At 52.6% G+C, this 57,671-nt stretch carries 53 protein-coding genes (2 of these 53 cut by a window edge); 38 read left to right on the top strand and 15 right to left on the bottom strand.

Annotation, left to right across the window (positions count from 1 at the left end):
* Positions 1–188: the 5' portion of an MFS transporter gene (locus tag FBY13_RS09545; protein WP_145394038.1), read on the bottom strand. It extends 1,414 nt beyond the left edge of the window; only the first 188 of its 1,602 coding nucleotides appear in the window; its start codon is at positions 186–188; the stop codon falls past the left edge of the window.
* Positions 189–341: 153 nt separating this feature from the next.
* On the opposite strand from FBY13_RS09545, the gene FBY13_RS09540 reads away from it, so the two are divergent.
* From FBY13_RS09540 to FBY13_RS09520, 5 genes are all read left to right on the top strand, one after another.
* Positions 342–1,127 carry an IclR family transcriptional regulator gene (locus FBY13_RS09540; RefSeq protein ID WP_096012887.1) on the top strand — a complete coding sequence of 262 codons (786 nt, stop codon included), beginning with the start codon at positions 342–344 and terminating at the stop codon, positions 1,125–1,127.
* Positions 1,128–1,134: 7 nt separating this feature from the next.
* Positions 1,135–1,587, top strand: coding sequence for a universal stress protein (locus tag FBY13_RS09535; RefSeq protein ID WP_063880438.1), 453 nt, complete (start codon positions 1,135–1,137; stop codon positions 1,585–1,587).
* A 9-nt stretch (positions 1,588–1,596) separates the two neighbouring features.
* A complete protein-coding gene (locus FBY13_RS09530; RefSeq protein WP_096012888.1) occupies positions 1,597–2,406 on the top strand; it encodes a hypothetical protein in 810 nt (269 codons plus the stop codon).
* A 243-nt stretch (positions 2,407–2,649) separates the two neighbouring features.
* Positions 2,650–2,931 carry a lipoprotein gene (locus FBY13_RS09525; RefSeq protein ID WP_145394037.1) on the top strand — a complete coding sequence of 94 codons (282 nt, stop codon included), beginning with the start codon at positions 2,650–2,652 and terminating at the stop codon, positions 2,929–2,931.
* 468 nt (positions 2,932–3,399) lie between these two features.
* Entirely contained in the window at positions 3,400–4,275 is an 876-nt protein-coding gene (locus FBY13_RS09520; RefSeq protein ID WP_145394036.1) for an SMP-30/gluconolactonase/LRE family protein, read from the top strand.
* 33 nt (positions 4,276–4,308) lie between these two features.
* Here FBY13_RS09520 and FBY13_RS09515 read toward each other — a convergent pair whose 3' ends face one another.
* Complete coding sequence (locus FBY13_RS09515) at positions 4,309–5,529, bottom strand: OFA family MFS transporter (RefSeq protein WP_096012889.1); 1,221 nt, start codon at positions 5,527–5,529, stop codon at positions 4,309–4,311.
* 265 nt (positions 5,530–5,794) lie between these two features.
* Between FBY13_RS09515 and FBY13_RS09510 the strand changes: the two genes are divergently transcribed.
* The 5 genes from FBY13_RS09510 to FBY13_RS09490 all read left to right on the top strand — a co-directional run bounded on the left by FBY13_RS09510 (position 5,795) and on the right by FBY13_RS09490 (position 8,164).
* On the top strand, positions 5,795–6,034 hold the full coding sequence (locus FBY13_RS09510) for a hypothetical protein (protein WP_063880433.1): 240 nt from the start codon (positions 5,795–5,797) through the stop codon (positions 6,032–6,034).
* Between the two features lie 454 nt (positions 6,035–6,488).
* The gene (locus FBY13_RS09505; RefSeq protein WP_063880432.1) at positions 6,489–6,818 is read left to right on the top strand and encodes a hypothetical protein; all 330 of its coding nucleotides are present in this window, start codon (positions 6,489–6,491) and stop codon (positions 6,816–6,818) included.
* Between the two features lie 26 nt (positions 6,819–6,844).
* The gene (locus FBY13_RS09500) at positions 6,845–7,138 is read left to right on the top strand and encodes a hypothetical protein (protein WP_145394035.1); all 294 of its coding nucleotides are present in this window, start codon (positions 6,845–6,847) and stop codon (positions 7,136–7,138) included.
* Between the two features lie 46 nt (positions 7,139–7,184).
* The gene (locus FBY13_RS09495; RefSeq protein WP_109717602.1) at positions 7,185–7,718 is read left to right on the top strand and encodes an RES family NAD+ phosphorylase; all 534 of its coding nucleotides are present in this window, start codon (positions 7,185–7,187) and stop codon (positions 7,716–7,718) included.
* Positions 7,719–7,792: 74 nt separating this feature from the next.
* Positions 7,793–8,164 (top strand): hypothetical protein, encoded by a 372-nt coding sequence (locus FBY13_RS09490; protein WP_145394034.1) that lies wholly within the window; start codon positions 7,793–7,795, stop codon positions 8,162–8,164.
* 428 nt (positions 8,165–8,592) lie between these two features.
* Here the strand turns inward: FBY13_RS09490 and FBY13_RS09485 are convergent, their stop codons facing one another.
* Positions 8,593–9,747, bottom strand: coding sequence for an ROK family transcriptional regulator (locus tag FBY13_RS09485; protein WP_145394033.1), 1,155 nt, complete (start codon positions 9,745–9,747; stop codon positions 8,593–8,595).
* 93 nt (positions 9,748–9,840) lie between these two features.
* Here FBY13_RS09485 and FBY13_RS09480 point away from each other — a divergent pair, with 93 nt between their 5' ends.
* From FBY13_RS09480 to FBY13_RS09330, 27 genes are all read left to right on the top strand, one after another.
* Entirely contained in the window at positions 9,841–11,217 is a 1,377-nt protein-coding gene (locus FBY13_RS09480) for an ABC transporter substrate-binding protein (protein WP_145394032.1), read from the top strand.
* A gap of 59 nt (positions 11,218–11,276) precedes the next feature.
* Positions 11,277–12,188: a carbohydrate ABC transporter permease gene (locus FBY13_RS09475; RefSeq protein WP_096012896.1), complete on the top strand. Its 912-nt coding sequence runs from the start codon at positions 11,277–11,279 to the stop codon at positions 12,186–12,188.
* Entirely contained in the window at positions 12,188–13,252 is a 1,065-nt protein-coding gene (locus tag FBY13_RS09470; protein ID WP_145394031.1) for a carbohydrate ABC transporter permease, read from the top strand. The genes FBY13_RS09475 and FBY13_RS09470 overlap by 1 nt, the downstream gene beginning before the upstream one ends.
* Positions 13,253–13,257: 5 nt before the next feature.
* The gene (locus tag FBY13_RS09465) at positions 13,258–14,364 is read left to right on the top strand and encodes an ABC transporter ATP-binding protein (RefSeq protein WP_145394030.1); all 1,107 of its coding nucleotides are present in this window, start codon (positions 13,258–13,260) and stop codon (positions 14,362–14,364) included.
* 19 nt (positions 14,365–14,383) lie between these two features.
* Entirely contained in the window at positions 14,384–15,085 is a 702-nt protein-coding gene (ugpQ, locus tag FBY13_RS09460; RefSeq protein ID WP_145394029.1) for a glycerophosphodiester phosphodiesterase, read from the top strand.
* A gap of 883 nt (positions 15,086–15,968) precedes the next feature.
* Positions 15,969–16,469: a type VI secretion system contractile sheath small subunit gene (gene tssB / locus FBY13_RS09455; protein WP_063880421.1), complete on the top strand. Its 501-nt coding sequence runs from the start codon at positions 15,969–15,971 to the stop codon at positions 16,467–16,469.
* Positions 16,470–16,513: 44 nt separating this feature from the next.
* A complete protein-coding gene (tssC, locus tag FBY13_RS09450; RefSeq protein ID WP_063880420.1) occupies positions 16,514–18,061 on the top strand; it encodes a type VI secretion system contractile sheath large subunit in 1,548 nt (515 codons plus the stop codon).
* Positions 18,062–18,078: 17 nt separating this feature from the next.
* Complete coding sequence (gene tssK / locus FBY13_RS09445; protein ID WP_063880419.1) at positions 18,079–19,419, top strand: type VI secretion system baseplate subunit TssK; 1,341 nt, start codon at positions 18,079–18,081, stop codon at positions 19,417–19,419.
* Positions 19,416–20,105: a type VI secretion system protein TssL, short form gene (gene tssL, locus FBY13_RS09440; protein ID WP_063880418.1), complete on the top strand. Its 690-nt coding sequence runs from the start codon at positions 19,416–19,418 to the stop codon at positions 20,103–20,105. Before tssK ends, tssL begins: the two co-directional genes overlap by 4 nt.
* Positions 20,102–21,829, top strand: a complete 1,728-nt coding sequence (locus FBY13_RS09435) for an OmpA family protein (RefSeq protein WP_145394028.1) — start codon at positions 20,102–20,104, stop codon at positions 21,827–21,829. The genes tssL and FBY13_RS09435 overlap by 4 nt, the downstream gene beginning before the upstream one ends.
* 4 nt (positions 21,830–21,833) lie before the next feature.
* A complete protein-coding gene (hcp, locus tag FBY13_RS09430) occupies positions 21,834–22,325 on the top strand; it encodes a type VI secretion system effector Hcp (RefSeq protein ID WP_145394027.1) in 492 nt (163 codons plus the stop codon).
* A 174-nt stretch (positions 22,326–22,499) separates the two neighbouring features.
* Complete coding sequence (gene tssH / locus FBY13_RS09425; RefSeq protein ID WP_145394026.1) at positions 22,500–25,154, top strand: type VI secretion system ATPase TssH; 2,655 nt, start codon at positions 22,500–22,502, stop codon at positions 25,152–25,154.
* Positions 25,151–27,670, top strand: a complete 2,520-nt coding sequence (locus FBY13_RS09420; protein ID WP_145394025.1) for a type VI secretion system Vgr family protein — start codon at positions 25,151–25,153, stop codon at positions 27,668–27,670. The genes tssH and FBY13_RS09420 overlap by 4 nt, the downstream gene beginning before the upstream one ends.
* On the top strand, positions 27,663–28,877 hold the full coding sequence (locus tag FBY13_RS09415) for a hypothetical protein (RefSeq protein ID WP_145394024.1): 1,215 nt from the start codon (positions 27,663–27,665) through the stop codon (positions 28,875–28,877). Before FBY13_RS09420 ends, FBY13_RS09415 begins: the two co-directional genes overlap by 8 nt.
* A 3-nt stretch (positions 28,878–28,880) precedes the next feature.
* Entirely contained in the window at positions 28,881–29,276 is a 396-nt protein-coding gene (locus tag FBY13_RS09410; RefSeq protein WP_145394023.1) for a DNA cytosine methyltransferase, read from the top strand.
* A gap of 120 nt (positions 29,277–29,396) precedes the next feature.
* Positions 29,397–29,657 carry a hypothetical protein gene (locus FBY13_RS09405; protein WP_063880413.1) on the top strand — a complete coding sequence of 87 codons (261 nt, stop codon included), beginning with the start codon at positions 29,397–29,399 and terminating at the stop codon, positions 29,655–29,657.
* Entirely contained in the window at positions 29,644–30,411 is a 768-nt protein-coding gene (locus FBY13_RS09400) for a hypothetical protein (RefSeq protein WP_145394022.1), read from the top strand. The genes FBY13_RS09405 and FBY13_RS09400 overlap by 14 nt, the downstream gene beginning before the upstream one ends.
* Positions 30,412–31,397: 986 nt before the next feature.
* On the top strand, positions 31,398–32,606 hold the full coding sequence (locus FBY13_RS09390; protein WP_063880411.1) for a hypothetical protein: 1,209 nt from the start codon (positions 31,398–31,400) through the stop codon (positions 32,604–32,606).
* Positions 32,603–36,070: an ImcF-related family protein gene (locus tag FBY13_RS09385; RefSeq protein ID WP_145394021.1), complete on the top strand. Its 3,468-nt coding sequence runs from the start codon at positions 32,603–32,605 to the stop codon at positions 36,068–36,070. Before FBY13_RS09390 ends, FBY13_RS09385 begins: the two co-directional genes overlap by 4 nt.
* A complete protein-coding gene (gene tssA / locus FBY13_RS09380) occupies positions 36,070–37,662 on the top strand; it encodes a type VI secretion system protein TssA (protein ID WP_063880410.1) in 1,593 nt (530 codons plus the stop codon). The genes FBY13_RS09385 and tssA overlap by 1 nt, the downstream gene beginning before the upstream one ends.
* 31 nt (positions 37,663–37,693) lie before the next feature.
* Positions 37,694–38,971 (top strand): PAAR domain-containing protein, encoded by a 1,278-nt coding sequence (locus FBY13_RS09375; protein ID WP_063880409.1) that lies wholly within the window; start codon positions 37,694–37,696, stop codon positions 38,969–38,971.
* A complete protein-coding gene (locus FBY13_RS09370; protein WP_255474479.1) occupies positions 38,972–39,397 on the top strand; it encodes a hypothetical protein in 426 nt (141 codons plus the stop codon).
* Between the two features lie 1,054 nt (positions 39,398–40,451).
* Complete coding sequence (tssF, locus tag FBY13_RS09355; protein ID WP_145394020.1) at positions 40,452–42,206, top strand: type VI secretion system baseplate subunit TssF; 1,755 nt, start codon at positions 40,452–40,454, stop codon at positions 42,204–42,206.
* Positions 42,170–43,255 carry a type VI secretion system baseplate subunit TssG gene (gene tssG, locus FBY13_RS09350; RefSeq protein ID WP_145394019.1) on the top strand — a complete coding sequence of 362 codons (1,086 nt, stop codon included), beginning with the start codon at positions 42,170–42,172 and terminating at the stop codon, positions 43,253–43,255. Before tssF ends, tssG begins: the two co-directional genes overlap by 37 nt.
* Entirely contained in the window at positions 43,233–43,775 is a 543-nt protein-coding gene (gene tssJ, locus FBY13_RS09345; RefSeq protein ID WP_063880404.1) for a type VI secretion system lipoprotein TssJ, read from the top strand. The genes tssG and tssJ overlap by 23 nt, the downstream gene beginning before the upstream one ends.
* A complete protein-coding gene (gene tssE, locus FBY13_RS09340) occupies positions 43,775–44,230 on the top strand; it encodes a type VI secretion system baseplate subunit TssE (protein WP_145394018.1) in 456 nt (151 codons plus the stop codon). The genes tssJ and tssE overlap by 1 nt, the downstream gene beginning before the upstream one ends.
* Before the next feature lie 603 nt (positions 44,231–44,833).
* On the top strand, positions 44,834–46,213 hold the full coding sequence (locus FBY13_RS09330) for a VasL domain-containing protein (protein WP_145394017.1): 1,380 nt from the start codon (positions 44,834–44,836) through the stop codon (positions 46,211–46,213).
* Positions 46,214–47,131: 918 nt separating this feature from the next.
* Here the strand turns inward: FBY13_RS09330 and FBY13_RS09325 are convergent.
* From FBY13_RS09325 to FBY13_RS09285, 9 genes are all read right to left on the bottom strand, one after another.
* Positions 47,132–47,737 carry a hypothetical protein gene (locus FBY13_RS09325; RefSeq protein ID WP_145394016.1) on the bottom strand — a complete coding sequence of 202 codons (606 nt, stop codon included), beginning with the start codon at positions 47,735–47,737 and terminating at the stop codon, positions 47,132–47,134.
* Positions 47,727–49,058 carry an AAA family ATPase gene (locus tag FBY13_RS09320; RefSeq protein WP_145394015.1) on the bottom strand — a complete coding sequence of 444 codons (1,332 nt, stop codon included), beginning with the start codon at positions 49,056–49,058 and terminating at the stop codon, positions 47,727–47,729. The genes FBY13_RS09325 and FBY13_RS09320 overlap by 11 nt, the downstream gene beginning before the upstream one ends.
* 332 nt (positions 49,059–49,390) lie before the next feature.
* Positions 49,391–50,215, bottom strand: coding sequence for a hypothetical protein (locus FBY13_RS09315; RefSeq protein ID WP_145394014.1), 825 nt, complete (start codon positions 50,213–50,215; stop codon positions 49,391–49,393).
* A 16-nt stretch (positions 50,216–50,231) separates the two neighbouring features.
* Positions 50,232–50,507, bottom strand: coding sequence for an ogr/Delta-like zinc finger family protein (locus FBY13_RS09310; protein WP_006121232.1), 276 nt, complete (start codon positions 50,505–50,507; stop codon positions 50,232–50,234).
* Positions 50,507–51,232, bottom strand: coding sequence for a septation initiation protein (locus FBY13_RS09305; protein ID WP_145394013.1), 726 nt, complete (start codon positions 51,230–51,232; stop codon positions 50,507–50,509). Before FBY13_RS09305 ends, FBY13_RS09310 begins: the two co-directional genes overlap by 1 nt.
* Positions 51,233–51,598: 366 nt before the next feature.
* A complete protein-coding gene (locus tag FBY13_RS09300) occupies positions 51,599–54,271 on the bottom strand; it encodes a TOPRIM and DUF927 domain-containing protein (RefSeq protein WP_145394012.1) in 2,673 nt (890 codons plus the stop codon).
* 9 nt (positions 54,272–54,280) lie between these two features.
* Positions 54,281–54,658 (bottom strand): DUF5375 family protein, encoded by a 378-nt coding sequence (locus FBY13_RS09295; protein ID WP_013027753.1) that lies wholly within the window; start codon positions 54,656–54,658, stop codon positions 54,281–54,283.
* Positions 54,655–54,939, bottom strand: coding sequence for a hypothetical protein (locus FBY13_RS09290; protein ID WP_058701262.1), 285 nt, complete (start codon positions 54,937–54,939; stop codon positions 54,655–54,657). Before FBY13_RS09290 ends, FBY13_RS09295 begins: the two co-directional genes overlap by 4 nt.
* Positions 54,940–54,967: 28 nt before the next feature.
* Positions 54,968–55,324 carry a hypothetical protein gene (locus FBY13_RS09285; protein WP_145394011.1) on the bottom strand — a complete coding sequence of 119 codons (357 nt, stop codon included), beginning with the start codon at positions 55,322–55,324 and terminating at the stop codon, positions 54,968–54,970.
* A gap of 273 nt (positions 55,325–55,597) precedes the next feature.
* On the opposite strand from FBY13_RS09285, the gene FBY13_RS23430 reads away from it, so the two are divergent.
* Positions 55,598–55,771, top strand: coding sequence for a hypothetical protein (locus tag FBY13_RS23430; protein WP_186440806.1), 174 nt, complete (start codon positions 55,598–55,600; stop codon positions 55,769–55,771).
* A 33-nt stretch (positions 55,772–55,804) separates the two neighbouring features.
* Here FBY13_RS23430 and FBY13_RS09280 read toward each other — a convergent pair whose 3' ends face one another.
* The 3 genes from FBY13_RS09280 to FBY13_RS09270 all read right to left on the bottom strand — a co-directional run.
* Entirely contained in the window at positions 55,805–56,023 is a 219-nt protein-coding gene (locus FBY13_RS09280; RefSeq protein WP_145394010.1) for an AlpA family transcriptional regulator, read from the bottom strand.
* A gap of 101 nt (positions 56,024–56,124) precedes the next feature.
* Positions 56,125–56,994, bottom strand: a complete 870-nt coding sequence (locus tag FBY13_RS09275; protein ID WP_145394009.1) for a hypothetical protein — start codon at positions 56,992–56,994, stop codon at positions 56,125–56,127.
* A 31-nt stretch (positions 56,995–57,025) separates the two neighbouring features.
* Positions 57,026–57,671, bottom strand: partial view of an integrase arm-type DNA-binding domain-containing protein gene (locus FBY13_RS09270; RefSeq protein ID WP_145394008.1) — the 3' portion only. It continues 608 nt past the right edge of the window; the window shows 646 of its 1,254 coding nt (coding positions 609–1,254); its start codon lies off the right edge, out of view; the stop codon is at positions 57,026–57,028.

Here is a 57,671-nt window from a genome sequence, read left to right as displayed (position 1 = left end):
ACAGAGACAATCCAGCTTCCCTGGTCGTAGCCGATGCCAAGGGCGGCACGAATATCGGCCAGGGCGATATCACTGACCCGATCGTTAAGTCCTGAGGTGAGCGCAGCGATCCACACGCCAAGCAAGCCTAATGCCAGGCGCAGGGTAAAGGGATGCAGCGTCGGCGCATTGCCGGGCCGGGTCGTCATAGCAGGTGGTCTCGTTATTATTATGATTCGATGTATTGCAATGCGATACAGCGCGGCGATATTACATGGCAATATGCTGTATTGCAATGCGGTACATGCTGTAAAAGGTGCGCTTTTCGGGTTACAGTAAGCCAGCTCAAAAAGGACGACGCTATGACTCATCAATCATCCAGCCGCGAGGATGAAAAAACGGGCGGCATTCAGGTTATTGCACGTGCGGCAAAAATTCTTAATGCCTTAGGCGAACATCCCAGTGGCATGAGCCTGGGCGAGATCGCACAGGTGGTTGATCTGCCGCGCTCCACCGTTCAGCGTATTGTTGCGGCCCTGGATAGCGCAGAGCTGGTTCGTAGCAGCGGTGCGGGTGGACTGCGCCTTGGCCCGGCTTTGCTTAAGCTCCTCTCCAGCGTCAACACGGATGTGGTGGATTTAGTCAAACCGCTGATGGAAAAACTCTCTGCGGATACCAATGAAACCGTATCACTGGCCCGCGCCAGCGGTTCACAGCTTGCCGTTGTGCATTACGTGGTGGCATCACGAGAGTTGCGGGTTGTTCCGCGTATCGGGCTGGATCTGCCGCTTTACAGCACCTCAGGGGGCAGAGCGCTGCTGGCGCTGGAAAGTGACGCTGACGTGCAGGCACGGGTGGGCGACGCCTGGCGCGAACTGACTGATAAAACGGTTAAGACGCTGGCCGAGCTCTTACAGATGATTCATGAGGTGCGTAAAACCAGTATTTCCTACGATCGCGGTGAAACGCTTGAAGGTATCTCGACGATGGCCTTTGCGCTGGACACGCTCTTTGGCCGTTTTGCCGTGTCATTACTGGTGCCTACGGCACGTTTTAAGAAACATGAGGCTCGTTATCGTGAGGAAATGTTGCAATGCAAACAGGCGTTGATTCGCGAAATTGGCAAAATTGCCGCTGTTGAAGGATGACTGCTCAATGAAAACAGTGTTGATGGCTATTGATAATTCTCCGGTGGCGAAGAAAGTGGTTTCTTTAACGATTGAACAAGCACAGGCACACCGTGCGGAAGTCGTCGTTTTATGCTGTATCGATCCCGCTTATTCATCCTGCAGCCAACCTATTGATATTGATGCAGGCGAAGATCCGGCGGATTTTGTGGCGGCTCAGGATGAACAAAATACCGCTGAGATGGTGGTACGGCATGCACTGGCCCCGTTGCTGCAGGCTGGCATTAAGGCGCGTGGCATTATACTGGCCGGTGAAGCCGCTGATACCATCGTCGCCCAGTCGCAACAGCTAAACGCCAATATGATTATTATGGGGCGGCGCCATTTGTCACCCTTTAACCGTTTATTAAAAGGATCTGTGAGTGCCGCTGTTGTTGAACGCGCGCATTGCCCGGTACTGATTGATGTGCGTAAGGATTAACAACGTAGTATGACTTCCCTGCTTTTTATTACGCTGGTGGCCTTTGTGCTACTGGCGCTTATCATTGTGATGTTGGTCAGAACCACCCGGTTGCGGGTGTGGCAGGGCGTAGTGCTTTTTATCCTGCCGCTTATCCTGTCGAATATGTTGTGGTTCAACTGGATTTTGCCTCAGCAGCAACAGGAAAAACGCTATGAGCGGGCGGCGGACTATATGGCGCAGGCGACGGTTTATCGCGTGCTGCGCACCCAGGAACCCGCCCTGTGGCAGTTACTGACGCGCGAACTGTCTCACAAACTGCGTGAAGGCGAGCCGATGATTCAGGCCGTCGGTGAACTAAGAGGCTGGCTCACGGATGTGATTAATCAGCGGCTGATGCGCGGCTCAAGTCGCGCCGTCGTTAATTATATTGGCGTTTCCGTCGACGAAATGCAGGCGCTGAATAAGATTGATCCCGGACTCTGTTTTCAATTCCTTTATCCGCAGGTGAAGGGCGGGGTGAATCTGGCCAAAACGCTGCCAGCCGCACTGAATCAAAAGGATGCAGAAGCCACCGAGTATTTACTGCTTAACAGTTTGACCGAAGAACAGCCGATGGATCGCGACCAGGCTCAGCACGACCTGAAAAATATCGTGGATCGCCTTTACCAAAAATGGGGTGATAAGCTGCAACAGCTCAATATGCCTGCAGACACGGCGGTTGACCGCTCATCTATGTGTGCCATGTCCATCGATCTCTACACGGCGATTCTCGCACTCCCTGACAAGCAAGCCGCCAATCTGCTTCGTAGAATGATTGCGCTTTCGGGCGAGGGATAAGCGAAAAAAAGCCCGCTAAACGCGGGCTGAATTGAGAGAGGCTTTTTTTTAGAGTAATGCCTGGTGTTGTGCTTTGAATGTTTTCCGTTGAATGCAGTTTCGCAGTTTAATGGCACATTATGCCAACTGTTTAACCGTATTGAATCAATTGGTAAAACTTCGTAAATACGCAACAGCTCGCGTACTATTCCTATAGATACCCATTTTGCCGCGCCGTACACTGCGACAAAATGTGAGGTAAAAATGAAAAAAATAGTTATTGGTGCACTGGCACTTATTCTGCTGAGCGGCTGTACTGCCAGCAAACCCGGGGCGTTTGAGCGAGTAGATGAAGATGCTCATTCAAACACCGTACAGTACCGTTTCGACCCGTCAAAAGTTAATCGCGACGCGATGGAAATTGATGTGGCGAATTACTGCATGAATAAAGGTTTTGATAAGGTAGAAAATTTACCTGTTCAGGACAGCACAATACCAGGCTTAAAGAAAACCTGGTATCAGTGTAATTATGCGGTGAAGAGTTAACCAATAAAACGAGGTGGGATTTAATCCCACCTTCTTTTTTTTATATTATGCTGTGTGAAATCTTTGCCCTTCAGTGGTTCTCATCTCTGGCAGACCATTTTCCCTGTCGCTGCCTGTCATGCTTATGTCCTGATAGCATTTTTGGCCCGTTTATAAAATAACCCGCTGCGACCATGGGAAGGACTGTTGTACTTATTTCTTTCATACGCCATCTCCTCTTTTTCGATGTTTTAGATATTACGCCGAAATAGTGGAGCAAACATGTAGCGATTGTAGAGTTACCTGCAGAAGTATTTCTTTATATTTCTTTTTCGGCAATGTCGACAAAGCAATTTTAATCTTCCCATCAGAATGGGATGAATAAGCGCAAGCAGAAGTCAGAACCGTCTTAAAAATACGGTGAAAATAGTTCTCCTGGGGCTGGAAATTGGCGCTACATTATTAGCAGGACAATAAATGGAGGCAAACATGGCTCACAAGGTAAAAAATATTCTGCAACTTCAGGCGGAGTTAGGGGAATGCCCGCTCTGGTCGGTCAAGGAACAGGTATTGTGGTGCGTTGATATTTTGGCTCCAGCTATTCATCGTTTTGATCCCATCAGTGGCGAACTGATGACGTTTCCCCAACAGGAAGAGGTGGGGTGCATTGGATTGCGTGAGCAGGGCGGTATCATCGCCGCCCTGCGCGGTGGCGTGTGGCTGTTGGATGAGCAGGGTAAACCGCAGAAGAAAGTGGCTGATAATCCAGGCATCGCGGAGAAAAGCCGTTTCAATGACGGACGTGTCGATCCCTGGGGTAATTTCTGGTGCGGCAGCTTGTGGGAGCCACAGGATAAAAACGGAGGGTTGCTATGCCGTGTGACGCCCGATCTGAAGCTTGATGTCAAAGCGCGTGACATCAAGATTTCAAACGGCGTAGCCTTCTCACCCGATCGTCAGTGGATGTATCACACGGACACGCCGAACGAAGTGCTTTACCGCTATCCGTTGGATGCCCAGGGCGAACCGGGCGAACGTGAGGTTTTCCGACGTTTCGATGCTCGTGGGGGCTTGCCCGATGGTGCAGCCGTAGACAGCGAAGGCTTTTACTGGTCGGCATTATTTGATGGCGGTCGGGTGGTGCGTATCGATCCACAGGATGGCGAAATCGTGGATGAGATCAGTCTGCCGGTTAAGTGGCCAACGATGGTCGCCTTTGGCGGTCGCGATTTGAAAACGCTGTATATCACCAGTTCAAGAGAGAATCTCAGTAAAGAAGATCGGGAGCGCTATCCAGAGTCGGGTGATATTTTTGCGGTTGAACTTGATGTGGCCGGTATGGCGGAACCGCGCTTTCGCGGCTAAAAAAAGGGGCCAGTCTGACCTGGCCCCTCGCGATTACTGACGCTGCAGCAGCGGCTCGCGAACAGACGGGCTCTGCGGCATACGAATTGTCAGTGACAGCAGTAATGACATCACCAATAGCGTCATGATAAGGCTGAACGTTACGGTAAAACCGCCAAACAGTGAGGCGACCAGCGAACCTAAAACGCTGCCAATACCGAATCCCAGATAAATCAGACCATAATTTTTGGTCAAATTATTGAGGCCGAAAAAGTCGCTGACCAGCGAAGGGAAAACGGTAATGGTGCCGCCAAAGCTGAAAGCGATGCAGGCCAGAGACAGGAAAAAGGTGGTTTGATTCATCTGGGTAAACAGTAATACGCTCATGCCAGCTAACGAAATCAGCTGGGCCAGCGAGATAACCCGGATACGAACCATTTTGTCAGACAGTACGCCCAGCACTAACCGACCACTCAGATTAGCCACGGCAATGACAGTCACCGCGTTAGCCGCCGTCTGGGTGCTGAGATGCACTAAGCCTTCCCCGATATCTTTAGCGACGCCAATCACGTACAGGCCACTCATGCAGGCCGTCAGGAACATCAGCGCCAGCATCCAGTACTGCGGCAGGCGCACTGATTCCGCCAGCGTATAGTTGCGGTTTGCCTGGTTTTGCACGGTCGACGGGCTTTGCAATGGCGCATCGCGCATCATCAGCGCCCCGATGATCATCATCGTCATGGCCAATAATCCCCAGATAATGAAGGTCTGTTCGAGCCCAAACTTAGCCAGTAGCGCGCCACAGATAAATTTGAACCCCAGGCTTCCTAGTCCGTAGGCACCAATCGCGCAGGCGGATATCACCCCTTTACGTTCAGGAAACCATTTAACGCAGTTTGACAATGTCATCAGGTAGCCTGCGCCATCAGCCAGGCCCAGCAGAATGCCTGCGCTGAGATACAGCATCATCAGGTTATCGGCATGGGAGGTCAGCCATAAGCCCAGCGCCATCATCACGCCCGCGCCGATAGTCACCTTACGGACGCCAAAACGTTCCTGAAGTTTGCCAGCCAGCGAAGACGCCACCGCCAGCCCCAGGCTCAGCAACCCAAATGAAAAGGCCACCTCGCTGACCGATGCCGACAGTTTTTGCGACAGCTGACCGTTAAACAAACTCCACGTATACACCGACCCCAGCGCAAACTGGGTTATCACCGTACCGATAAGAGTTAACCAGCGTGTACGCTGGCAGACAGCCTGTTGTGGCTTATTCATGATGTTTACTCCCGATGGGAAACTGGAAACTGCGGCCAGAATAAACCTTAGCCTTGCGCGTGCGGGGAGAAAGGGCATGAATGGAATGCAAAATGGAATGAAATGCCGCGAGAGTGGCATGAATGGCAGGAGCGATAAACGTTACCGGTATAGCTATGTGATGACCCCAGGTAAATAGCAGTAAGGGAATGTTACAAACAGTGCTTTTTTCCGGCAGAGTCAGCGTTTTTTTGCCATGCTAAAAGTTCATTCAACAGGAGGAAATATGAAAGACCGGACATATGAATCCGTCACCAGTGAGGATGAGGTTTGCTGCATTATCGGTCAGGCAGTGATTGAATTGAGCGCAGAGCAGCAGCCTGTCACTAAATCTACGCTGGCGCTGAAATTATTGTCAATGGCGGATCGTGACAGTGACGACGAGCGAGTTCTGCTCTACTGGATTGCGCGTAAGGCAATAAATCAACCACAACATCTTGTCAATCAGCAGCAACAATGGGCATGACGCCCGGACAGGAAAGGGTTCCACGCCCGGTACGGTTCAGCCTGTAGCAAGAGCGTGACAGTGGCTCATGCCTAATGTATGAAAACTGACCGTATCATCATGGTAATGCCAGGGATGGCGTCGATATCCTCAACTTTACCTGTCCTCAGTTTTACTTCACCTCTCATCTTTAGCTTCTTAACCGGCATTGCTTTTTCGCCCGCGCTTAATCATAACTGCATCACCTCCCTCGCCCCGGTGGCATTAGCATCGATAAATCCTGCTAACTTTTACGATTACCCCAGATAGCATGCTGGCGATGCGTAACAGTGGGTGACGGTTGAGCGATTGGTTAACCGGCGATTAAGTGCCTGCACGTACCTGAGCGCGTCATACTCAGACATATTCCGCATGCAGACAGTCCCCCCTGTCTTGTGAGAATAATAAATCCCTGTTTATTCTGCCGGAGAGGTTTATGTATTCAGTCAGTCTGAAAAGCCTTGGCGTGCTGATGCTCGCCGCCGCTTGCACGTCATGCAGCCCTTCATCCTCTGGTCACATTTCTCCGGGTAAATGTGATATCGAGGGCACTTACCATGTTAACCTCCCGCGCTTTGATGAAACGGCCCAGCAGTTAGCCCATGCTTCAGGCTGTTTTATTGAGACAGATCTGTCGCGAACCGGCGCTGTCCACGTCAATCCGGTGCAGGGAACCATGACCCTCCGGGAAGCGGTTAGTGACGCGATAAAAGGCACCTCGCTTAAGATCGTGGCGCAAAAACCGGACTCAATTACTGTCGAATAATAATGGCGAATGAAGGCGGTACGTTCATGCATAAGTTAGCTGCTGTAACCGGGATAATGTTGCTTTTATCGGTATCCGCCTGCTACGCCGGGTCGGGTGGTAATGGGGGCGCAGGTGGCAACGGCGGCAGCCAAAATGGACAGCCTGGCGGTGAGGGCCTTGCGGGAAAGAACGGGCAGCGCGGAATGGACGGTTGTCCCGGTGGTACGGCGCGCTCTGCTGATGGTCACTATTATCTGCCGGGCACACATGAGCGGTGTCATCCGCCATCGACCAGAAAACAGCACTGGCACAAACAGATGGGCGTTGAGAGCGTTTAGGTGAGCCAGCCTGAATGTCGCCCGGGCGCTTAATAAGGTGAGGGAAATGGACGCTGACGCTTTTTTGCCCCTTTCGGGCCAGTTTTACCGCTCGGTGTTGTCAACGAATGCGCACGCCGCACTCGCCGCGCCTGGGCCGCAAAGCGCAGGACGTTATCATCGACAGGGGCAGCCCGCACTTTATATGAGCCCCATTCCTGAATGGTCCATCATGGCGGTTTCGGGTTATATGCGGGAAGATGGATTAGCGCGTGTGCTTATTCCGCTTCGCGTGAGCGGTGCCAGGGTCATCGATCAGCGGGATAAGGCAGGTTGCCTGCAAATGGGGATAATCCCCGAGGCATCTAACAGCCCCTGGCGAGCAGCGCTGAAGCAAGGGCTGATGCCGTTGTCCTGGGAAAATGCCGATAAGGCAAGGGCGTCAGGCGCACATGGGATCATTGATTGTTCTCGTATCATCCCCGGCGGTTGGCATCTCTGCCTGTTTCGCTGGAATACGCATGACGCGCCCTGTGTTGAAGTGTGCGGAGAACCTGTAACCATTACGCTTTCATCCGATGGCCCTGAGTGGGGATTGTAGTGGATTTTCGCCTCAGGGCTGCCCGACGCGCCAGCCGAACAGGTTAATTAACGACGATGACCAGGATAGCCGCCATGAGAATGCTATGTTACGCCATGCTTTATCTGATCGCTTTTAGCACCTTCGCCGCGTCGGCTGCGCCAGACTATCCGGGATGCGATCTCAACACGCAACATGATGTGCAGGGCAATGTGGGCGGTGCCATTACCGATCCCCGTCAGGCGCATATCGCCGTACGTGCCAATATTCTTCAGGCCGATATTGCTACTGCCCGCAAAGCCCGTCTTCTGATACAACCACAGGCGGAAAAAATGTGGCGGCAGGTTGAGCAGGTGCGAAAAGACACCAATCAATTTGTTAAGAAGCAGGGATTTTTAAGTGCTGGGGAACGGGCCAGTTATGACAGAGCGCTGGATCGCGTGGCGTCCCAACTCTGCCGGTTCTGATCACGCGGAATAAAACGCCTGCCTCTGATCTGATGGCGGCGGCTCTTCTTTATTCTGGCATTGTTGCGTGAATATTCGTCTTGCCGGCCTTTATTCTCAATGCTGCACGCGCACTCGATGATCGCTTCCTGCCAGAACGGGATATTCATCCCGGTAAACCTGTTTTCCCCCTGTGAAAAGACAGAAACAGAAGCGAGTGGTTTTATTTGTCGGTGCGGACTGCTTTTTCAGGTGGAGGCCGGGATAAACGCGCATCAACCCAGACCGCTCCCGGCGGAGGGGGATATCGTGAGGTGTTACAACGCTGGAAACAGAATGGCCACGATAAACACCCTGTTGGACGGCTTCTGCTTTACGTTCAGCGGGACAGCGCTTACCGCCCATGGCGACGTGTTTTTAAGCCATGTTAAATCATGCTGAAGTGGCGGTTAAATGCGCTCCGATTCCCCCGCATCCGGCTGAGCCACATTGTGCAGAACCATGGCGGCGGCACCGAATGCGACGGTATCCGTAGCGGAGATATCCGGCAGGCAGATTTCAGGTTGCACGACATGAGTGCCATTTAAGGTATCCAACGCGGAAAAATCGAGCCAGACAGCAAGCCGTTGACGCACGACCTGCGGCAGTGTGCCTCCAAGATAGATAGCCGCTGGCGCAAGGACAGCGTTTAGCATAAAGCCCAGGCGTGCGATTTCCGGGCCTGTGCGTTCAATCCACCCGTCGAGAACCGATACGTTTTCGCTCAGGAAACGGTGCCAGACGGCTTGTGAACGACCATCCGGTATCTGGCCGAGGTGATTTTTGCACCAGGCAGCAAGGTCAGTAAAAGAGGGCCGTGGTCTTTCGAGTGGAAGTAACAGGCCAATTTCGCCCGCATTGCCAAGATGACCGCGATAGCGTTGTTTGCCCAAAATAATGCCGCTGCCGATGCCTTCTGACAGATAGAGATAGACAAAGTCTTGATGATTAGCCGCATTACCGAGCGCCATCTCGCCCATTGCTGCAGCATTGGCATCATTTTCGATCAACACCGGACAGCCCAAAGCCTGCCGGATGGACTCATACAGCCCGGGTTCATCCCAGGAGGTCACTTCGGGGGCCAGATGGAGAGGCGCAACACCGCGTTGAAACCGTGTCGGCATGGCAATGCCTGCACCAATCAGTAAACGATGCGGTATGTGATTTCTCTCCAGCAGCGTTTTGTGACCCTCCTGCATCGCTGACCGAGCCTCGGCAAAGGTTTCATAGAGGCCGATCAGTTCAATTTCATCGACCAATTTGCCTTTGAAATCAAGCAGCATCAGCGTGATAGAAAAGCGGCTGGCATGAATCCCTATGGCATAACCGATTGCGGAATTAAGCGTAAGATCGATGTGCGGTGCGCCCCGGCCAGACGGACGACGAGCCCCTTCGACGACGATACCTCGCTTGATGAGATCGCGGGTCATCATGCTCACCGCCGCCGCTGTCACGCCACAACAATCGGCGATTTCAGCACGCGATGCAGAGTCGTTGCGACGAAGATAACGTAACACGGCAGACTGCGTTGTACCGATTCCTTCCCAATGCTTCGATGAAGTCAATTCATCTTCTCCCGGTCATTTTCACATGGTCATGAACTTGTCATTTAAATAAATTAACTTACTTAAATAATAGGCACAACGGGAATAAAAACCATGTCGAAAAAATTGACTGTCCTCGCCACCTTGGTGATTTCCGCGCTGTGTGGCGGCCTTGCCCACGCCGAAGAGATAACCATCAAACTCTCCACGCTCGCCGAGCGGAGTGCTCCCAACCGCATCACCAATATCGAAGATGCCGCCGACATCATGAACAAGCAATTTAAGGCTGCGGGTGTCGACAAGCATATTGTGGTTCAGGCCAACAGCAGTGCTGTCAAAGGCTGGGACGACTTTGCTATGGACATGCTGAAGGCAATGTCCGTCGGCCAGGGACCGGATATCTATGTGCTGCCCCATGAGTGGATCGGTCAGTTTGCTAAGGACGGTTATGCCATGCAAATGAACGATAAGATCGCCGCTGCACCGTGGGTTTATAGCGATATCCTGCCTGTGCTGTGGGAATCGGCGAAAGCAAAGGATGGAAAGATCTACGGCATACCGCAGGATGCTGAAATACGGATGTTTTTTTACAACAAAGATATGTTGAGAAAAATCGGCAAGGATGAAGCCTTTATTAACGCTATTCCGGCCAGGGTTGAGTCCGGTGATTTTACACTCGACGATCTGACCGCACTTGCCAAAGAAGTCGTGGACGGCAAAGCAGCCCAATATGGCATGCTGCACCGCCCGAACGTCGGTATTGATTATCTTATGGTCTTTCAGTCTTACGGCGTGAAATTCATGGATGAGAAGACCGGTAAACTCATGTTTCCCAAAGCTGAAATGGCCGACGCCCTTGGCTGGTATGCGCGTAATGCGAAGCAGGGTGTTACCCCTGTCGATAATACGGCGATGAGTTGGGATGCCATTCAGGGGGCATTCAAACAGGAGAAGGCATTTATCTTTCACCAGGGTGTCTGGGCGGTGGCCTGGCAGGTGGGGGACAAAAATGGGGCGGTCTGGCCGTCAGACAAAGAGGGTTATTTTCATAAGATAGGCTGGATTCCGGCCCCGGCGGCCAAAAAGGGCGGCCAGCCTTCAAACCTGTCGCATCCGCTTCTCTATACGGTGAATGCCAAAAGTAAAAATGCCGATATTGCTGCCGAACTCGTCGCACTGGCAACCTTACCCTATTTCAACAACGAGCATGCTGTAACCTCCTATCACACGGCCATCAGCAACGCGCAAACGGCGATGCCGAAATACCGGGATAACTGGGTGCTGTCAGCCGCCTCGCCAATGATGGCGCATGCGAAGTTCGTGCCCAATCACATTCAGTTTGGCAGCTATAACAAGGTGCTGTTCAGCGGTCTTCAGGCCGTTGAGACAGGGAAAATGACCGCAAAACAGGCGGTTGATTTTATCGCTGAAGAGCTTGAACTGCAGTTCGGCGACGATATTGAGATTCGCGCCTCTGTCGCCAACAAATAGTGTTTAGCCCGTCGGGTGTCGCGCTTAGTGTGATCGTTAATACTTAAGGAGATGAGGTCATGTCTCAGTTCCAGCCTCGGGCGCACCGGCCAGCCCGACCCGTTTTCTATCTCGCGCCCGCTATCGCGTTGTTGGTTGTCTTTTTCCTGGCGCCCATCATCGTCAATACTGTCATCGCCTTTACCGATATGGGCGCGGATCTTCGGGTCGGCCAATTTACACTGCAGAATTTCGAGCGGATCGTGTCACGCGATGCGCGCATTCCTGGCGTGCTCCTGACGACGCTGATCTACGTCACGGCGACATTGTTTATTTTCAATGTCGGGCTGGGTGCCCTGTTGGCCATAACGTCGACGGCCATCCCCGACAGACTCGGTAATCTGTTTCGCGGTCTCTGGCTGTTGCCACGCATGTCACCGGCCGTACTCTACAGTATTCTGTGGATATGGGTTGCCGATCCCACGCCGTCCGGTTTGCTTAATCAGGTAACCGGGTCTTTAGGCCTGCCGCCTGTGAATTTGCGCAATGATTTCCCCTTGTTTCTGATCGTCGTGGCGAATGGGTTGGTGGGAGCATCCTTTGCCATGGTCATTCTGACGTCATCAATTCGCTCCATCCCTTCACATCTCGCCAATGCGGCGCGGATAGACGGGGCGAGCGAATGGGGCGTGCTGCGTTATGTGGTGGCCCCCGCGCTGTCTCAGCCCATTCGATTTATCACGATCTATCAGGGCCTCTCCCTGATGACCACCTACGAATACATTTTGCTCATCACCGGAGGCGGCCCTGTCTACGATTCCACGCCGTATGCGCTCTATATCTACCGTCGTGCCTTTGAAAATGGGGCTTACGCCTATGGCGCGGCGCTGGCGCTTGGTTTGATGGTGATTGGCGTGGCCGCGACCTTAGTGCAATGGCGTGTTAGCAATATGCGCGCGACCTTTGCCGCGCCGAAAATCGAGGTATTGTGATGTCACGCGTACAAACCACAGCGGTTGCCCAATCGAAATGGGCGCGTCTTGAACGTCGAGGCACCGTCAATCGTGTCGGCTTCCTGTCTGCGGTCATTCTCTTCCTGACGATTATTTCGGTCCCGATTCTGCTGCCTTACCTCTGGCTCCTGGCAAAATCCCTGACCACCTCTGATGAGTCCGTCAGCCGGCTTGTGCTTTGGCGTACCAGCGCCATTGCGGGCGTGGCTTATTTCGGGGCGATCGTGCTTGCCTTTCTGGCAGATCGCCTGCGCAGACCGATATTGTCCTGGACTGCGCTCGGTATGATTGTGCTGCTCCTCGTGATGATTTTCCTGATGCCCCATATGACAGTGCACAACTACCGTTTTCTGTGGAACCGGGATATTGCGAATACCGGCACAACGCGCGTGGAGCTGATGCCGTCGGCCTGGACGGCACTGGGTAGCTCCCTGATCTTTGCCGTCTCCCAAACACTGATTGTGACGATCGTCGCGACGCCAGCAGCCTACGCGTTATCGCGCTTTGCCTTTGCCGGTCGGGAAAATTTCCTTCGCGGTTTGCTTCTGTTACATGCTTTTCCCGCGCTGGCCCTGACCATCGCTATCTTCATCCAGCTTCACTATATGGGCCTGCTCAACCATCTCTCCGGCGTGGTGATGGTGATGAGTGCGCTGGAGCTGCCCTACGCGATTTTCGTCCTTAAGGGTTTTTTTGACGGCGTGCCCTGGGATATTGAGATGAGTGCGGTGACAGATGGCGCGACCCGCTTCCAGGCCTTTCGCCTGGTGGTTCTGCCACAGGTGCGTAGCGGGCTGATTGCGATTGCTACCTTTACCTTTTTGCGCGGTTGGGAGGAGTACGTTTTTGTCCAGACGCTACTTATCGACAAAAGCCAGATGACCATGAGCCTCTACCTTTTCTTTGTTGCACAGGATAATACGGGCGCAGATTACGGCATGATCGCCGCCGTCGGCATCATCTACTTACTTCCCGTGCTTGTTCTCTACACCTTCACGCAGAAATACATCACCCAAATGAGTTTTGGCGGTATTAAGGGATAATTGTCATGGCCTCGATCACGCTCAACAATGTCACCAAAAACTGGGGTGAGACCCAGGTCCTGAAACCGATGAATCTTGCCATTGAGAACGGCGAATTCGTTGCCATTCTTGGCCCATCCGGATGCGGTAAGTCGACGACGCTGTTTCTTCTGGCGGGGCTTTATGCGCCGAGCAGCGGTGAGATCGCGTTTGACGGGCACAATGTCAATCGCATCGATGCCCGCGATCGTAATGTCGGTATCGTCTTCCAGTCTTATGCGCTTTACCCAAACCTGACGGTACGCGACAACATCGCCTTTCCGTTACGTTTTAAAAAAATCGATAAGGACCAAATGGCCCGGCGCGTGGAAGAGGCGGCTACTCTTGTGCAAATAAGCGCGCTGCTCGATCGACGCCCATCGCAGCTTTCAGGTGGGCAGCAACAACGCGTGGCGCTGGCCCGGGCGCTGGTGAAGGAACCGAATATCCTGTTACTTGACGAGCCGCTTTCTAACCTTGACGCAACACTCCGTATCACCATGCGCACGGAGCTCAAGAATCTTCAGAAACGCCTCGGCTTCACCACCTTGATCGTCACCCATGACCAGTTGGAAGCCATCACGATGGCCGATCGGATCATTTGTATGAATCACGGCGAGATAGTCCAGATCGGCACGCCAGACGACCTTTACAGGCGTCCGGACGATCTCTTTGTTGCAGGATTCATCGGCTCACCGCCCATGAACCTTGTGAAGGGACAGGCACTTGGCCGTTTTCTGCAATTAGGACAATCATCCTTTGAACTGAATCACGGATACGATGGCCCCGTTTGTTTCGGTCTGCGTCCAGAGGATATCAACCTGGTTGCCGCCGATCATGCGCTTCTCTGTGGTGACGTTATCACCGTTGAGCCGATGGGACGTGAAGTTTTCTACACGATTGACACGCCAGCCGGCATTCTCCGCGCGCTGGAATATGGTGAAGCGGTGCGTCATGCGACCGGTTCCCGGATCGGTATCGCATGTCAACCCGAACTGACCCTTATCTTCAATGCTTCTGGTAAACGCATCGTCGATCTTCATGCCAACCTCTCCGTATTCTGCCACCCCAGCAAACATGTTTATGCTGGCTAGCTAACAGGAAAATACGTTAATGACCCGAGTCGTATCACACCGTGGTGCCAACCATTTTGCACCAGAGAATACCTTCTTTTCCACAGACCTGGCGCTTGAACAGGGGGCCGATTACATTGAGCTGGACGTGCGAGAGAGCGCAGACGGTGTGCTCTACGTTATCCATGACGAGACCCTGGATCGCACGACGAACGGCACGGGCCTCGTTGGCCATGCCTTGTCGCGCGATATTGATACACTGGATGCAGGAAGCTGGTTCGACGACCGCTTTAAAGGTGCCATTGTGCCGCGGCTTGATGACTACCTTGAACATCTGCGCGGTCGCGCGGGTGTCTATATTGAGCTGAAATACTGCGATCCGCTCAAAGTGGCTGCGTTAGTACGGGATCTCGGTATGGTGCGCGACACGTTCTTCTTTTCGTTTTCCGACGCGATGCGCACTGGCCTTCAGGCTGTGGCACCGGAGTTTCGCAAAATGATGACCCTCGATATCGCCATGTCTCCCTCTCTTGTTGCACCCCTGCATCATGGATCTATCATCGAGGTGAACGTTGAGCAGATGCGTAATCCCGGAATTCTTGAATCAAGCCGTAAGGCTGGCCTTGAGATCATGGTTTATTACGGTGGTGACGACATAAAGGTTCATCAGGAAATAGCGTCTGCGGGGGTAGATTATATCAACCTCAACCGCCCGGATATTTTCAGCACCACACGGCGTTAGTTTGCTGGGGCCCGCTGCCAAACGATACTAATCGCTCGCGTCACCAATGTGATTTGCACGATTTTATCAGGGGATGGATGGGAAGTTTTAAAATATTACCTTAATCTGGCTCATCACTATTGAGCAGGCAATGTTACCGAATTCTGTCTGTCGATGATGCCATTCAGTTTATCGATGCGTTCAGATCGCTGAAAAGTGAGTTGCGCCGCTCCCTGCATATTGCCGCCTGGACGGTTGTTGTTCCCGATCGTCCAGGCACCTGGTGCCTGAGATTTACCTGTCACAGGCACTGGCATGAAAAAGGTGGAGAGCCCAGTGGTGATCGTTACTCTCCTTCAATAAAAATAAATAACCCCCAGGTTAACGAAAAGAGAATTATGAAGGTATGACCATGTCTTCATATTTTCCCGAGCGCAGTCGCATCCTGATTATTATTTTTGTTAAAACTAAAATTAAATGTTTTACATTGTGGTCGGAATTTCTCGGGATTCAATCCCTAAGCTAAATTGATCACTTACTGAACACCCTTGTCCCATGCGGCATGAAAAGGTTATTAATTAAAGGTCATATAAATCAAAAAGATGATATAAAAATGTTAAGCCTGATTATTGTAACGTTTTGTTACACTTTTTCATTTACTGTCATGTGTTTAACCTTCTTACACTCTGTCCGTTGGCGTTTATCCGAATGTTTTCCATCGCAGATAAACGCTCAACAATACAGTGTCGACATGCTGGTGAATGGAATGCACCCGCTTTTGATTCCGGGTTTTTATTCTCGTCGGATGACGTGAACCGGGACGTTGTTCTTGCTGGGTTTGCTTTTCTTATTAATTTCTCGCTGGCATTGACCGTTTCTATAACGCAATAGAACAGGGACAGCCATGTCTAATTCTTCCTATCAGTCCGAAATTCCGAAAGCACGTATTAATCTAAAACTTGAACTGCATACCGGTGGCGCGAGCAAGAAAACAGAGCTCCCCCTGAAATTACTGGTTGCGGGTGATTTCAGTCATGGCAAGGAGACCGCACCGTTATCCGAGCGAAAAAAAGTTAATCTGAACAAAAATAATTTCGACGCCGTACTTTCCGAATATTCCCCAGAAGTCAATCTTACCGTTCAAAACACGCTTGCCGGTGACGGTAGCGAAGAAAATATCCGTCTGACATTTCAGAGCATGAAAGATTTCTCTCCGGAACAGGTGTCCCGACAAATACCTCAACTGAAAGCCATGCTTTCCATGCGCAATTTGCTTCGTGATTTAAAGGCCAACCTGCTGGACAACCAGACTTTCCGAAAAGAGCTGGAAAACATTCTGCTCGATCCGGCATTAAGTGCCGAACTTCGGTCTGAGCTGTCTGCTCTGGCCCCGAAACAGCCCTAACGGTCAGAGTGTTTTGACGGATTAATAACGGATTAATAAGGAAGATGTTGATGTCTGTAAAAAATGAGAAGGCTGCGGGTGGCGAAAGCGTGGTACTGGAACGCCCAGCCGCGGGTGGGGTTTATGCGTCCCTGTTTGAAAAAATCAATCTGAACCCGGTGTCTGAGCTGAGCGCACTGGATATCTGGCAGGATGCACAGGCGATGTCGGATGCAACGGCGGATGAACGTCTGACCGCCGGCATGCAGGTGTTTCTGGAATGCCTGACAAAATCTGGCTCAAAAGTTGAGAAACTCGACAGAAACCTGATTGACCATCATATCGCCGAACTGGATCACCAGATCAGCCGTCAGCTTGATGCCGTCATGCATCACGATGCTTTTCAGGCGGTGGAAAGTCTGTGGCGCGGCGTGAAATCCCTGGTCGATAAAACCGATTTCCGCCAGAACGTGAAAGTTGAACTGCTGGATATGTCGAAAGAAGACCTGCGTCAGGACTTTGAAGACAGCCCGGAAATTATCCAGAGCGGACTGTATAAACACACTTACATTGATGAATATGACACGCCGGGTGGCGAACCCATTGCCGCGCTGATCTCCGCCTACGAATTTGATGCCTCTGCACAGGATGTGGCCCTGTTGCGCAATATTTCGAAAGTCTCTGCCGCAGCACATATGCCGTTTATCGGCTCCGCAGGTCCGAAATTTTTCCTCAAGGACGCCATGGAAGAGGTGGCGGCCATCAAGGATATCGGCAACTACTTTGACCGCGCGGAATACATCAAGTGGAAATCCTTCCGCGAAACTGATGATTCCCGCTATATCGGTCTGGTGATGCCGCGTGTACTGGGCCGTCTGCCGTATGGCCCGGATACCACGCCGGTCCGCAGCTTCAACTATGTCGAAGAGGTGAAAGGCCCGGATCACAACAAATATCTGTGGACCAACGCCTCGTTTGCCTTTGCCGCGAATATGGTACGCAGCTTTATCAACAACGGCTGGTGCGTCCAGATTCGTGGCCCACAGGCGGGCGGTGCCGTTCAGGACCTGCCTATCCATCTGTACGATCTGGGCACCGGTAATCAGGTGAAGATCCCGTCTGAAGTGATGATCCCGGAAACCCGCGAATTTGAATTCGCCAACCTGGGTTTCATTCCGCTGTCGTACTACAAAAACCGCGACTACGCGTGCTTCTTCTCGGCGAACTCCACCCAGAAACCGGCGCTGTACGATACAGCGGATGCGACCGCCAACAGCCGTATCAATGCCCGTCTGCCTTACATCTTCCTGCTGTCACGCATCGCCCATTATCTGAAACTGATCCAGCGTGAAAATATCGGTACGACCAAAGACCGTCGTCTGCTGGAGCTTGAGCTGAACACCTGGGTTCGCAGTCTGGTCACGGAGATGACCGATCCGGGCGATGAGCTGCAGGCGTCTCACCCGCTGCGTGACGCGAAAGTGGTGGTGGAAGACATCGAAGACAATCCGGGCTTCTTCCGCGTGAAACTCTTCGCGGTGCCGCATTTCCAGGTAGAAGGCATGGACGTCAACCTGTCACTGGTTTCCCAGATGCCGAAGGCGAAATCGTAACGAAAGGCAGGAAGCCGATGAAAACGGAACAACCGTTATGGGGCAGGGGCATTATGATCTCTCCCCAGCACTTCCAGCAACAGGTCGCGTATGCGGCCTGGTCTGCCGAAGGTATCGCCCGAATGGGATTATCACAGCCCTGGGGCGTGATCAATGTCGCTTTTGAACCGGAAACACTGAAACTGGGCCGCCTGCAGGCCAGCCATCTGCACATCCGCTTTCCGGACGGGACGCTTATCGACACGGATAATGCTGACGACCTGCCACCGGTACTGGCGCTTGAGGGGGAATCACAGGAGGTCGTGGTGGTTCTGGCACTTCCGCTGCTGCGGGCGAATGGCGGTAACTGCCTTAAACCTGATGAAGTGGCCGAGCGTCCTGTGCGTTATCGCCAGCGCTGGCGGGATGTCCGCAATACGTTCGGAGACGATATCCGCCAGATTGCGGTGATGCAACCCGAGCTGACGCTGCGGTTTAGCCATCAGAACAACAGCGATTACCTGACCTGTCCGGTCGCGCGCCTGCAGCAGGATTCGCAAGGATTGTGGCAACGTGATGAGACGTTTCTGCCCCCCCTTCTGACCATTCAGGGCAGCCACTGGCTGCTGACCCAGTTGGAGCAGCTGATGACCCAGTTGCGTGCCCGACTGAGTCGTCTGATGGCAATGCGTCGTGAAAGCAATGAGCGGATGGCCGATTTTGCCGTGGCCGACGTGTCCCTTTTCTGGCTGCTGAATGCCCTGAATAGCGCCGAGCCGGTGCTAGGACAGTTTCAGCGCCACCCGCAAAGCCCGCCTGAGCGCCTGTATCTGGAGCTGGCACGACTCGCTGGCAGCCTGCTGACTTTCTCGCTGGAGCACCAGGTGAGTGCAATCCCGGTCTGGCAGCATGAGCAACTGAATCACGTCTTCCCGCCGTTGTTTGATTTACTGGGCGATCTGCTGGAAGCCAGCCTGCCGTCGCGGGTGGTGGCGATTGCGCTTGAGCATGATGCCCGACTTCACGTCTGGCAGGCCCGGCTGCACGATCCACGTTTGCGTGAAGGGGCGGATTACTATCTGTCCGTGCGTTCACCGATTCCGGTGGCACAGTTGCAGGAACAGTTCCCGCGCCAGTGTAAGGTCGGCAGTCCCGATCATGTCAGGAGTATCGTCAATTCATCGCGGGTGGGCGTACCTCTGACGCCACTGCGTCATGTGCCTGCCGCCATTCCACTGCGTCTGGAAAACCAGTATTTCAGCCTTGATGTCTCTCATCCTCTGGCCAACGACATGCTCCAGAGCGGCACCTGTATGTTTTATGTTCCAGGCATGCTCGGCGAGCCTGAACTTGAACTCTTTGCGGTACTAAGAACATGAGTGAGGGTAAACGCGGCGCTGCCGCGTCCATTGATATTGATGCCCTGCTGCAGGATACCTGGCTACAGGTGGTCAGCCTGCGTCACGGCCCGAAATTTCAGGATGGAGAAGGGCGTACGCTGTGGGAGCGTTGCATCGCTGATGTCGAGCGTGTGCAGCGTGAGCTGAAAGCGAGCGAACTTGATGAAGCCAGCTGTCAGCACATCCTCACTGCACAGTGTGCGTTGCTTGATGAGGCGGTCAAAGGTCGCGGTGTGGAGGATGACGCCTGTGTACAGTGGTATCACATTCCTCTGCAGGGGCACTTCCTCGGCACCATGGACGCCGGTGATACGCTGTGCGATCGGATGCGCGAAGTGCTGCGTGAACCGGCGCCTGACCATGCTGTCGTGACCTGCTTCCAGCGAGTCATGATGCTGGGATTCCTCGGCAGTTTCCGCTCTCTAAACGACCCTGAGCGCCAGAAACTCGTTAACGCACTCAGTGAATATGTCACACCGTTCAGCTATCCACAAAACCATCCGGTACTGGCGGAAAGCCATATCGGACGAGGAATGGGCGGCGTGCTGGCGTCATGGCCCGTGCGTATCGGCCTGAGCGTGGTGGTGGTTGCCGCACTCTGGTGGGGACTGGATCACTGGCTGGATCAGATGCTGCTGACTCTGTTGCCGGGGGCCGTGAAATGAGTCCTGCACAACAGCGTGGGCTTGCGCTGTGGGCCGCCGTGCTGAGCGCGGCGGTATGTCTGAGTTTTTTACCGGTATCCAGATGGGGATCTGTACTTGTCCTGCTGGCGATGCTGGGGCTTATCCTGGCGTTCTGGACTGTCGCCAGTCGTCGCGCGGAGCACAACGTTACCCTGCCTCTGGATGATCTTCCGGAAGCCACTTACCGTCAGCCCGTTGTGCTGGTGTGTGGCGATCTGCCGCTGGCCTGGCCGCAGCCGTCACCGGTGCTCACTGTCACGCAGGGATGCTGGATTCGCGTGGCGGATGGTCAGGATCTTGAGCAGGTAGCCCGTAAAGTACTGTGGCTGCGTCCTGACTGGGGACGTCAGCTGTCGGTGATGGTCAGCGTCTGTCCGCAGAAACACGCAGACAGCGAAGCCCTGACCTGTTGCCTGCTGGCCCTGCGCTGGCAAATCAGCCAACTGCGTAAAGAGACCGGCCATGCAGTGCCGCTGATTCTGAATGGTCAGATCGGCAGCGCGATGACGACTAACCCGCTCTGGCAGGCGGCTATCCCGGGAGAAGGGGTGAGAGTCTGGCGCGAATCTTCAGCACCGGCCTCAATCGCGGCATGGGTCACTACCGGCGGAACGCCTGCGATGCAGCAGCAGGTGCTGATGAACAGCCTGATGAGCTGGTTCCATCAGCATGTCAAAGCTGTCTTTATGGATGAAAACCCCGATGTTCCTGTCATGGCACCTACTGCGGTGCTGTGGGGAATGGGGCCGATTCTGGTCGGAAGCCTGGCCACATCGGCCTGGACGGCATGGCTTTCCCGTCACACTGGGATGCAGCAGGTGAAGGGCTGGCAGCCGGTGGGAACCGACAGCACGGTTATTTCCCCGTTCCCGGATTTTATCCTGCCGCTGCTGCCAGAAGGGCAAGGACTGACGCCACGTGGGAGAGCCTTCCGTTGGGCGCTCGGAATGTTCACTGTGGCGGCGATTGCTTCGTTGCTCAGCAGTGGCTGGAACAATCGCCAGCTATTGCAACGCGTAAGCTTCGATATTGCCCGCTATGACCGTATCCCGATGCATGATGTCGCACCCAAAGCCGCTGCCGTTGCTGTCCTGCGTAACGATGCGGCAGAACTGGATAGCTGGGCGCGCAATGGTGAGCCGATCCGAATGAGCCTCGGTCTGTATCGGGGCGAGCGCCTGCGAATGCCCGTGTTGGATGCGATCCGTTCGTATGTGCCGCCGCCCCAGCCGTCTGGACCACAGCCATCCGCACCACAGCCGACACCCAAATCTGAACCAAAAATCGTGCGCCTCAACAGCATGTCGCTGTTCGATTCGGGGAAATCGGCGCTGAAAGCCGGGTCCACCAAATGGCTTGTGAACTCGCTGGTCGGCATCAAAGCGAAGCCGGGCTGGCTGATTGTTGTGTCCGGCCATACCGATAACAGCGGTAACCCGAAGATCAACCAAACACTGTCACTGAAACGTGCCGAAGCGGTGCGCGACTGGATGCGTGACACCGGCGACGTGCCGGAAAGCTGTTTTGCGGTGCAGGGCTATGGCGAAAGTCGTCCTGTTGCAACGAATGACACGCTGGAGGGCCGGGCGCTCAACCGCCGTGTCGAAATCAGTCTGGTACCACAGGCCAATGCCTGCCAGGTACCGGGCCACACCCAGGCGTCATCTCAGGATGATGGCGCATCACTACACAATGGAGAGTAATTCCATGGCAATTCCTGTTTATCTCTGGCTGAAAGACGACGGCGGCGCGGACATTAAAGGGTCTGTGGACGTTCAGGATCGTGAAGGCAGCATCGAAGTGGTGGCTCAGGAGCATAACCTGTATATCCCGACCGATAACAACACCGGCAAGCTGACCGGTACCCGCATTCACACCCCGTTCCTGTTCACCAAGGAGATCGACTCCTCCAGCCCGTACCTGTACAAGGCGGTGACCACTGGCCAGACTCTCAAGTCTGCAGAATTCAGGTGGTACAAAATCAACGACGCGGGCCAGGAAGTGGAGTACTTCAACACCAAACTTGAGAACGTAAAAGTGGTGAAAGTGAACCCTGTGATGCACGACATCAAGGATCCTGCTTACGAGAAACACAACCACCTTGAGCGCATTGAACTGCGTTACGAAAAAATCACCTGGACCTACAAAGACGGCAACATCATTCATTCCGATTCGTGGAACGAACGCGCCACGGCGTAAGCCTGATGCGGACAGGGAGACTTGTCCGCAGTTTTTCTGAGTGCCTGCCCGGCGGGTACTGAGCAAAACATCCTACAACCGAGAAATCTGACCTGATGCGCTTAGGTTCCAGACCACAGGAAAAGCGATGGGCGGTAGCGTGCCTGAAGGTCTTCAGAGAGCGAGTTTAAAAACATGGAAAACCCGGCAATCCTTCTTCGACGTCTCAACCCTTACTGCGCCCGCGCGATGGAAGGGGCTGCCTCTCTGTGTCAGACCCGCGCCCATGCAGAAATTCTGCCGGAGCACTGGCTGCTGAAGTTGCTCGAACAGGGGGAAGGTGACCTGACGGTGCTGGCCCGCCGTTACGAGTGGGACATGGACAGCATCTGGCAGGATTTACTCGGCTGGCTGGATAAACAGCCGCGATCAGTGCGCCACCGACCGCAGCTCTCCGATAATATCCAGTCGCTGATGCAGGAAGCCTGGCTGATTGCCTCGCTTAACGGTGAAGAACAGATCCGAAGTCACCACCTGCTAATGGCGCTGGTTGAAAAACAGAATTTGGTACGCTGTGACGGTCTGTGGCCGCTGCTGACACTGGGGCAAAGCCAGCTTGAACGCCTGCGTCCGCTGCTGGACGCACAGTCAGACGAACGCCCGCAAGTGCAGCAGGAAGCCGAACTGGCACAGATCCATGGCGGGGAGGTTGAATTTGTGGTTCGCCCGGCTGGCGAGGACGTGAAGGAAGGCGAACTGAACCCAGCGTTACAGAACGCACTGGATAAATTCACTCTCGACGTCACTGCCAAAGCCAGAGAGGGCAAAATCGATCCGGTCTTTGGGCGTGATACGGAAATCCGCCAGATGGTGGATATTCTCTCCCGCCGCCGCAAGAACAACCCGATCCTGGTGGGTGAACCAGGCGTAGGGAAAACCGCACTGGTCGAAGGCCTGGCGCTGCGTATTGCCGAGGGCAACGTACCGGAATCGCTCAAACCGGTTATCGTGCGCACCCTTGACCTCGGCCTGCTGCAGGCAGGCGCAGGCGTGAAAGGCGAGTTTGAACAGCGTCTGAAAAACGTCATTGATGCCGTGCAGCAGTCACCAGTGCCGATCCTGCTGTTTATCGACGAAGCCCACACCATTATCGGTGCCGGTAACCAGGCCGGTGGCGCGGATGCCGCCAACCTGCTGAAACCTGCGCTGGCGCGTGGCGAATTGCGCACCATTGCCGCGACAACCTGGTCCGAATACAAGCAGTACTTCGAACGCGATGCCGCGCTGGAGCGCCGCTTTCAGAGGGTGAAAGTGGATGAGCCGGACGATGAAACGGCATGTCTGATGCTGCGTGGCCTGAAATCCCGCTATGCCGAACACCACAACGTGCACATCACCGACGATGCGGTGCGTGCTGCCGTTACGCTTTCCCGACGTTACTTAACAGGCCGCCAGTTGCCGGACAAGGCGGTGGATTTACTTGATACCGCGAGCGCCCGTGTGCGCATGAGCCTGGACACTGTACCGGAACAGCTGATCCGCATTCGCTCGCAGATGACGTCGCTCGACATAGAGAAGCAGGCGTTGCTGGAGGATATTGTCGTTGGTCATCAGAGCCACGGTGAACGGCTGACGGCGATTGAGCAGGAAGAAGCGCACCTGATGGCGGAACTCGGGAAGCTGGAAACCCGGTATGTTGAGGAGCTGAAACTCACTGAACAACTGATGGAATGCCGCCAGGACACTTCCCGTCAGAGCGAGATGTACAGGCTGCAACAGGCGCTGAACGGCATGCAGCACAGTAACCCGTTGTTGACGGTGGATGTGGACGTGCGCACCGTAGCGAATGTCATCGCCGACTGGACCGGCGTGCCATTGTCGTCGCTGATGAAAGACGAACAGACTGAACTGCTGGCCCTGGAAAATGAAATCGGTAAACGCGTGGTCGGGCAGGACGTGGCGCTCGCAGCCATCGCCCGGCGCCTGCGCGCTGCGAAGACCGGGCTGACGTCCGAAAACGGTCCACAGGGCGTATTCCTGCTGGTCGGCCCGAGCGGGGTCGGTAAAACCGAAACCGCGCTGGCGCTGTCAGACGTGCTGTACGGCGGTGAAAAATCGCTGATCACCATCAACCTGTCGGAGTATCAGGAGCCGCATACCGTTTCCCAACTGAAAGGCTCACCGCCGGGCTATGTTGGCTACGGCCAGGGCGGCATTCTCACCGAAGCGGTACGCAAACGCCCGTACAGCGTGGTGCTGCTGGATGAAGTAGAAAAAGCCCACCGTGACGTGATGAACCTGTTCTATCAGGTGTTCGATCGTGGCTTTATGCGTGACGGCGAAGGCCGGGAAATCGACTTCCGCAACACGGTCATTCTGATGACCTCGAACCTCGGCAGCGACCACCTGATGCAGCTGCTCGACGAACAGCCGGAGGCCAGCGAAGGCGATCTTCACGAGCTGCTGCGTCCGATGCTGCGCGATCACTTCCAGCCGGCACTGCTGGCCCGCTTCCAGACCGTGATTTACCGTCCGCTGGCGGAAGCGGCCATGCGTACCATCGTGGAAATGAAACTGGCTCAGGTCAGCAAACGCTTACATCGTCACTACGGGTTAACCACGCACATCGACGAAACACTTTATGACGCACTGACCGCCGCCTGTCTGCTGCCGGACACCGGGGCGCGTAACGTCGACAGCCTGCTGAATCAGCAGATTCTGCCGGTACTGAGCCAGCAGTTGCTGACCCATATGGCGGCGAAGCAGAAACCACGCAAACTGGCGCTCGGCTGGAGCGATGAAGAAGGTGTCTCACTGGAGTTCAACCGGACTGAAGGAGTGGCCATATGAGCAACAATCCCCCCATAAGATTCAGTCACAACCACCACCGGCTTTCGGTGAAGGGATGTGGCGCAGAGCTTGATGTGCTGGCTTTTGAAGGCGATGAAGCCTTAAGCAGACCGTTCCGCTACCGGATTGAATTCACCTGTACAGACCATGCCATCAGCAAAGAGATGATGCTGATGAAGCCCGGCTCCCTGACGCTGGAGGCCCCGGCTGACACGGGGGTCGGTAGTAAAGTGCAGCAGCCGCTGCGGGTGATTCAGGGCGTGGTGACCGGCTTTGAGCGCCTCAGCACTTCTAAAGAGGAAACCCGCTATGCCCTGACGCTCCGGCCGCGCTTGGCGCTGCTTGACCGTTCGCACCAGAACGCCATCTACCAGGACATGTCGGTGCCGCAGATTGTGGAAAAAATCCTGCGCGGGCGCCACAACATGCGCGGCCAGGATTTTCTGTTCTCGCTCTCAAAAGAGTACCCGCGCCGTGAGCAGGTGATGCAGTACGGTGAGGACGACCTGCGCTTCATCACCCGCCTGCTGGGCGAGGTCGGTATCTGGTTCCGCTTCACCACCGACACGCGCCTGAACATCGACGTGGTGGAGTTCTGCGACGGTCAGCAGGGCTATGAGAAAGGCCTGACGCTGCCGTCGGTGCCGCCGTCAGGGCAGCACTCGCAGGGCGTGGATTCGGTGTGGGGGATGGAGAGTCATCACAGCGTGGTGCAGAAGCAGGTCAGCACCCGGGACTACAACTACCGTCAGGCCACAGAGGATATGAATACTCAGGTTGACGTCACCCGGGGGGACGCGACCACGTACGGGGAAGCGTACCACTATGCTGACAATTATCTGATGCCGGGCAGCGCGTATGAGCGTAATCCGGCACCCGAGTCCGGTGCGTTTTATGCCCGCATCCGGCATGAGCGCTACCTGAACGGCCAGACGCAGACTCATGCCATCACCAGCTGCCCGATCCTCTCTCCGGGGCAGGTGCTGAAAGTCACCGGCGGTTATGAAGTGGCGGAGGTGTTTGCGCAGGGCGTGGTCATCACGGCGATGCACAGCCAGGCGCGGCGGGATGAAGACTTTCGCGTGCATTTTGAGGGCATCCCGGACAGCACGGATTTTTGCTTCCGCCCGGAGCCGGGCTCACGCCCGGTGATGGCCGGCACCGTACCGGCGCGCGTCACCAGCACCACCGAAAACGACACCTATGGCCACATCGATAAAGACGGCCGCTACCGGGTGAACATGCTGTTCGACCGCGATAACTGGGAAACCGGGTTCGAGAGCCTGTGGGTACGCCAGTCCCGCCAGTATGCCGGGGATACCTACGGCCTGCACCTGCCGCTGCTGGCGGGCACGGAGGTGGCGATTGGCTTTGAGGACGGCAACCCGGACCGGCCGTATATCGCAGGCGTGCTGCACGACTCGACCCACGGTGACCACGTGACCATCCGCAACTACAAACGTAACGTGCTGCGCACCCCTGCGAACAACAAAATCCGCCTCGATGACGAGCGCGGTAAAGAGCACATCAAGATTTCCACCGAATACGGCGGCAAGAGCCAGCTGAATCTCGGACATTTAGTGGATGCTGAGAAGCAGAAGCGCGGTGAGGGTTTTGAGCTGCGGACGGATAAGTGGGGAGCCATCCGGGCACACAAAGGGATGTTCATCAGCGCTGATGGCCAGACGAAAGCACAGGGCCAGGTGCTGGAGATGGAGGCGGCGGTCAGCAATCTGGGTGATGCCCGGGAGCAGATGACGTCCATCTCCGGTGACGCGCAGAAGGCGACCGCGAACCCGGCCGATCTCCAGGCGCAAATCACACTGCTGGAACAGCAGGTTACGGACCTCAAAAAATCAGTGCTGCTGCTCAGCGCGCCGGATGGAATGGCACTGACCAGCGGACAACATCTGCAGGTTTCTGCCGGGCAGAACCTGATAGCTACGGCCGGTAGAAGTGCCGACGTCAGCGTGGTGAAAAATCTGTTCATCGGGGTGGGTAATGCCCTGAGCGTGTTTGTTCGTAAGCTGGGGATCAAGCTCATCGCGAACCAGGGGCCGGTGCAGGTACAGGCGCAGAATGACCTGATGGCACTGCTTGCTCGTAAGGAAATTAGTATCGTCAGTACTGAAGATGAAATCAAAATCATCGCGAAGAAGAAGCTGACGGTAAACGGCGGCGGGAGCTATATCACTCTGGATGTTAATGCCATTGAGTCGGCGACGGCTGGTGAGTACAGAACAAGGGCCGGGTATTACGTCAGGCGGGAAAAAGCGCAGCATAAGCCTGATATTTCGCCTTTATCCAATGCTATCGACGACGGCAGCCACAATATTCGCTATTTGTGTGCTGATGATAATGGAGTTCCAATGTTGAATACGCCTTACAGGGCATTTTTGGCTGATGGCTCAGTGCTGGAGGGGGTCAGTGATGGTGAGGGGTATACGAAGCTGTTTACTTCTGCGCAGACTCAGGATGTTTTTTTGCATATGATGCCGGGAGTTATCAATGCCTAAGTATAAGATATATACAAAAATTGAATCAAATGTACCAGTATCCGATCTTTTTTATGACCTTGATGTCTATAAAACTGATGGCAATAATAAAAAACATGTTCTGCTGTCAGTAGCACAACAACCGATAGACCCTGGTTATTATACTCAGCCTCATGATACAAATGAGACTGATGATGATTTGTCAGTGATCTACATTATAGAAATTAATTTGTACCGCAAGCACGGTGGTAAGCTGATTTCGGTGCTTTCATCCCCGGCGAAGAAAATGTATACACTGGGTGAAATAGCTTCCGGGGCAGCATATTCAAAAAATAAGCGAGAAAATATCTGCTATTTTGAGACTAAAGCGCAGACAAAACCCTTAAATGATAACGGTGATGAAAATATTCATAGAGTCCAGATAACCTGCCTCGGAAGGGCATTTATAGCAAAAGAATATCCTGTCGGTAGTACTGATGATCCTTTCGATAGAAAGAAGATAGAAAATCAGATTGTATCGAGAATGAACCGCAGTAATTATCCTAATCAAGGTTGGACGAGTTTGTGTGGACCCGCAGCATTTTTTTATTGTTTGCAGATGGACAGGCCGGATGTTTATAAACAAGCAGCTATCGAACTTTGGTTGCATGGGAAAACTAAAATAGGCACTTTGGAGATCTCACCTGGAGACGGGTGTAGGCATCCTAAAGGAATTTTTTATGATGACTACGGTAGAGAAGCAGTATCAGGTCTGGATTGGATCACATTGGCTAGCCTGAGGGATTCTGAAAATTCAATTATGAGTTACGATGAAGTGGATGATCAGGTTGCTGGTATTACAATGTGGGGGAAGTTAACGGAATGGTTCGAAAAGGCCGGTTATGAGAAAGTATTCGATAATATAAGTCTCTCGCATGCAAATGTGAACGATATTATAAGTCTGAATAACTATATTAGTAGCGGGCACAAAGTTGTAAGCTTAATCTCTGCTGGAATGTTATCAGATTTTCCTGGGGACAGTTCATCGAAGAATCATTGGATAGTCTGGGATAGTCAAGTTAGGTGTAATGGTGGCAGAATAATATCTGCAAGCACATCCGTTTTAGACACGGTGGATTTAACCTTGTTTTCGTGGGGAAAAGTTAAAAATCAGTTAAAGAATAATGCAAGTCTGAGTGTTTTCATGAAACATACATTTGGAGGGTTGGTTTTTAGGCCAATAAAGTAATTTATGTGCCGTAGATTAATACTTCTTTCATTTATTTTATTGATTGTATCATGTACCTCACCTCAAATTGGCTTCACTCCATTTTGGGAAATATTACCTGATGCAAGGGTAGGTGTGCCTTATAATCAAGAGATTATTATAGGAACTAACTTGGAGGATAACCCAGAGTTCCTAACGGCAGAGAATACTAAAGTAGATATTTACCCTGCTGATATAGGACTGCAGGTGCTTTCTAATAAAAAAAGAAGGGATGGGTTACCTGTATACAATTTTCTTTCCATTTCAGGTGTGCCATCAGAATCAGGAACTGTTAAAGTTTCAATTTCTGGTTTTACATATGGTTCTATGTATACCAAAAGCGGTAAATTTAATAAAACCTATTCACTGAAGGTTAAATAGCCTTGGATAAATATATACAACATTATTTCAAAACTCGTTGATACGAATGGTGACTCATCGTCAAAGAATCACTGGATTGTTTGGGATGACCCGGAATACAAGAAGAAAAATGCAGCCGGCATGAAGAAAAAACCACCAAAAATTGAGAACCCTCAGAAAGTGACAGAGAGTGCATATAACTGTATTGATACGGGTGGTTTTTTTATAGCCTGTTTCAAATCTAAAGTTCTCAAAATTATGGATGAGGACAAGTTTGGGAAATCTGATGATGACAGCATTGTTTTGAAAGTAACTAAAGGTATAAATGGTGCAGATAAAGGGATTGCAGAAAGAAAAATAGCCACTAAAAAAGCAAAAGAGATTATTGATGATGAAGTTTAAAAAAAATTTATTTTTGTTCATGATGTTTGGTGCTACTGCTTTTAGTTCTTGGGCGGGATATTACAACACAATTAATACTGATGGCGTAATTATTCATTTTGATAAGGATAAAGCTGGATATGTAAGTGTCCACGATGAGAAATTAAATACGGATTACTCATGCAAAATTGAAAATTGGAATGATTCATTACTCTCTGGTGCTGGAGGTATTTCTCTAACTAGTGATCATGTAGGCGTGCTTATAGCATCAGGAAATAAATATCTTGATCTTAAGGAGCTTATAGGTTGTAAAGGACAGTCAATCCGCATTCATTCTATTCCATATTTTAACAATGCAATTTCTTCTATTATAGATGTGAATTTTGAGAAGGAATTAGTTCTGGCATTGGTTGTGATTGATGCTCACTTTAGATCATGTCAGGCGATAGTCTCTAGGTTTAATGGAAATAGAAACCTTTTGTCTGGCAAGGGTTTTTGGAGTGATTACCCATCTAGGTCAGATGAAAATAGCTTGTTTTATCTTAGTGGTTCAATATATCTAGGGGGAATATCTTTCAATGGAAAATATGTTGCACCAAACGATTTGGATTGTGCTGCTGATTCATTTCCAGGTGTGTGGGATATAGCTAAGAAAATGAAGGTTGTATTCCCAGAAGATAAAGATGATACTGTGATTGACAGTAAATGCAAAAAGCTTTTTTCAGGTGATAAAACCTTGGATGAGTTAGGAGGGAAGCTTATCAAGCCGAATTGATGATTTTTTGATTATAGTTTATTTGTCCTTTCCCCTGCTGACAAAAAGTTCAAAGAGATAAAGCCTGCATGCGGCGATGACTTTGTTAACGTACGGATTGAAGGTCATGATTTGATTAATATGATTTATGACAATAAAACTTCAAAGTCATGTTTCATCCCCCTCTAAAGTCTTAAATAACTGCTTTCGATATGTAAGCGTGCGATATAGAGTTGAAAACATTTAATTGAAAAAGCATATCAATGGTCGAAGCCTGAAGGAAAATAAAATTTCATAGTCATTAAAACATCCCTGAAAGGATTTACGCACAGGACGTAATGTTAGTAAAAAGTTTACATGTCATTCATTATCGGTTTCAGTTCTTTCTCTATGGCTTCTGTTCTTGCTGTTAACGCAGGATTTGTATCTGCAACGTGAACCCTGTCATCTGGTTCAAGTGCCAACATTTTTTCTTCATCCAGTTTTGATGCATGCAATATGCATTTTAGTGATTTTAAATACCCTGCATTGTCTGATGATGAGTACTTAGAAAAAGAATAACCAATATCGGAGTGGACTTGTCTGTATTCTGATGAAGCATTTTAATCGATGTGTGATGTACAGCAAGTGAACAGCAAGAGGGACAGTGTTAGTGGCGTCGATAATAAGATTGTGTATGATTAAAAAGATAATATACGGAAATCCATTCCGGATGCTACATATGTGAAAAATGGGAAAGTAAATCATCTATCTTTATTACAGGTTAAAAGAAAAGATGTATCTGTTTTTATGGCTATTGATATTATGGCGAAACTTAAAGATGGAATGTTAGGTTAGGGTGTTTTTTTGATACATAAAAATAATGCCCTATGTGGTTCTGGTATTAATTCTTTGGATGGTAAATGTGAAGATCTACCTAAAGAAGAATTTTAATTATTTGAGAGCATTTCATTTGATGGTGACTAGCCTTAGTTGAAATTTGAAAATTTTAAAGCATGAGAGTGTGAATGTCGTATTCCCTGAAAGATCTTCCGAAATGTTATCCTCGGCAAGTACCACCTAAAATATCCCGTTGGCTTGCCGTATTGGTGGCGATGCTGGTCATCAGCGTGATCCCTATGAGGATATTCGAACGATACATCAATAACAGCCACTTCTGGATGTTGGCTATTGGCGCACCAATAGTTATGTGGATTGTGAGTTTCACTATTCGCATGTGGGCATGGTCATTACAGGACAGTAAAGCGAATGGTTTTGACCGGCGTCGGGAGCAATGGATCTTGTGTGAGACCCGTAGGGCTCGTCGTGCGCTTCAGGTGTTGAATACGACATTTATTACCGCCCATCAGGAAGATGAACAATCTTCTGTTGCAATTGAAATGCTCAATAATCACAGCATTATCATTTCGCAGTCAGACTGGAAAGGCGAAGAAAGCAGGAGGCTGAGTCGTATCCTGACAGAACCAGAGGATACCCCTGGATTGGTCATCTCACGTCTGTTTTCAGAGCTGATTGCTGATCTTCCAGTTCATCAGTTTCCGGAGAACGCTTCGATTGTTGCCATCCTTGATGTCTCGTCATCTCTGTCATTCCCAGCTGTCAGAGATATCTGGCAGGAAGCCTGGCAGGAGAGTGGCATAACCTGCGTTCTTGAGTACACAGACAGCAATGGACCAAGGGTAGTCAACCACTGGCTGGATCACCGCATTAAAGATGATGCGATGTTATTGATTGTTGGTCTCCAGATTGATCCGGTTGTTTCAAACAATACTGCTGAAGCAGCCGTTGCTCTGCTTCTTGGCAACCGCCTGACCCAGGAGGCACTCGAACCTCTCGCGTTGCTTCACCGGCCAGATTCTGCTCCAACAGGTGAACTAAGGGAGGGGATGAACATGGCCGCCTATAACGTCCCGCTCAAAGAAAATATAGTGAAAAATTTATGGCTTGCTGGGCTGACAGGTGAGCAGCGCGCAGAAGTTATTGCGTGCCAGAATGCGCACCCTGCGCAGTCTGTCGAGGACGAAGCCGTCATTTCGCTCGATACATCCATGGGGCATGCCGGAGCCGTAGCTCCCTGGTTGGCTATCGCTGCCGCCACTGAAATTGCCCGACTAACTCAATCGCCACAGATGATTATCTGCGGTGATACCACACAGAATGTGCTGTGGAGCACGCTCATTACCCCGATTGCTTCCCGACAGGAGATGGATCCGTGAAGCTACCTTTAGCACCGAAGACTACGGAAGGCCGCTATCTTGCTGTCGCATTGATTTTCTTTTTGCTGTTAGCCGTTATGACGTTAATGGTCTGGAAGCATCCGGATATAGCCGGGATTGAAGACGGAAGTCAGCAGCAAATTTACTGGCTTATCGCCGGCGGATGTATTTCAGGCAGCGCCCTTATCGTATCCGTGGTGCTTTTGGCGGCAGTACGTGGTGTCGGTAAGCAGGAGTTTAATGCGCTTGTCGACAACACCAACGGTGATGATGAGAAAAAGAAACGGGAAAATGATAAAGCGCCAGTTCACCCTGCGGTGGCCATGTGTAACAAGATTCGGAGACATCTCCGCTCCCGTATTGGCCTTTACTGGCGTCGTAAAACCCGTCTGTTGTTAATTACTGGTGATGAAGTGGCAATCGAACAGCTGGTTCCCGGCCTGCAGCAGCAGCAGTGGCTGGAAGGCAACCGTACCGTGCTGATTTACGGCGGCAGCCTCACGGCTGAACCCGATAAGGAAAAATACACCGCGCTGCGCAGGCTGCGTCGCGGACGCCCGCTGGACGGGATTGTCCGCGTCATGCCTGCGTCGCTTAATCTGACGCCTCACATCAGCGACAACGACCTTCGCGGGCTGGAGAAAATCAGCGAACGGCTGCGCTACTCCGCCCCGGTCTGGCTGTGGCAGTTGTGCAGCAGCGACTGGCCGCAGGCCACGCGCCCTGAGCAGGCGGTCGGGGCAACGTTCCCATTGCGCGCCAGCGAAGATGATATCGTCCGCCAGCTTGAGCGGATGCTGCCGGCCCTGCGGGCGCAGGGGATAAGCCAGGTCGCGGAGAACAACAGCCACGACTTCCTGCTGCGCCTGGGCCGGCACCTCAGAGAGGGCGGTATCGCCCGCCGGGCTCAGCAACTGGTGCCATGGCTGGCTGCCTCTCAGCAGCGCGTGCCGCTGCGCGGCCTGATGTTCAGCCTGCCGCGGGATACCCCCGTTGATGTGTCCGGGGCAGTCAAATCTCCTGACGCTGCCATGACAGAAAAATACCGCCCTGAATCACAACGCCATGCCCTGACCCTGCCGGTGACCTGGCAGGGCATTGTGGACGACTGTGCCCGCGTACGCGGCCGGCGTGTCGCTGTGCCGTGGGAACAGGCGACCGGCGGGACGCTGATGGCCATCATGGGCGCCTTGGGAGCGGGGCTGCTGCTGTCGTTTGCCGTCAACCGCCAGCAGATTATCTCCGTTGCGCAGCAGGCGCATGCCCTGGTGGAGCATCCTTCCGTGTCGGATGACCAGCTGACGGCCCTGCATACGCTGCGTAACGCGGCCGGCCGCCTGCAGCACCGCATCCAGGAGGGCGCCCCCTGGTATCAGCGCTTCGGTCTGGACCACAACCCGCAGCTGCTCAGCGCGATGCTGCCCTGGTACGGCGTGGCGAACAACCGCCTGATACGCGACCCGGCAAACGCCGCCCTGATGCAGAAGCTCAGCGCGCTGGTGAACGCCGCCCCCGACAGTGACCAGCGGGCAGCGCTGGCGAAGCCGGGCTATGACCAGCTGAAAGCCTGGCTGATGATGGCCCGTCCGGATAAAGCCGACGGCGCGTTCTACGCCCGGACCATGAAGGCCGTGCAGCCGGCGCGGCAGGGCATTTCAGCCGCCCTGTGGCAGAGCCTGTCGCCGGACCTGTGGGCCTTCCACATCACCGGACTGCCTGAACAGCCACAGTGGAAAATCACGCCGGATGCGCAGCTGGTCAGCCAGAGCCGCCAGGTACTGTTACAGCAAATCGGACGGCGTAACGCCGAAAGCACCCTGTATGAAAACATGCTCAAATCCGTGCGTCGTCACTTCGCCGATGTCTCTCTGGAAGACATGACCGGCGGTACCGATGCGCGGCGACTGTTCACCACCGGGGAAGTGGTGCCGGGCATGTTCACCCGCCAGGCCTGGGAAGGCGGCATTCAGCAGGCAGTCGAAAATGCCGCACGTTCGCGCCGGGATGAAATCGACTGGGTGCTGAGCGACAGCCGCAGTGCCGTCTCCGCAGACCTGTCGCCGGAAGCCCTGAAGGCGCGTCTGACGCAGCGTTACTTCAGCGACTTTGCCGGCAGCTGGCTGAGCTTCCTCAACAGCCTGCACTGGAATCCGGCCAGCAACATTGCGGACGTTACCGACCAGCTGACGCTGATGAGCGATGTCCGTCAGTCGCCGCTGATTGCCCTGATGAATACCCTCGCCTGGCAGGGGCAGACCGGCCAGCAAAGCGAAGGCCTCCCGGACGCCCTCATCAAATCGGCTAAAGACCTCGTAGGCGGGAAAGACAACCCCGCGACTGACCCGTCCGCGTCAGGCCCACAGGGACCGCTCGGTGAAACCTTCGGGCCGCTGCTTCAGCTTCTGGGGAAAAATAAAGGCAGCCATGTGATGTCGGCTGACACTTCACTGAGCCTGCAGACGTATCTGACCCGCATCACCCGCGTGCGTCTGCGCCTGCAACAGGTGGCCGGTGCTTCTGACCCGCAGGCGATGATGCAGACCCTGGCGCAGACCGTATTCCGGGGCAAAAGCGTCGACCTCACCGACACCCGGCAGTACGGCAGCCTGATGTCGGCAAGCCTGGGCGAGGCGTGGAGCGGCTTCGGCAACACGATGTTTGTGCAGCCGCTGACCCGGGCCTGGGAAACCGTACTTCAGCCGTCGGCAGCCAGCCTCAATGACAAGTGGCGCCGCTCCGTGGTGGCAAACTGGCACACCGCCTTCGACGGACGTTTCCCGTTTGCCGCCAGCAAAAGTGACGCCTCTCTGCCGATGCTGGCGGAGTTTGTGCGCAGGGACAGCGGGCGCATTGAGCGCTTCCTGAACACGGAACTCAGTGGCGTGCTGCACAAAGAGGGCAGTCAGTGGATAACTGACAGGGTCAACAGCCAGGGGCTGAGCGTTAACCCGGCCTTCCTGCGGGCGATTAATCAGCTGAGCCAGCTGTCGGACATTCTGTTCACCGATGGCAGCCAGGGCATCAGCTTTGAGCTGCAGGCGCGTCCTGTGCCGCAGGTGGTGGAAACTCAGCTGACCATTGACGGACAAAAGCTGCACTACTTTAACCAGATGGCCGACTGGCAGCGCTTTCGCTGGCCGGGCGACACCTACAGGCCGGGGACGATGCTGACCTGGAGCACGGTCAATGCCGGAGCGCGCCTGTTCGGGGACTACAGCGGAACCTGGGGGCTGATTCGCTGGCTGGAGAAGGGGAAACGCGAGCAGCTTGACCGAAGCCAGTGGATGATGAGCTTCAGCGCGCCGGATGGCCGAACCCTGCAGTGGGTGCTGCGCTCACAACTCGGAAAAGGTCCGCTGGCGCTGCTGGAACTGCGGGGGTTCACGCTGCCGGATCAGATATTCAGTGTCGACAGTGCGGTGATGGCTAACACGGGAAGCCGTGACAGGGAGGGTGAAGAATAATGAGCACACTGCAGAATCTGGTTGCCGCCTGTCAGGCTGACGAAACGCAACTGCGGCAACAGGCGCAGGCACGTACTGAAAACTGGCAGCCCTGGCTTACTCCGGTCAGCGATGCCAGCGCAACGGGAGAAGATCCCGGCTATGACGATGATTTTCAGCGCATCCGGGAGGAAGTCAACAAACTTTCCGGCATTGATACCGGGCTGATTTGCACGCTTGGCGAAAAACTACTGACCACTATCGCCAAAGATATCCGGATTGCCACCTATTACTGCTGGGCACGTCTGCACCAGGACGGAGAAACCGGCTTTGCCGAAGGGCTTGAACTGCTGGCGGGATTGCTGCAGCGCTATGGCACGCAGCTTCATCCACAGCGCGAGCGGAGCCGTAAACCGGCACTAGAGTGGCTCGCAGGCTCCCGTGTGCTTGACAGCCTGTCACTCTGGCCGGAAGTGATGAGGGAAGATGCTCAGCGTACTGCCGGTGCACTGCTGCTTATCAGTGACTGTCTGGAGACTGAGCCAGAAGTCTCACGCCCCGGTCTGAATGCCCTGTACAACGCGCTGGAATCCCGACTGATCAAAGCCGGTGGCGTGGATGCCGTGGTGCCGCAAAACGTCGGTCATAAGGCACAGGCATCATACACGACAGAGGCTGAAGCGCCGGTTCTGAGCCGCATTACCTCCGGTCAGGATTTGCTGGCCCAGGCCCGCACCCTGACCGGATATCTGCGTGAGCAACCCGATGGATGGCTTGCCGCACACCGGCTGATGAAAAGCCTGCGTCATGACACGCTGAGTGCTATTCCGGCCCCGGATGCCGAAGGAAAAACGCGCATCGAACCGCCGCGCGCTGACCAGCGGGCCATGCTCAAACGCCTGTACCTGCAGCAGAGCTGGCTGGAGATACTGGAGCAGGCGGACAGCACTTTCTCGCGTGGCGCTAATCACCTCTGGCTGGATTTGCAGTGGTATGTCCATCAGGCCCTGATGAAATCGGGACAGGATGTACTGGCTGATATCATCGCCGCCGACCTGAAAGGACTGCTGCGCCGCCTTACCGGGCTTGAAACCCTGGCCTTTAATGACGGTACGCCCTTTGCCGATGAGGTCACGCTGAACTGGATAAATCAGAACGTGCTGGACGATATGGCTGGCTGGCGGGATGAGCCGGTCAGTGCCGACAGTGGGGATAATAACGATATTCTGGCTCTTGAGCCGGAAGCGCTGGAGAAAGCGGATACTGATGGTCTGGATGCCACACTTCACTGGCTGCAGACCCGCCCGGGCACAGACGCCACAAAAGACAAATGGTTACTGCGTCTGCTGATGGCCCGCGTGGCCGAGCAGAAAGGCAAAAATGAACTGGCCCTACATCTGCTGGGTGAGCTCGACAGTGCCGCACAGTCAATCACCCTCACGCAGTGGACACCGGCACTACTGTTTGAAGTGAAATCGCGTCGCCTCAGACTGCTGCGCATCAAAGCCACACGCAGTGAAACCGATAAATCACGGCTTCAGCCCGAGATGGACTTGCTTCTGTCCGGTCTGATTGCGCTCGACCCGGCAAGCAGTGCGGTGCTTTGCGGATAATCTGGACGGAATTTAGCGATAAGGGAAGAATATGGCAGCAGAAGGCTTTTACCTGGTGCAGGGGGACAAGACGACCTGCGGCGGGAAAATCACCACGGGCGCAGATGATCACACTCTGTTTGATAAACCTGTTGCCCGGGAGCAGGACAGGGTGACCTGCGGGAAGCATGCCGGGCTTTTCAGGATAGCCGGTGGCATTGACAACGATACCATTCATGACCGGCGAATGGCCGGAACCCTCGACAGCTATAGTACCTGCCCCTGTAAGGCGAAGTTCATTCCGTCGATGATGAATGATACGTACGAGAAGAACAGTGGAGCTTCCGCTGGAAAATTGGCAGCCGGCTTTACAGCGGCTCCTACGCAGGCATCTCCTGAGCTGCCAGGTTATCTGACCGGCGAGCAAAAGCCGACAGGATTTGTGCCTGATTATCCTGTTCTGATAAATACTCACTATCTGCCCGATGATAAACTTCGGGCTATGCTGGAAGTTAACAGACAGGATTGCATGATCCTTACTTTGCCAGAATGTCTCGAAATTATAACGTCATGGGATTTTGTAAAGCATACATGGACTTCTATTACGACGAGCACTCCCGGCAGTATCGTAAAGACCTACTGGACAAATATTAATGATGTGGTTAGTGCCTCAAAAATTGTAAGCCAGTTGGGTACAATGGGGATTAAAGGCACCGTATTTATTAACCATAGAGGAACTGAGCTCATAAAGCTTACTGGCTATCCGGGAATCAGAAAAGCACTCAATGCTCCAGTTTTCTCTTTGAAGCACCCAAAAATTATTGAAATGGCAATTGGTAAATATGGGCTTGCAAAGACTGTTATAGACGGAACTATTGTCGGGTTAATTTATGTATCCGCTGTTGATACAGTCGATTTCATTCTTAATGATGAAACCTCCCTCGCGGAGTTTATGGGGACACTTGCTACTGATGTCGTAAAAGTTGGTCTTTCGTCAGCCGTAGTTTGGGGCGTTGGCTATGCTGCGAATGCATTCTTACCTTTTGTTCTTGGACCTTTAGCGGTTGTCGTATTTGCTGGCGTTGGTACAGCAATAATACTAAATGCTATTGATAAAGAATACGGCATTACAGATAAACTGGTAGCTTATATAGAGTCAGCACAGCAGGAGTTTGTTGACAGAGCCAGAGGTATCGAGCGCGGAGTATGGGATTTGGGGGCTATGTATGTTGATGGGATGCTTGAAAAGGGACGAAGGGTTATCGAGGCAGAAGTTAAACGCTATATCCGAAATGCTATCCGTGATGTTGGTTTAAGGAGCTTGGAATAAATGTTTTCGTTGAAAGAACGAGTGGTTCTTTTCTTTTTAAATATGCTTATTGCATTTTTGATGATTGTATTTACTTATGTCGGTGTAATTTCTATTGTTAAGTGCTTGTCTTTTCCAGATGCGTTTGAGTACTCTACTGGATGCGTTATTTTATCTTTTTCAGCTATTATTCTTGGGCCTGTGTTTATTAGTGGGTTTCCGGTGATTTTTCTTGGCAGACGCTTTGAGCATAAGATAGCGACTATTTTAAGTAAGATAATAATCTGGGGCTTTGTTTTAGCTGTTTTTTCTGGTGTTCTGTTTCGTACTTATTACATTTATGAAATTAAGAGTCGAGGGTATGTTGAATGTCATAATAAAAATCTCGGGGCCTTTTCTGCGCTATCGACAAAATATGCTTTAAATTTGGCTGATTGTAGGCGGTAAAAAAATAAAGTAATGCAGCGTAAGAGTTGTGATGTTACCTACTGATTTTTAGGGAGATATCTATAAGTCAGAAATGACATAATGAGTATCCAGCGGAGGTTGTATTGATGTTTGAAACAAAGGTTCGGCCTGTTTTAGCCATATTACTCATGCTGGGGTTGTGGAGTCTTTGTGTTTACCTTGGGAACGATACGTTTAATGAGTATTTTTCGTTTGGTGACAACATCGTTTTTTCGTGGTTGACGGTTTCTTTTATCGCTTTACCTGTGGTAATGATCTTTCCATTTATATATTTCATTTAGCTTTTATTAAAAGGTAAAGAATATGCATTCAAAACGATGGATGCGTATGTGGTATATTTAAAATGGGGCTGTATTGCTTTAGTAATTATTGGGGTTATGTATTCAGTTTTTTACCCAACAGTTCTGGTAAAAAAAGGATATCTTCGGTGTAGTGGCATCCCGTCAGGATGGATGCCTGGAACGGCAACTCGTTATGTCCGTGATTCGTCTTTGTGCAATGTAAGTAACAAGTAAATACAATGTATCCTTTTAAATAACGAGTCATCGCATTTTGTGAGGTGATATTTTTCCTGGTGGTTTCCATCGGGATTTCATATCTCGGTATTTTTAAGTAGCGTGAATACCTTTCTTACCCCGATGTCGTTAACTTCTCTTTTTAGGTAACTTTTGCTGCCGCATTTTTCTTTTTTTTCTCACCGTTATTGGCGGTTTTTTTTCTGTTATTTTTGCGGGGGTATAATCGTTACATTAGGTAAAAGATTACTCAGTACCTCGTTTATTATCTTGGAGCTAACAGTCCTGTGAATATTCATCTTTTCAGAAAGACATACGACATTTTTAATGCATGAAGGATACACAGAATGCCAGGGGCTCCCTTCGGATTGGATGCCTGGTATGGCAAAAAAATATGTCATAGAACCGCCCCTTTGTACTCAGCATTGATGGTTCTCTTTTCTGTATGAATACCCGAGCCAGACTCCCGGAGTCTGCTTAAGTGTTTAACACGCAGCAATTTACTAAGCAGAATAAATATGGATGACTTAACCCTGCGTTACTATGACGCTGAAATGCGCTACCTGCTGGAAGCCGGTGAAGAGTTTGCCCGCGCTCACCCCGAGCAGGCGGCAATGCTCAATCTCGATAAAGCGGGGGCGCGCGACCCGTACGTGGAACGCCTGTTCGAAGGCTTTGCCTTCCTGATGGGCCGGCTGCGTGAGAAGCTTGATGACGACCTGCCTGAACTGACCGAAGGGCTGGTCAGCCTGTTGTGGCCGCATTATCTGCGCACCATTCCGTCGATGTCGGTGGTGGAGTTCACCCCTGACTGGCGTGAAATGAAAGAGCAGATGCGTATTGCCAAAGGTTTCGAAGTGAACTCACGACCAATTGGTGTGAAGGGCACGCGCTGCCGGTACACCACCACCAAACAGATAACCCTTCAGCCGTTGTCGCTGGAGCACGTCCACCTGTCGACTGATCCTGACGGGCGTTCGGTCATCAACCTGCGTTTCAACTGTAGCCATCTTGCCGACTGGAGCCGTGTCGATCTCAGTCAGATTCCGTTCTACTTCAACGCAGACGCACCGCTGGCCAGCGCCATGCATGAAGCCTTTACCATGAACACGGCGTGTCTGTGGCTGCGGATGCCGGGTGATAGGGACAGAAGACCGCTCGACGGTTATTTCACTGCGCTGGGTTTCGGCGACGAAGATGACCTGTGGCCGAAGGGAAGCAGCAGCTTTAGCGGCTATCAACTGCTGCTGGAGTACTTCACCTTCCGTGAAAAATTCATGTTTACGGGGCTGCGTGGGCTGGAGACCGTGGCCTTTCAGGCTGAACTTCCCTGGTTTGAGATCGACGTGGTGCTGACAGAACGCTGGGAGCATGATTTCAGCTTTACCGAAAAGCATCTGCGCCTGAATTGCGTACCGGTGATTAACCTGTTCCCGCTGGAATCTGATCCGCTGACGCTCAACTCCCTGCAGACCGAATACATGCTGCGCCCGATGCGCGTGCAGGATGGACATACGGAGATTTACGCAGTGGATTCGGTAATCTCATCGAGCCAGCATACCTACGTACCGTTTTCGAGCTTCCGCCACAAAGGCGGGATGATGCGTCACGAAGCGCCGGAATATTATTACCACACCCGCGTGCGTCGCGGTCCGTCCGGGTTACATAACACCTGGCTTATCCTCGGTGGAGAAGCCTTTGATAACCATACGGTGCCGGAAGATGAAAGCCTGTCGTTGACGCTCACCGGCACCAACGGCCAACTGCCGCGACGTGCGCTGCAAAGCACCGTGCTTGATACGGTGATGAAAACCACCTCGGCCAGCATCGCCGTACGTAACCTGTGTGCGCCGACGCTACCCTGTTATCCCCCGGCAAGGGACCGTTTTCACTGGCGCGTACTGAGCCATCTCGGCAGCGGGTTCCTGTCGATGATGGATAATGCCGATGTGTTGCGCGGTACCCTGGCGCTGTATGAATGGACGGACAGCGAGATGAACCGTCGTCGCCTGGAAGCCATCCTCAACGTGAAACACAGTGAAACAGAGCGTTTCGAGCAGGGCTACCTGGTTCGTGGTGTGCAGATTGACGTGACGCTGGACAGCCACGGCTTTGCCGGGCGCGGCGATATCTGCCTGTTTGGCGAGATGCTGAGCCGCTTCTTTGCACTCTATACCGACATCTATCTCTTTAACCGCCTGATTATCATTTTGCAACCGACCGGAGAACGCCTGGAATGGGAAGAGAAGCACAACCGCCGCATTCCCGGCTGACCCCAAGGCTGGAGGCCGACCTTCACCGCATTAACTTTTACCGTTTATGTCAGCTTTTGGAGAAACGTAATCCGGACAGGCCATTAATGGGCGCGACCAGCCACCCCGGGGATGACCCGGTACGTTTTGCGCCGCATCCGGGCATGGGGTTTCCGGCCAGTGAGCTGAAAACCGTTGAATATGATGAGGACGATGACAGCAAGCCACCGGTTATCCGTGCCACGTTTATGGGGATGTATGGGGTTGACTCACCATTGCCGACGGCCTATCTCGATGACATCTCTCAGCGCAGTGAAGGGCACGAAGCGCTGCAGGGATTTCTGGATATCTTCAGCCATCGCATTCTGACGCAGTTTTACCGCATCTGGCGTAAGTACTCTTACCCGGCCACCTTTGAGCCCGGCGGTACCGACAGCATCTCGCAGTCACTGCTGGGCCTTGTGGGGTTGGGTATTCCCGGCACAGCAAACCACATTGCCACGCCGGTATCGCGCTTTCTGGCGCTGCTGGGTGTACTGCGACAGCCGGGCAAAACTCAAGAGGGGATGCAGGCGCTGGTCACTCTACTGGCCCCGGATACCACCGTGAAGGTCAGCCCGTACTGCCTTCGACCCGTGGAGGTCACTCGGCCACTGGGCTTCTATGGTGATGCCGATTTTCTGCTGGACGGCAATACGCCACTGGGTGACGAAGCGATGGATGCGGGCAGCCAACTGCTGGTTGCGCTCGCGACGAATAATGAACAGGAGGCGCAGGGCTGGAAACCGGATGGTCTGCTGTATCAGGATTTTCTGGTCATGCTGCGGGTGTACCTGGGATGGCGCTTCAAAGCACGCATTACCCTGACCACGTCTGTCCGGTTGCTGGCCGTGCCACTGCTGGGCGAAGACCCTTTCTGGCTCGGCATGAACGGTGTGCTGGGCGCAGAGGGCGATGAGCTTCCGGCGGATATCCCTGCGACCTTTACGACCGAACTGGGTTACTACACCGGGCTGGAGCCTGCGAAACCACAACAAGGAAACCGACGTGTTACGTACAAGTTTGACTAAAACGCTCTGGTTGATGCCTCTGATGGCATTCAGTCTGGCGGGCTGCGGAATAACCCAGGGGGTTGCCGATAGTACCCAATCGGCGTTTAACGCTGTTTTTTACAAAAAGATCAAGGTGCTGCACCTTGATTTCACAGCACGTGAGGCGCTGAATACCGACGCCCGCGAGAGCAACTCGTTGTCTGTACCTGTTGTGATACGGATTTACCAGTTGAAAGACCGCAAAACCTTCGACAAAACGCTCTACCAGCAATTGCTCCAGGAAGGTGACACCATTCTGAAAGCCGACCTGCTTGCCCGCCGGGATGTGGTGGTGAAGCCGGGCGGAGATGCGAGCCTTAACATGCCAATGGAAGCCGGTGCGCAGTTTGTGGCGGTGGCGGGACTGTTCCGTCATCCGGACAGGGTTAAGAATACCTGGAAGCTGGTGATTCAGCGCGAAGACCTCGATCCGGATAAGCCGCGTATTCTGGAAGCCGGTAATAACTATCTGATGCTGCAACCGCTCAAGGATGACTAATGCCACGGGAACATCACACGCCTTCGCTGTATGAAATGCTCACCGGCCATTTTACCGGTGGCCTTGCTCTCAACCAAGTCAGTGAAGAAAATCAGGTCATCCTCTCTGTACTGGATAACATGCAGCGTATCCTTAACTGCCGTGCGGGAACCCTGGCACACCTGCCGGATTATGGTCTGCCGGATATGACCAGAATCCTGCAAGGCATGCCGGGAACGGCCCATGAGCTGATGGGGGCATTGTCCGCCGTCCTGCTCAAATATGAGCCCCGACTGAAAAGGATAGCGGTTGTCCTGCTGGAGCAGAACGTCCCCGGTGAGTTGCGCTATGCCATTGACGCAGAGCTCAAAGGCGTTGGCCTGGTCCGCTATGGCACTGAGTTTATGCCTGAAGGTCGGGTTCTGTTACGCCATCTTAAGCAACAGCAGTATCTCGACACGAGAACCCCTCTCTAAGGCGAGATCACATCCTGCCAGTTTCATCTGGCGAGCTGGCGTTATTTCGCTGCGCTGACGCCGCCGTTAGTGTTGATTTTTAATTTTTTTTCAGTCGATTGCGTGTTGATGATGAGACTCTTTTTACTGACTCATTATTACTGCTTGCGTCTGTGGCGGGATGAACGATTTTTTCAGCTCATTGAGAGTGAAAACGACCTTATTGAGTTTGATAACAGGATTGCGCTTTGGTGGACAATAAAAGGGAGCACTCGCTCTCTGGTTGAACGCTGGTGCGGGTCTAAGGTTTTATGGCGACGCTATGAATTTTTTCATTGTGTATGGTCTTTTACAGGGCCCTTGGTTGATTAGGCAGGTCTTAAATGACGATGAATCCCGGTATGCATTGGACGTTATATTTTAAGGTTTCACATCACGAAGGGAGCCTGTTAAACATCGCTTTCGCCCCGGGAACCGGGTAGAAACTTTTCAGCTATATGTTGATTTGATACATCGCTGACCCGGTGGCACTTCAGTATCTACAGCGTCTCGAATATGCAGAAAGCAAAGCCGCATAAGCAATAACCCTCCACAGCTCCTTTTACGTCAAATGGACAACTGGTCATGCATGACATCCCCCCTCGTAAAATCAAAACCGGTGGCGACCCGCGCACGTTAGCGGATTACGCCGCTCTGCGCGATGAACTGAGTAAGCTCATACATCCCGCGCGCCCGGATGTGAACTGGCGATATGTTGAAAAACGCTGTCTCTCACTGTTTGAGCAGAACGGTGTGGAACTGCAGACGGCGGCCTGGTACACGCTGGCCCGAACGCAACTGGCCGGACTGGTCGGCCTTAATGAAGGACTTGCGATACTCGACGCCCTGATAAGCCATCAATGGGGGACGCTGTGGCCGCAGCCCGTCCATGCCCGCATGGAAATCCTCAGCAGTCTGAGTCAGCGTTTGCAGCAACGGATGCGTTCGCTCCCGATCAATTACAGCGACCTCAGCCAGTTGTACCGGGCTGAGCAACGGCTTACCGGTATCGGGGAAGTGCTCAAGCGCCTGGAGCTTAAACATCTCAGCCAGCTCGATACCTTGCGTACCTTAATGCACAATTGCGCTGTCCGGCTGGAAAACAGCGATGGGACAACCAGTACAACGGCGACGGTTCAGTCCGGTATAGTGTTGCCGGCCACCGTGATGCATGATGCCTCCATGGGGGACCTTGCGGGTAGCTCGTCTGAAAATACGCCAGAAAGCGCAGTGAAGTGGGTGTACGTTGCACAGGCGGAACATCAGGCGAATGTGGACGTTTTGGCGGCAATACCTGCCCCGGTAAAAAAACGGACATCCTTCGCTGCCGGGATGTGCACCATGCTGGTGATAAGCATCGTCGCAGTGTGGAGCTGGCAGTATTTTCACCGGCCTGACCCGCTTCAGGCTCAGCTTGCAGCATCCCTGGCGCCTTTACCTGCAACGCTCACGCCTGAACAACTGGAAATGTTGCGTCAGCAATCACTTTCATCACAAACAGTGATAACACAAACACAGCAGCAACTTGCCCGACTGGATAAATTGCCTCCTGACTGGAATATCGCCTTGAGTCGACAGCTTTTGGAACAGGCCAGGGCACTGTGGCCGGAGCAGACAAAACCCCTGATAAAGCAATGGCAGCAACAACTCAATGCTGCCGCGTTGCCGACAGAACGCCTGAATGGCTGGCATCAGGGAATGATGACGCTACAGAAACTGAGTGACAGATTGAACGGGCTGGATGAGCAGAAGGGAAAATATATGACGATCAGTGAGCTGAAATCAGTGGTTTTTTCCACGATGCAGTTCTTTAATCAATCCATACCGGCTGAAGAACAACTGCGGGCACTGTCACAACATCCTGCGGGGAAACCATTACCTGCTGCTGCCCGGTCTCAACTGGAAATGCATCTGAAACAACTGACAGCCCATTATGCTGAACTGAAACAGCAGACAGAAAAATAAATACAGCGCTAAAAGCCGGGGTTGATTCAGTCATCGTATCGTCCAGCAAAAATAAGGTGGTCGTTTCCGGTTAGTTCTTCCGGTTTACAAAGGGCGATCAAGGATTGAGTCGATCCTGGTACAGCATGAGGACGCTTCATTTTTTATTCTGGCTTTGTGAATTTCCCCGATTTAATTTCTTTGTCACTACTGCTCGAATAAAGCTTTTCAGGGAGTGCTTTGGCTCGTGTGCTTAATGTAACCAGACGAGGTTTTTTTTAATTTTTGCCCTTCTTGCGGAATAGGTTATCTCTTCCATTAGTTTACGCCTTGCGGGTATCACTCAAAGTGAATTTTTGAAGTCCACTTATGACCGGTGAGCAAATCGCAGTTTACTCAAACGAGCAGATGGCATGAATGTTAACTGCATACCGTTACCGTCTGTCAATTTGACAGGTTTATCAAAATGCTTTGTATTTCTTACTGTTAACTCAGCGAGCGCCATACTTAAAACCCTCTTCTGATGGTCGCTGCATTACCGAACTTAACATACCAACATATGTACCAACTAAACGGCGTAGATTTTGAATTACGGTGGTAGCGTTAACGGGTAATAAATGGAAGGTAACTTTCTGAATTTAAAGGGTTAAATAGATTTTGAAATACGTAGGTGAGCTAGCATCTGGTGTCCCTGCAGCAATCGAACTTTATTTCATATTGTTGTTTTTTATAGAGTTTTTATGTTTTTTTAATGATGATACCATCAAAAATACCATCATTAGAGGAATGGTTGCCTAAAAGAATCATCAGGTATAAGTGCATCAATGTGCTGCAAATATTTTGCTAAAACGAGCATCCTAAGAAGGGATAAATAATAACAAAGGGAGCAATTACTCCCTGTTAGAAAAATTGGTTTTTACATAACTACTTAACAAATATCTAAATTAGTACATTTATCAGTGATGAATCCGGCAAGTTGATTTGGATAGATGAAATTTTGCCAGAACTTACTTTATTTAGTAACGCTAAAATTCTGCCAGGTTCATCCCTAATAGTGGTTTGGCTTACAAGGAAACCCTCAATATTTTTCAGATTGAATTTTTTTGAGCTAGCCTCAAGGCTGTCAAGAAAGCCTTGCCGACCTGTGGCCCTGAAGCCTCTCATCACAACAGCGTAGCGAATATCGAGATTGAAAAAATCCTCTCTAGATATTTCGGGAAGATACTTTATAACGAAACAAAATAATGTAGTTATCCCCTCATGTATCTTCATGCGAATATCATCTTTTTTTGCAGAACCTTCTTTAAATTCAACAAAATAAAGTATGTCCTCAGCTATGAAAAGCGCATCAGGTGATTTTTCTTTTAGCCCATTATCATAACAGATAGAATGGTTCACAACTTTGTCGTAATTAAAACCAACCTCGTCTGAGATTATAAAATTTTTTTTACCGTCAGAGTTAAAACTAAGACTAGTAATAGTATCCATTGCCCCAGGGTAAACTTCACAAAGTTTATCGAAAATCTTTTGGCTCTTAGAAGTCATCAAAATCATCCTTGTTCAGATCATGCAAAGGCTCTGCCAGTAAGTCGATAGCATGAGAGACATTATCCGTAATATCTATAAAGGTTGTAAGACTATCATTAGGGTATTTCATTGCTAAATAGAAACTGTTTTCAATCTTTACCTTATCGGAAAAATGTTTCAATGAATCAATAATGTAAGGGCTATGTGTTGTAATTATAATATCTACTCCAGAGCGAACTAGCTCACAAATTAACTCGCAATATAAAACCTGCCATTTTGGATGTAAGTTAACTTCAGGTTCATCAAGAATTAATAAATTATTGTCTTCTGCATGACCGCCTTTTATTAACATATCAAGTATGCCTAAAGACTTAACTCCTGATGCGATATTTGAGGATGATATTACATATCCTTTTCGATTGAGCAGAAAATCAAATTTTTCGTTGTCATATGAAATCTCGCCGTTAAAAGCATGACTTATTCGAGACGAGACTTGAGAATGGATATCTTCTTCTTGGTCATTAAATAAATCATTGTAAGCGTATAAGTTATAAATTGAATCGCTTAGCTTATTGCTAAGGTCTTTTATGTGAAGGGGCACTGTAGCCCTACCGCCTGCAGCATTTTTTAATTCAAAAAGTGTTTTTGACATCTGTGCCAAATTATGAAATTGCATGATGGCCGGTGACTCAACATAAGTAGCATCGCTATAACCCAGCTCGTCATCAAAATCAAATTTAAATTTTGTATCACTCACCCAATTTATTTTCATTAAAGGTGAGGCACCGTCATTTACTATTACGCTAGGTTTAAGAGCCTCAATTTGACCTTTAGGAACTATTTCACCACGAAACTCAGAGAAGAATGCTTTGCTGATGGCTCGATTCATTGCAGATACTTTATCATCAGGCTCTTCAATTATAGATCTCATTTTCTCAAGCTCATTACTTGCTCCAGAAAATGAATTATCAGTAAGCTCATGACTATCTAGCATCAGGCTAAGTGTATTGTAACATTCAGCAAGGGTAGCGTTAGTATCCATTTTAATCTGGGACACTAACTTTTTCGGATGGAATAAATCACGTATTTTTGTATGAGTTGAGAGGTTTATATTTCTTCTTATAATAGAAAAATATAAGCTTTCAGCTATTGAAAGAAGTCTATCATCCTTGTCTTCTTCTAAATCGTATTCGTACCGAGCAATAGCTTTGACAATAGAAAACAATATTTTCCCAACAGTACTTTTCCCTGTGTCATTCTCCCCAGTGATAACCGTTAAGCCACCAATGTGAACATGGGCGTCCTGTATAGTCCCAAAGTTTTTAACCTCAATATCCATAAAATTCTCTTGATTTAAGCAAGTATTGTAGTGATTTTATCATCCATAGACAGTCTAATGATAGTAGCTAATCGCCAAATGCTAACCAACAAACAGACGATAAAATCCGCTCTATTTCTTTAGTACAAAGCCTTTGCGCGCGCTCGTAGCCCCGCCACGCCTGCGCACTTCATGTAGCGGTTTTCATGCACCTGCATGAGTGGCTCCGGGCCGGGCCGCTGCTGGCCTTTGCTGCAGTTTCTGATTGCCTGAGACTCATGCGTTTTCATGCAGCATAGACATGCACTCACGCACCAGGCGTAAAAAAGCCCGGCAGGTGCCGGGCTGATGGGTTATTTCTGGCCGGGGAACCGTTTACGCTTGCGCCGGTCAGTTCCGGCCCCCCTGAAGGGGTACGGGCCTGCAAGGCTGATAACATCATCACGGAACATCAGCGGCAGCTTTGTATTTGTCCAGTTCAGCATCAGATTCATGATATATCCACGGTAGAGCGTGTCTGCATCGTTTGCCCCTTCAAGTACACCCGGCGCATGGGGTGAGCCATACCGTTCAAACTGGCTGTACTTCATTCTCAGCAGGCTGGTCAGCTCAATGGCGTGGAAGATAAAGAATTCATCAATGAGTGCATCGATGCGCTCGTCCATGATGCGCTCATGGCAGGTGATGTAAGCGTGGGCCTTTTGCCCGGTCACGTCGCCCAGCCCCGGCAGCTGCTTTTCCCTCTGGGTAATCAGCCCGGCCAGCTCGGCCGCCGTTTCCTGCTGCTCCAGGTATTCCGCGCGCAGCGCCTTCATCTCCGGCGTGACGGTGCCGCCATTCTGCTCCAGCAGCTCACGAAAGCGCGCCCGGTTATCCTGGCCTGCCTGTTCCGTCTGTGCCTGGCTCTGGCGCAGCGCCTCAACGCTCTCCCTGGCGGCGGCTTCGGCCTTTTTGGCCTCCACCCAGGCCAGCATTTTTTCCTGAAGTTCCTGAATGCGGGGCAGCCAGCCAGCCGGAAGGCTTTTCGCCAGCGCGGCGGTCTGTTCTGCTAATTCAGCTTCGGGCAGCTTCATGAGCCAGCCCGCATCCTTAAGCGGCTTCTGACTTCGTGCCACAAGCTGGCCCACGTACTGGCCGGTTGCCTTAATCTCTTCGTCTGTCATTTCTTGCTGTGTCATGCTGTTTTCCTCTGTCTCAGGGCTGTGCGTGGCGGTCTTTACGGGTGCAGGCTGAGCCGTAGCGGCCCAGCGTCTGCGGCTGGCGTACCGGCGCATCACTTTCCGGCTCCGGCTCTGCCGCCACGGGCCTGTTGGGCTTCATGATGATTTTCTCGACGCTCTCCAGCGCGGTGAACGTGCAGGAGCAGTCGAGGTTCTGGCACTGATACCAGGTGCGCTTGACGGACGGGGCCTCGTAGGCGCTGGTGCGGGTGTGGGCCACCTGACCGCATTCGGGACATTTCAGGGCCATCAGCGGCTTTCCTTCTGTTTTAACTCCAGGCGGATTCTGGCCTTGTGACGGGCGGCCGGTGACAGGGTGCGGCCCGCATCAGCCCTGGCGGGGGCGTCGGGGGACACGCCGCACAGGCGGAACACCGGGTCGCTGTCGGGCATGGCCTCACCGGAAACGGCCGGTTCAGTGATGTGGCGCTTGATGAAGTTCTTCAGCACGCTGTCGGGGTCGTTCACGGAGTCCACCACGCCGGTGACCAGCGCGGCCTGACGGCCCAGCGTGATGTGCAGGAGGCTCAGCGTCTGAATCAGCGGCTGGCCGTGGTCACGCATGAAGTCCTGCCAGAGCTGCATGGCGCGCAGCTCCACCAGGCTGTTGTGGGCGCTGATGTACTCCTGCGCCCGGTCGGCTGTCTCGAAAGGCAGGCGGGCCGTTTCTTCGGCGTGAGAGGCCAGCAGCGCGTCGAACTCCTCCAGCGTCTCGCGGTTCAGCGCGATTTCGGTGCGCAGCGCGCGCATTTCAGGCGTCATGGCTCCGCTGCTGTCGCGGAACAGGGCGCGCCACTCGTCGTTCTGTGCGTTCGCGGTGGCTTCGGTTTCCGCACGGCGCTGGCGGATGGTCTCTGCATTTTCAGCGGCGGCGGCCTGCACGCGGCGGGCCTCAAGCCATGCCGCCTTTGCGGTGCTGACCTTATCAAGCGCGGCCTGCGTGGCGGCGGGAAGGGATAAAGCGGTGTCGGTCATGTCGGCTTCCTGTGTGGTCGTTTTCAGTAAGTCAATTGTGCCGGGGCTGGCACAGGTGAGCCATGTGCGGGCCGTGTGCCGTGCCTGACACAATGCCTGCCAGAAAAGGGCGGCTGGCTGACTTACCTTCTGTTTGCGGTGTAACACGGGTAACAGGTGTTACAGTGATGAATTAAAAGCAGTTTTTCTTATTCTTCCGGTGTAACACGACGGGTAACACGGTGTAACAGCGCAGGCGGGTGCGTTACACCTGTTACACCTCACATGAGGAAGAGGTGTAACAGGCTCACACCTTACTGAATGCGGCTGTTACACCCGTTACACCTGTTACCCTTTAAAAATAAGACTCACGCAAAGGCGTCTGCATCAGCCCGGCACCTCGCTGTTGAAGACGTACAGCCTGCGCACGTTCATCTCTGGCGGGCGGATACTGGTCTGCAGCTTGCCGTCGGCAGAGGCCATCAGGTAGCCCCGGTCGGCGCACAGTCGCGCCACCTTGCGCGGGTCGAACCCCCTGCAGATTTCCTTCCACCCGGACGGCATAACGTAAAACGTCGTGGCCGCCTCGGTGCCCTGCGCGGTGTTGCCTTTTTCCACCCTGCGCCAGCCCACCATGTTGCCGGGGCGGTTGCGCTCGTCGTGCCAGTCGGCAAAGCGGCTGTACTGATTGGCCGTGAAGAAGCTGCGCACCTGCTCCAGCGCCGCGATGTCTTCCTGGTTGGCCGTGTGGCCGCGGTCTTTCAGCCAGGCATTCAGGCACTCGCGGGTTGCGCGCAGCGCTTCCCCCTCCTGCCAGCCGGTGATGCCGAGCCGGGTTGCCAGCTCGCCCGCCATCGCCACCAGGGCAAAGCGGTTGACCGCGCGGCCCACCTGATTGCCCGCATCCTGCGGCGTCAGGGCGGCGGTGTACTCCTTCATCAGCGCCTTGGCCTGCGCCGTCAGCCCGCTGAGGTCGGCGGTCAGCGCCCTGAGCCACTCGCGGAACGGCGCGCCGTAATAGCTGGATGTCGCCCACTCCAGGTGTTCGGCCAGCGCTTTTCCGCTGTCGAAGCCGTGCAGCTCCTCAAACACGCCAAACTTCCCGGAGTCGCTGGGTATCTGGATCATCCTCACCTCCATCCCGGCAAACGTGCGCTCACCCGCCTTTGCGGCGTGCTCGGTCAGCGACAGCTCGCCGGTGGAGAAAAACAGCAGCCGCCACTGTTTCCGGGTGCGCAGCTCCCCGTCCGTTCCGGCGCGGCCCTTGCCCTGGCCGTTTGCCAGCATGTAGGCGATGTTGCCCGCCTCGCGGCCGTCGACCTCGCGGATTTCGTCGAGCATCATGGCGGCGTCGTTGCGGCGGCTGGCGCAGCCCTCCAGCGCGTTGCCGGTGGCGCGCCACGTCTGCCAGTAGTCCGGCCCGCCGCACACCGAGGTGGCCGCCTTCATGGTGGTGGTCTTGCCGTCCGTGGATTCGCCCTTGAGGTGATAGCCACCGCCGTCCATCCCGACCAGCCGCAGCAGCGGGGCGGCAAAGGCCAGGCTGACCGCAAACGCCACGCGGGAATTGCCGGTGCAGAAGCGCGCCACGTGCTCGCGCCACTCCTCCACGGTACCGGACACGCGGAAGTCGCGGCCCTGCACGGAGGTGGTCTGGAGAATGACGCCGTCTGCACCGTCGCCGCTCACCTCGTCCTGGAGCACGTAAACCTGCCCGTGCCAGCCGGTGCGGCTCACGCAGGTTACCCGGCGCTCCGGCTTGCACAGCGAGATGTACTCCATCAGGCGCGCGCGGGCCTCGCCGGTGGTGCTGATGTACGACAGGCCGTTCACCAGCAGCACGCGGCGCAGCTCCTCACCGCTGCCGCTGAGCATCTCCATCGGCATCGCCCAGCGCCTGCGCTCGCCCCAGGTGTCCTCCCACTCCAGCAGGCGGCCGAAGTTGCCGCCGTCGGCGTCGCAGGTGATGGCCGTGACGCGCAGCGGGTTGCAGATTTTCACATTCTGGATTTCGGTTTCGCCGTTGCGCTGCACCTGCTTTTCGTACCAGAGATACTCCTGCGTCAGCCGGAACCCGTGCGGCAGCTGCGTGCGGCCCTCACCGCACAGCACCAGACCGTTACGGAAGGCTTCACGGGCGCGGGTCACACCGTGCTCACGGTGAAAGTCGTTCCAGTCGGCCTTTATCTCGCCCGGCGGCAGGCTCACCCAGCCGCCGACCGCTCTGGCCGCCTTTTCCGCGAACGCCTTACCGGGGTTTTCGCCGCCGTCCTGAAAGTCGTTGTCACCGGCGATGACGATTTTCACCTCCGGCCAGCGCGCCCGCAGCGCCTGCGCCACGTTCGGCAGGTTGCCCGCCGACACGGCCGCCACCACGCATCCGGCGGTCAGCTGGCTCACCGTCAGCGCCGTGGCGTAGCCCTCCGTGATGACCGCCTGCACCGGCGGCTCTGAGGGCAGCGGACTGAGCGCCACGAATGCGGCCTTCATGACGCTGCCCGGCAGCAGGCTTTTCTCCCCCGTGGGGGCAATCAGCTGCGCGCCGGTCACCGTGCCGTCCACTGTGGTCAGCGGCAGCAGCAGGGAACCCGCCGGAAAGGCCGTGCCGCTGATGCGCTGTGCGCTGCCGGTGAGGCAGGCGGGATAACCGGCAAAGCCTTTGCCTGCAAGATAGGCGCTTTCACCGCTGCGGCCGGCCTTCACCAGCGCGTCAACGACCGGCGCCATGTCGCGTTTCGGGGCTTTTTCCCTGGCAGGCTTAACCGGCACGCTCTGCGCCTCGCGCAAATCCAGCAGCTCTGCCACCGCCTGCGCGGCCGCCTTAACGCCTTTGTCTTTGACCCGCTTCACCAGGTCAAGCCCGTCACCCCGGCCGCACTGGCTGCAAATCCACGTCCCGCGCCCCTCAAGGTCATCCATGCGGAACCGGTCTTTGCCGCCGCACGCCGGGCAGGGGCCATGCCTGCCGCCGTCCGGCACGGTGATGCCCAGCTGCTGAAAAATCACCGGCCAGCGGCCGCGCGCAGCCGTCGTGATGTGTGATACTGACTGTACTGTCATAACGCCCCCTTAATGCCGGTACAGCGACGCGCCGGTGTCGCAGAAGGATTCAAACGCCGCCGGGAGCGTGGCGTAAAGCCCGGCCATCACCTCACACCCGCGCGCCGTGAGCACGGGCGGGGCGGTCAGGAGCGTCGGCTCCACCATGTCGGTGAGCAGCGCCAGCGCCGCCGCTGCGCCCTGCGCCTCGCCGTACTCGTTCACCATCGTGCCCTCCAGATGCAGGGCGATGGCCATCTCGATGCGCTCCACCGTCATGCGGTGCGGGCCGCGCATTTCGCTGCCGGTGTCGGCCAGATGCTTTGCCCGCCAGGCTGAGGCTATGGCGCGGCGGTAAAGGGCGGTCGTCAGCTCCGCCGGAAAAACGGAAACCTGTGGCTTTTTCATGCGTGAGCCTCCCCGATGAGCGCGCAGCAGCGGGTGACGTCAGTCAGGTCGGCGCGCAGGTACTCCATCACCGCCGCCATGCCGGGAACGGTGTGGCCCGCCACCGAACCCGCATCGCCGGGATGCTCTGACAGCAGCAGCTGGAGCAGGTCGCAGGCGTGCATGGCCCGGTTGAGCTTCTCGAAGGCGTCGGCAGGAAGGCCGTATTCAAAGGCGCTGAAAACGCCGGATTCAGGCAAGGGGATGCCCTGAGCACCGTTGTGCCCGTGTGAAATATTCATGGTTTACTCCGTTAAAGCTGGCTGCGTGTCAGAGGTAGTTTGAGTAGTGGCCGTCGTCCGGCTCAGCGGGCTGGCGCATCACCGGCTCCCGCCAGCGGCTGAACGTCACAGACGGATGCAGGCCAAGCGGGCTGAACCCGTCATGCCCGCCGTCAGCAGACATATCACTGCGCGGTGATGCCGCTTTGAGGGTGTAGTTTTCCAGGAACCACGTCAGCGGGGCCGAGGTGACCTGCCCGTCACTGTCGTAGCGGTAGAGCACTTCGTGACTGAATTCAGGGTTAGCACATGCAACGGAGAAGGGCGCAGCGGAAAGACGCATCACCGTTACCGTCCAGCCCTGCGAATGCTGCCATCGTTCACCATGCTGAGGATAATCAGGCATAACGACCTCCGTGGTAGCGCTGGCGGTTAATTAAAAGCTTCATGTGGTTTGCAAAAAGCCGTTTCCATTCAGCGCATACCTTGGAGGGCAACTGGTAAGGGTTGATTGCAAAGAATAACCACGTAAGATTCACATTAGCCATTGTCGTTATCTCATCTAGCGAGTGGTAAGGTGCCCGAGTTATGTTGCAGCATACTCGGGCATTGTCTTTTATGGTGAATGCCATTATCATGGTAATTACCATGTAGGTTAATATAGGTATTGGTAATTACCATGTCAACACAAAAAGAGAAAAGATCTCCGCCTTTCCAGATACGTCTTACCGATGAGTTCAGAGAGCAACTTGAGAATGAAATGCGCAAAGATGGTGATGCTGCACTGGCGGCATGGATAAAAAGAATTCTTCGTAAAGAGTTGCAAGATCGTGGCATAACACCAAAAGTTTGACATCCAGAAAACAGGCGTAAATCCGCCTGTTTTTTAACTGTGATTTTCATCATTGCTCTCAGCTCTCAAATCTACCCATTCACGTATTTCTTCAGCTTTAAAGATTGATACCCTCTCGGACAAGCGTGTAGATTTTGGGAAATCGCTTTTGTTTTTCTGCCATCTCCATAATGTCACCGTGCTTATTTTAAGGAAATCAGCTGTAGCTTTGGGCCGAGCATGACCTGTTAGGGGGTAGGAATTGTTCGTCATGAATATACCTGCTGCGTTAAGTTATTTATGAAATCAACGCAGAGGATTTAACTATAAAAAGAACTGGGATTCTTCGAAATTTTGAACTCATTGTTAAAAATTTAGAGCTTTAGGTATCGCTCTAAAGTTGGTGAAGAAGGTATGTCATAGTCAATTTCGATGCCTTTTTTCCTTAAGTTGTCTATGTATTCTTTAAAAAGCTTATGCCTGTTGTTTGCAGTTGTACTTAAAATATTTTTACTTAAGGTTGGGTTTGTTTTTATAAGAAATTTAATAAAATCAGAAAGCTTTTCTTTTTGTGGGGATATGGCTATTTTTTCATTTTTGTTTTTATCCTCCAGTTTTTTAGCGCCATGAATTAATGGCATTTCCATTCCGCTAAGGGCGTGTGAATATATCTTTTCAATTGATTCTTTAGTTATGAATATGTTTGAAATTGATGGGCTTATGCATTTTTGGTCGTCTGGGATAAATAAGCATAACAAAATTTTATTGGATGGTGAGATTACTCCAACCATCGATTCATAATATTTTTCATCGTTATCTAATAAATCGAAAAGATCTCTGGAGGTTATAGACCAAATTCCTGCTGCAAATACTGGTGTTTCATATGTTGTAATGTCATTTTTAACTGTAACTTTGGTTTCAACCCTCCCCCTATTTTCTTCTAATATGCTAAAAATTTTTGAGTGGTGAGACCAAGCTTTCATAACCGTAGCGAGTTCATTTAGAGTGGCAATTTTTTCTAAATATAGTTTAAAAATATCTTCTTTTTGGTTTTCTATTTCGGTTATTAATTTTCCTTTAGTGTCGGGTAGTCTAAGGCATAAGGTTATTGAACCTACATCGTGCCAGTGAAGGAAATCTTCTATTTCACATTTTAATAGTCTTGCTGCCCGTGAGAGTGAGCAAAATTCAAGGGGGGCAATTTCATTAGCCGACCAAACATTTTTGATGTTTTTATTGCGCATACTTATCCCTCTAAAAATGATGTTTATTTAACTACATCTCATGCGGATATACAAAAAATTCTGAGTTTCTAGAAATATAATCAGACCACCACTGCATCATTTTACGACGTTCATGCATGTGCTGCGCCAGGTGTACGTAAGCTGCTCGGACTTCGTTTCTTTCATGATGGCTCATTTGGCGTTCAACTGCATCTCTTGACCATAATCCAGACTCAGTAAGAGCTGAGCAGGCCATAGCTCTGAATCCATGAAGACAAATATCAACCTTTGTATCGTAACCCATAATACGTAATGCTTTATTAACGGTGTTTTCACTCATGGGTTTATAAGGGTTGCTATCACCTGGAAAAATAAGTTCATATTCACCACTTATATCTTTTATAGTTTCGAGGATATTAATTGCCTCTTTAGATAGAGGAACATAGTGAATGCTACCCATTTTAGCACCTCGCTCTGAGTGTTTTACCCCATCAATTTTTTCCCGCTTTGCAGGGATAGTCCACATGGCAGTTTGGAAATTAATTTCCGCCCATCTTGCATGCCTAAGTTCGCTGGAGCGAACAAAAGTGTGAAGGGAGAATAAGACCGCAAGCTTGGTCAATGGTCTTCCTGTATACCCCCCAATTTTTGAAATTAGCTCACATAATTTTTCTAAGGGAAGCGCAGGGCGATGTATG

Origin of the sequence: Pantoea sp. SJZ147 (genome assembly GCF_007828605.1) — a bacterium.
Taxonomy (GTDB): domain Bacteria; phylum Pseudomonadota; class Gammaproteobacteria; order Enterobacterales; family Enterobacteriaceae; genus Pantoea; species Pantoea allii.
Note: the sequence above shows the minus strand (reverse complement) of the source record. Positions and strands in the feature narration are given on the sequence as shown.

What these genes read in the sequence shown, in the direction of transcription:
- FBY13_RS09540 (WP_096012887.1), top strand. Translation starts at nt 342, where the DNA reads ATGACTCATCAATCATCCAGCCGCGAGGATGAAAAAACGGGCGGCATT.
- FBY13_RS09535 (WP_063880438.1), top strand. Translation starts at nt 1,135, where the DNA reads ATGAAAACAGTGTTGATGGCTATTGATAATTCTCCGGTGGCGAAGAAA.
- FBY13_RS09530 (WP_096012888.1), top strand. Translation starts at nt 1,597, where the DNA reads ATGACTTCCCTGCTTTTTATTACGCTGGTGGCCTTTGTGCTACTGGCG.
- FBY13_RS09525 (WP_145394037.1), top strand. Translation starts at nt 2,650, where the DNA reads ATGAAAAAAATAGTTATTGGTGCACTGGCACTTATTCTGCTGAGCGGC.
- FBY13_RS09520 (WP_145394036.1), top strand. Translation starts at nt 3,400, where the DNA reads ATGGCTCACAAGGTAAAAAATATTCTGCAACTTCAGGCGGAGTTAGGG.
- FBY13_RS09515 (WP_096012889.1), bottom strand. Translation starts at nt 5,529, where the DNA reads ATGAATAAGCCACAACAGGCTGTCTGCCAGCGTACACGCTGGTTAACT.
- FBY13_RS09510 (WP_063880433.1), top strand. Translation starts at nt 5,795, where the DNA reads ATGAAAGACCGGACATATGAATCCGTCACCAGTGAGGATGAGGTTTGC.
- FBY13_RS09505 (WP_063880432.1), top strand. Translation starts at nt 6,489, where the DNA reads ATGTATTCAGTCAGTCTGAAAAGCCTTGGCGTGCTGATGCTCGCCGCC.
- FBY13_RS09500 (WP_145394035.1), top strand. Translation starts at nt 6,845, where the DNA reads ATGCATAAGTTAGCTGCTGTAACCGGGATAATGTTGCTTTTATCGGTA.
- FBY13_RS09495 (WP_109717602.1), top strand. Translation starts at nt 7,185, where the DNA reads ATGGACGCTGACGCTTTTTTGCCCCTTTCGGGCCAGTTTTACCGCTCG.
- FBY13_RS09490 (WP_145394034.1), top strand. Translation starts at nt 7,793, where the DNA reads ATGAGAATGCTATGTTACGCCATGCTTTATCTGATCGCTTTTAGCACC.
- FBY13_RS09480 (WP_145394032.1), top strand. Translation starts at nt 9,841, where the DNA reads ATGTCGAAAAAATTGACTGTCCTCGCCACCTTGGTGATTTCCGCGCTG.
- FBY13_RS09475 (WP_096012896.1), top strand. Translation starts at nt 11,277, where the DNA reads ATGTCTCAGTTCCAGCCTCGGGCGCACCGGCCAGCCCGACCCGTTTTC.
- FBY13_RS09470 (WP_145394031.1), top strand. Translation starts at nt 12,188, where the DNA reads ATGTCACGCGTACAAACCACAGCGGTTGCCCAATCGAAATGGGCGCGT.
- FBY13_RS09465 (WP_145394030.1), top strand. Translation starts at nt 13,258, where the DNA reads ATGGCCTCGATCACGCTCAACAATGTCACCAAAAACTGGGGTGAGACC.
- ugpQ (WP_145394029.1), top strand. Translation starts at nt 14,384, where the DNA reads ATGACCCGAGTCGTATCACACCGTGGTGCCAACCATTTTGCACCAGAG.
- tssB (WP_063880421.1), top strand. Translation starts at nt 15,969, where the DNA reads ATGTCTAATTCTTCCTATCAGTCCGAAATTCCGAAAGCACGTATTAAT.
- tssC (WP_063880420.1), top strand. Translation starts at nt 16,514, where the DNA reads ATGTTGATGTCTGTAAAAAATGAGAAGGCTGCGGGTGGCGAAAGCGTG.
- tssK (WP_063880419.1), top strand. Translation starts at nt 18,079, where the DNA reads ATGAAAACGGAACAACCGTTATGGGGCAGGGGCATTATGATCTCTCCC.
- tssL (WP_063880418.1), top strand. Translation starts at nt 19,416, where the DNA reads ATGAGTGAGGGTAAACGCGGCGCTGCCGCGTCCATTGATATTGATGCC.
- FBY13_RS09435 (WP_145394028.1), top strand. Translation starts at nt 20,102, where the DNA reads ATGAGTCCTGCACAACAGCGTGGGCTTGCGCTGTGGGCCGCCGTGCTG.
- hcp (WP_145394027.1), top strand. Translation starts at nt 21,834, where the DNA reads ATGGCAATTCCTGTTTATCTCTGGCTGAAAGACGACGGCGGCGCGGAC.
- tssH (WP_145394026.1), top strand. Translation starts at nt 22,500, where the DNA reads ATGGAAAACCCGGCAATCCTTCTTCGACGTCTCAACCCTTACTGCGCC.
- FBY13_RS09420 (WP_145394025.1), top strand. Translation starts at nt 25,151, where the DNA reads ATGAGCAACAATCCCCCCATAAGATTCAGTCACAACCACCACCGGCTT.
- FBY13_RS09415 (WP_145394024.1), top strand. Translation starts at nt 27,663, where the DNA reads ATGCCTAAGTATAAGATATATACAAAAATTGAATCAAATGTACCAGTA.
- FBY13_RS09410 (WP_145394023.1), top strand. Translation starts at nt 28,881, where the DNA reads ATGTGCCGTAGATTAATACTTCTTTCATTTATTTTATTGATTGTATCA.
- FBY13_RS09405 (WP_063880413.1), top strand. Translation starts at nt 29,397, where the DNA reads ATGAAGAAAAAACCACCAAAAATTGAGAACCCTCAGAAAGTGACAGAG.
- FBY13_RS09400 (WP_145394022.1), top strand. Translation starts at nt 29,644, where the DNA reads ATGATGAAGTTTAAAAAAAATTTATTTTTGTTCATGATGTTTGGTGCT.
- FBY13_RS09390 (WP_063880411.1), top strand. Translation starts at nt 31,398, where the DNA reads ATGTCGTATTCCCTGAAAGATCTTCCGAAATGTTATCCTCGGCAAGTA.
- tssA (WP_063880410.1), top strand. Translation starts at nt 36,070, where the DNA reads ATGAGCACACTGCAGAATCTGGTTGCCGCCTGTCAGGCTGACGAAACG.
- FBY13_RS09375 (WP_063880409.1), top strand. Translation starts at nt 37,694, where the DNA reads ATGGCAGCAGAAGGCTTTTACCTGGTGCAGGGGGACAAGACGACCTGC.
- FBY13_RS09370 (WP_255474479.1), top strand. Translation starts at nt 38,972, where the DNA reads ATGTTTTCGTTGAAAGAACGAGTGGTTCTTTTCTTTTTAAATATGCTT.
- tssF (WP_145394020.1), top strand. Translation starts at nt 40,452, where the DNA reads ATGGATGACTTAACCCTGCGTTACTATGACGCTGAAATGCGCTACCTG.
- tssG (WP_145394019.1), top strand. Translation starts at nt 42,170, where the DNA reads ATGGGAAGAGAAGCACAACCGCCGCATTCCCGGCTGACCCCAAGGCTG.
- tssE (WP_145394018.1), top strand. Translation starts at nt 43,775, where the DNA reads ATGCCACGGGAACATCACACGCCTTCGCTGTATGAAATGCTCACCGGC.
- FBY13_RS09330 (WP_145394017.1), top strand. Translation starts at nt 44,834, where the DNA reads ATGCATGACATCCCCCCTCGTAAAATCAAAACCGGTGGCGACCCGCGC.
- FBY13_RS09325 (WP_145394016.1), bottom strand. Translation starts at nt 47,737, where the DNA reads ATGACTTCTAAGAGCCAAAAGATTTTCGATAAACTTTGTGAAGTTTAC.
- FBY13_RS09320 (WP_145394015.1), bottom strand. Translation starts at nt 49,058, where the DNA reads ATGGATATTGAGGTTAAAAACTTTGGGACTATACAGGACGCCCATGTT.
- FBY13_RS09315 (WP_145394014.1), bottom strand. Translation starts at nt 50,215, where the DNA reads ATGACACAGCAAGAAATGACAGACGAAGAGATTAAGGCAACCGGCCAG.
- FBY13_RS09310 (WP_006121232.1), bottom strand. Translation starts at nt 50,507, where the DNA reads ATGGCCCTGAAATGTCCCGAATGCGGTCAGGTGGCCCACACCCGCACC.
- FBY13_RS09305 (WP_145394013.1), bottom strand. Translation starts at nt 51,232, where the DNA reads ATGACCGACACCGCTTTATCCCTTCCCGCCGCCACGCAGGCCGCGCTT.
- FBY13_RS09300 (WP_145394012.1), bottom strand. Translation starts at nt 54,271, where the DNA reads ATGACAGTACAGTCAGTATCACACATCACGACGGCTGCGCGCGGCCGC.
- FBY13_RS09295 (WP_013027753.1), bottom strand. Translation starts at nt 54,658, where the DNA reads ATGAAAAAGCCACAGGTTTCCGTTTTTCCGGCGGAGCTGACGACCGCC.
- FBY13_RS09290 (WP_058701262.1), bottom strand. Translation starts at nt 54,939, where the DNA reads ATGAATATTTCACACGGGCACAACGGTGCTCAGGGCATCCCCTTGCCT.
- FBY13_RS09285 (WP_145394011.1), bottom strand. Translation starts at nt 55,324, where the DNA reads ATGCCTGATTATCCTCAGCATGGTGAACGATGGCAGCATTCGCAGGGC.
- FBY13_RS23430 (WP_186440806.1), top strand. Translation starts at nt 55,598, where the DNA reads ATGTCAACACAAAAAGAGAAAAGATCTCCGCCTTTCCAGATACGTCTT.
- FBY13_RS09280 (WP_145394010.1), bottom strand. Translation starts at nt 56,023, where the DNA reads ATGACGAACAATTCCTACCCCCTAACAGGTCATGCTCGGCCCAAAGCT.
- FBY13_RS09275 (WP_145394009.1), bottom strand. Translation starts at nt 56,994, where the DNA reads ATGCGCAATAAAAACATCAAAAATGTTTGGTCGGCTAATGAAATTGCC.